The following is a 57,671-nucleotide window of genomic DNA, read 5'->3' as shown; positions in this document are numbered from 1 at the left end:
TCTCCGTATCCGGAGATGTGATAAACAGCGTCCAGGGAGCCAAAATATGGACGGATTTTCTGATACCCGGGGAGATAGAAGGAGTTCTTCTGATCCCAGGAGGCAAAGGGGCACGGCGTCTGCTCTGGCAGGATGAGCGGACCCTGAATCTGGTAAAAAGGGCGGCAGAGAACGCGGATACCTGTCTGATGGTAGGCAGCGGCTCGGCGGTCCTGGCACAGACAGGACTTCTGTACAGGAGGAAGCTGGCCGACTGTCCTCTTGACAAAAATTGGAACAGGATGTTTACAGCGGGCATCGAGAGGATTGAGGGAGCCAGGGTCGTTGCGGATGGAAAGTATTATTCCTGCAGCAGCACGGCATCAGGCCTGGATATGACTTTGTGGATGGTGGCCGACCAGATCGATATTGATGTGGCCCAAGAAGCAGCCCGGCAGACAGGATATCCCTGGGACTCATGTGGCGGTGAGGAGATCTATTGCTGATCAAGGGCAGCAGGAGTGAGAAAGGAACTGTGCGATGAGAGAAGAAGAAAAATATACAGAGGCAAAGTATGATAAAAGCATGGTCAACCGTCTTGCCAGGGCCACCGGACATCTGAGGTCCATACGTGGTATGGTGGAGGAAGGGCGCGACTGCAGTGAAGTCCTGATCCAGCTTGCCGCTGTGTGGTCCGCCGTCAATGGTGCGGGGAAGGAAGTGCTGAAGCAGTATGTAGATGAGTGCATTGAGGAGGCATTGGAAAAGGGAGATACAGAGAGCCTGAAACGCCTGAACAAGGCACTGGATTCTTTCCTGAAATAAAGAACCCCGGGATGGGGTCAGCCATGCAAGGAAAAGGCCATCTTTGGCAGGTTAAAAAAGGAAAAAACTTTTTTTGATTTTTATCCCTGGGGGCGGCTTGCGGGATGGAGGCCGGTGTTATATGATTATATCACGGTTGATCTTCCTCCAAAAGTTGACCGGAAAAATTACAGTATTAGCTTTCGCGCTGTTCCCTCCGCTTATAAACAGCACGTGAAGCCTGATTTGAATTCACAGACACTCCAAGTTCAAAAAGCCGTATCCTACGCCGGGATGCGGCTTTTTGTGTGTATCGCAAAGAAGATTACTGCACAAGGAGCTATACATTATACAACTGTGAACAGCGGTGGGGAAATACCATATGAACCATTTGAAGGACTGTTAAATTCTGAAAATGAGACGAAAATGAAAATATCCTTTTTTATAGAATGCAATGAACTATTGCCTGCATACCTGACGGAGACATTTTTAAACACCCTCTTGTATTATACATGGAGAAATGTTAATATTTTAGTAAGATAAAATGCTGAACAGAGTTCTTGAATACGGAACAATAAGACCTGCATGAATGATTAGGAGGGAAAACCACTATGAGTGAAGAGAAAGAGATCAAGGTAAAAAGTCTGCAGAAGGCCCTGGAGATTCTGGGATGTTTCGTGGAAAAACAACCTCTGGGTGTGACAGAGATCAGTGAGAAGATGGGATTATACAAAAGTAACGTGCATAATATTTTAATGACCTTCAAAGCCATGGACTATCTGGAGCAGGACCCGGAGACGGGTAAGTTTTCTCTGGGGACCGCTGTTTTCACCTTAAGCCGTGCATTGAAGGAAAGTCTTACCATTACCAAGGTGGTGCTACCTTACATGCATCAGATCGCAAAGGAAGCGGGAGAACTGATCTATCTGGCCATTCCCCACGAGGATGAGGTGGTCTATCTGGAAGCCGTATATCCGGAAGGCCAGATGCTTCCAGGAAGGTCTGTAACGGGAGAGCGTTCCAAAATGTATTGTACAAGTGTAGGCAAAGTGATCCTCTCCCAGATGCCGGATGAGGAAGTGGAAGAGATATTGAGCCGTGAGAAGATACCATACACGGATTATACCATAACAGACAAGGAAAAGCTGTGGGAAGAAGTGAAAAATGCCCGCAGAGACGGCTACGCTGTTGACAATATGGAAAATACGTTCGGAGTCAAATGTGTGGGAGTCCCCCTCATGAATCACATGGGTAAAGTGGAGGGCGCCATCAGTATCAGCACCCCGTCTCTGCGCATGGATGACGAGAAGCGGGACATATTTGTACAGATCTTAAAAAGGTATGCAAATGAGATTCAAAAACGCCTATAGAAAATAAGAGGTCAAAATTGGATAGTTTGCACAAAAAGGAAAAAGATCCAAGGAAGATATTGAAAAAACAAACAAGGTGTGATATGCTCATATCATAAAATGAAGAACGAAGTTCTTACATACAGAACAAAAATTTAAGACTATAGGATTATTTACTCGGCGAAATGCCGAGTAAAAAAATAAAACTATTAAAGAACAAAGTTCTGTAATAGAGAACAGCATAAAATGGGAGGATTTTTAAAATGGCAAACAAACCGTATTTAGTAGTGGAATGGAACGACACAGAGACAGACGCAAAAGGTTGGATGTGCGCATACAACTTTGTGAATCATTACTGCGGAGGCGGAACAAGAATGCACCCCACAGTGACAAAGGAAGAGGTTATCCGTCTTGCCACAACAATGGGATACAAATACAAGGCATGTGAGTCCCTCACCACAGGCGGATGTAAGGCCGGTATTGCATATGATTATAAAGCACCGGACGCACTGGACGTTTTAAGACGTTTCCTGACAGCCACCGCACCGGTCATCAATGCAGGCGTTTCCATCGGCGGAGATTTGGGTGTTGACTACTCCGATGTGTTAAGGATCTTAGATGACCTGGGAATCGGCATTCCCCAGACAAAGGCCATGAAAGAAGATCCGGATATCCATCAGGGTATTGTGAACCATGACAGAGCAGAAAAAGAACTTACATATGACGGCTTTAAAATGTATGACATGATCACAGGCTACGGCGTTGCGGCAGCAGCCGACGAAGCATGGAAAATGAAAGGCGGCAAAGAAGGCGCATCTGTTATCATCCAGGGATTTGGCTGTGTGGGCGCAAGCTGCGTGAACTCCCTGAACAACATGGGCTATAAGGTGATCGGTATCGCTGATGTGAACGGGCTTGTTTACTGTAAGGACGGACTGGATATTCCCAAACTGGTAGCTACCAGACTTCCGAAAGGTGAGCTGAATAAAGAATCCTTTGAAGACAATTATGAGATCTATCCAAACAGCCAGTGGCTGGAAAAAGAATGCGATATCCTGATTCCCGCAGCGCTGGAAGATGTTATCAATAAAGACAATGCTGACAAGATCAAAGCATCCCTGTTAGTGGAAGCTGCCAATATCCCCACTACTTCGGAAGCAGATGAGATCCTCCGCAAAAACGGCGTTGACGTTGCCGTTGACTTTATCTCTAACCTGGGCGGTATCCGTATCTACGAAGCGGTCATCTTCCGTCTTGTAAAGATTGAGAACATGAGCGATGAGGATGCGGCAGCAGCCATTGTAAATGACACGACAGACTTGATCCGCAAACAGACACGCCGGGTATTTGAAGAGTCTAAAAAGACAGGTGAATTCACCCGTGATGTAGCCAGAAGGCTGTTCACACCGGACAAATCCGACACTCCGGATATGTAGTCCGTTATTCTGCTAGATAGGGTGGGGATGCGAAAAAAGCATCCCCATTCTATGCATATGGAGGTTTTTATGAATTCTAAAGTGAGAAAATACCTTACGGTCATAACACTTGGCCTGGCAGGAGGTTCCATCTATTTTCTGCCCTACGTGAAATACATTTTTTATGACGCACAGCTTGCAGCCATGCATATGAGCAACACCCAGTCCGGCCTGCTGCTCACCATGTACACGGTGGGAAATATGATCCTCTACATACCGGGCGGTATCATTGCAGACAAAGTATCACCGAAAAAAGCATTGATCATCTCCCTTCTGAGTACATCGGCCCTGGCATTTTTGTACGCGTTTACCATGGACTTTAAGATCGCCATGTTTATCTGGATGGGACTTTCCTTCAGTACGGCATTTGTATTTTGGTCCGCACTCATGAAGGCAGTCCGCATTATCGGCACAGAGGAAGAGCAGGGATTCATGTATGGCCTTTACTATGCCTGCAACGGGATCACGGCAGCCCTGACCAATACACTGGCACTGAATATTTACAAGACAGCCGGCGGCGATATGGAACTGGGATTTTTCCGGGCAGTCCTGGCAGGCGGTTCTGTGGCTATCGCTGCAGCCATTTTGTTGTTCTTCCTTATGCAGGGCAGCGATAAGGAGAAAACCGTTGATGACGGAGAACCCAAATTCCGTATGGGGGATGTGGGAAAACTGCTGAAAAATCCGGTTGTCTGGATCGTATCCTTCACAATCTTCTGCGGCTATGGATTTTATACCAGTATCTCTTATTTCAATCCTTATCTGACGGAAGTAAGAGGTATTTCCCCGGAAAGCTCAGGATTTATCTCCATTGTCCGTAACTATCTGCTTCTGCTTCTGGCTCCTGTGGGCGGCATCATTGCAGATAAAGTATTTAAATCCACCTGTAAATGGCTTTCCACTGCATTTATCATACTGGCAGCACTTTTCGGGGCAGTTCTCATTCTGCCGTCCGGTATCAGCCCAATGGCAGCCAGCCTGTACACGCTGATCCCGGGAGCATTTGCCATGATGATGTACGGCGTTGTGTTCTCCACAGTCAGTGAGGCCGGAATACCAAGGGTAATGACAGGGACCGTGATCGGCATTGCGTCCATCATCGGATATCTGCCGGATTCCATATACTCCGTGCTCTTTGGAAAGTGGCTGGATTCCTTCGGCGGTTCCGGTTACAATTTTATCTTTGGCTTCCTGGCAGTTTCAGGCCTGGTAGGCTCCGCGCTTGCCATGTTGATCCACAGACTCGGTAAAAAAGCAAAACTGGGAGAGGTCTCCTGATATTTGACATAGAAAGGAAAATGAAATTATGGGAAAAGAAAAAGTTTACACCAATCCCGTCCGCTGTAAAGGCTGCGGTTATTGTATCAATGCATGTCCCCAGGATGCCATCAGGGAATCCGGCCATGTAAACGCCAAGGGATACAATACGGTGGAAGTGGATGCAGAAAAATGTGTGGTATGCGGCATGTGTTACCGCGTATGCCCGGACTATGTATTTGAAATACGATGAGGGAGGTTTGTTATGGGAAAAGTATTATTTAAAGGAAATGAGGCTCTGGCGGAGGCCGCACTGGCAGCCGGATGCCGCTTCTACAGCGGATATCCCATCACTCCGCAGACAGAGATCCTGGAATATCTCTCCTGGAGAATGGAAGATGTGGGCGGTGTGTTCATCCAGGCAGAATCAGAACTGGCAGGCATAAATATGGTATTGGGAGCATCCGCGGCAGGTGCCAGAGCACTGACCACATCTGCAGGCCCCGGATTTTCACTGAAACAGGAGGGAATCTCCTATCTGGTGGCAGCGGACCTTCCGGCTGTTATTGTGGATGTCATGCGTATCGGAACCGGCCTTGGAGACATTGCCCAGGGGCAGGGCGACTACTGGCAGCTCACAAGAGGCGGCGGACACGGTGATTACCATACTCTGGTACTGGCACCTGCTTCTGTGCAGGAGAATGCAGACCTGATGGTGGATGCTTTTGATCTGGCGGAAAAATACCGTCATCCGGTGCTCATCGCTTCCGACGCGGCGATCGGACAGATGATCGAAGCAGTGGAAATCCCGGAATTTAAGGATCATGATATCGACAAATTTGACTGGAGCATCAAGGGATGTAAAAAAGGCTGTGAGCAGCGCAAGATCCAGAACGTGTATTATACACATCCGGATTATGAGAATTATCTGAGAGAAAAATATGAGGATATGGAGCGCGAAGAACAGCGCTATGAAAATATCCGGGTGGAGGATGCGGATCTGGTGCTTGTGGCTTATGGGATCAGCTCAAGAGTCTGCCGCGAGACTGTAGAGCTGGCAAGAGAAGAGGGGCTGAAGCTGGGACTGATCCGTCCGATCACCCTGTGGCCTTTCCCGGTCAAGGCTTTTGAGGAGGCAAAGTGCGCGAAAGCATTCCTCACAGTGGAGATGAATATCTTAGGACAGATGACAGACGATGTGCGCCTGGCTGCCGGCGGCAAATATCCGGTTGACCACTTTGGTTCTATATTCGAGATTCCTGAATCTGATGGAATCATTGCAAAAGCAAAAGAAATGCTTGAAAAGGAGGGCGTATGATATGAGACTGGTAGCTCCTGAAACCGTAACATTTACGACTAGCGGCTTCTGTCCCGGATGCGGACACGGCCTGGCAGTCCGTCTGATTGCCGAAGTAATGGAAGAGATGGGTCTGAGTGAAAAACTTCTGGCTGTGGTTGACGTGGCCTGCGGTTCTTTGAATATTGACTCCTGGAGATTTGATACTGTCATGGCAGCACACGGACGTCCCATAGCCACTGCAGTGGGCATCAAAAAGGTGCGCCCGGAAAATCCGGTGCTGGCTTACATAGGGGACGGCGCTGCTTACTCCATCGGTATGGCAGAGACTATGCACACGGCACTTCGTAATGATAATGTAGTGACTGTAGTCATTAACAACAGCTTATACGGCATGACCGGAGGACAGTGCGCGCCCACATCCCTTCCTGGACAGGTCACGACCTCCACACCGAGAGGTAAAGACCCGGAGAAGATGGGGATGCCGTTTCGGGTAGAGCAGGCCTTCAGCGGATTTGACATTGCATACCTGGCAAGAGGTACCATGGCTGATGCCAAGGGAATGATCCGGTGTAAAAAATATGTGAAAAAAGCTTTTGAAAAGCATATGAAGGGCGAGGGATTCTGCCTGGTCGAACTGCTCTCCCCATGTCCCACAAACTTAAACATGACTCCCGTAAAGAGCATGGAACACCTGAAAAACGAGATGGAGAAATACTTCCCTCTGGGTGAATTTAAAGACAAAAAGGAGGAGGAATAGACATGGCAAAAGAGATTATTTGTGCCGGATTCGGCGGACAGGGAGTGCTGACAGCCGGAATGCTCCTCATCAATGCCGGCATGGAACAGGACAAAAATGTTTTATTCTACCCCTCCTATGGTTCAGAGATGCGGGGCGGAACCGCCAACTGTACGGTGAAGATCAGCGATAAGCTTATCGCCAGCCCGGTTTCCAAACAGCCGGATATTCTGTTCACCATGAACACACCGGCTGTTGACAAATTTGAGGACCGTTTAAAACCCGGCGGACTTCTGCTGGTAAACTCCTCCATCGTGCCGGAGGACAGAACCTACCGGGAGGACATCAAGGTAGTGAAAATTCCTGCAACAGATATTGCCGCTGAGGTGAAAAATCCTAAGGGTGCCAACCTGGTAATGCTGGGTGCACTGGCTGCCCACAGCGATTTATTTACTGTTGAATATATGGAAAACGCCATTGTATCCTTTTTTGAGAAAAAGGGAAAAGACAGGTTCAACGAGAAGAATGTGGCCTGCTACCGCAGGGGAGTGGAAGGTAAATAAAAATGGGGAATGAGTAACAGGGCGGAAGGGACGCTGCTGGTCTGATGAGACAGCAGCGGAGGAACGCCCTGTCACAGGAGGTAGAAAACGATGGATTTGACAAAACTGCTGAAGCCGAAGTCTGTAGCAGTCATCGGTGCCAGTGAGAAGGAAGGATTCGGCGGGGATGTGTGCCGCAACATCCTTTCCTATATGGAAGACAGAAGCCATGTATACTTTATACATCCAAAGCGCGACCAGGTATTTGGGGTTCCCTGCTACAAGAGTGTGACAGATGTGCCGGAATCTGTGGATCTGATGGTGATCTGTACCTCACAGAAAACGGTTATCCCGCTTCTGCGGGAAGGGGCGGCAAAGGGATGCGGCGGTGCCGTGGTATTTGCCAGCGGTTACGGTGAAGTGGGAACCGACCAGGGCAGAGCCAACGAAAAAGAACTGATGGAGACAGCCAAAGAGCTTGGGATCGCGGTCATGGGCCCAAACTGTGCGGGCTTTGTCAATTATGTGGACAATGTGCAGGCCTTTGCCTTTATCTCTGACAAGAGAGACAGAAAAGGCAGCGTGGGTGTGGTTTCCCAGAGCGGTCAGCTCTGCCTGTCCCTGATGGACTGTCCGGGCATGCGCTTTTCTTACAGTATATCCGCCGGAAACGGCAAGATCGTACAGATGGAAGACTACATGGATTTCCTGGTTGAGGATGAAAATACCAAGGTAGTCAGTATTTATATCGAGGGCGTCAAAAATGCGGACAAATTCGCGGCAGTCCTTAAAAAAGCCGCGGATAGGAGAAAACCGGTGGTGATTTTAAAAGCGGGAAGGAGCGCCAAAGGCGGAGCCATTGCGGCTTCCCACACAGGAAGTCTTTCCGGCTCGGACGCCTCCTTTGACGCGGTCCTGAAAAAATTCGGGGCCATCCGTGTGGATGACCTGGAAGAGCTGATGGCTATGTCCCTTATGCTCTCCACCTTAAAACAGATGCCCAAACAGGCCACATTTGCATCCATGAACCTCTCCGGCGGGGAGACAGGGATCTGCGCGGATGTGGGCAGCTTAAACGGCATTGAATATCCGGATTTTACAGAGGAGACCCTGGCTTCCCTGAAAGCGCAGCTCCCCTCTTATGCATCACCCAACAATCCGTTGGATATGACGGCAAGCCTCTCCTATGATGCGGATCTGTACGCGGGCGCCCTGCGGACTGTGATGGATGACCCCAATATCGGTATGGTGCTCATTGGCTACACACTGCTTCTGGAGATCGCAGACCCGGCCATCCACTATATGTATGAAGGGATCGAGAAAGTGGTGAAAGAAAAAGGGGAAAACTGCAAGCCCATCGCCATGATACCTTTTGCTGAAAATACCAGGAATGCAGAGTACCAGGAAAAGCTGTTCAATATGGGGGTGCCGGTGCTTCCGCCTACGGTCTATGCATTCAAGATCCTGCGCCGCCTGGCTGACTTTATTTCCTATACACCGGAAAATAAGAGCCTGAGCCTGGCAGTGGGACAGAAGAAGAGCGGTGAGACCTATGCGCTGTCCGAGCATGACAGTAAGAAAGAACTGGGTGCCTACGGGGTTCCGGTTCCGAAGGAAGTTATTGTTACATCCGCGGAGGAAGCAGCAGAGTTTGCGAAGGATACAGAGGAAGCTCTGGTCATGAAAGTGGAATCCGCTGATATTCTGCATAAAAGCGATGTGGGGGGCGTGAAGCTGAACATTCATGGTTCTTGTGAGGCGGTCCGGGCATACAATGATATTATGGAAAGTGTTACATCCAAACGTCCTGATGCAAAGATCAATGGAATATTAACGGTTCCTATGCTAAAATCAGGAGTAGAGATGATCATCGGTGTAAACAATGACCCCCAGTTCGGTCCCATGGTCATGGTGGGCATGGGCGGTGTGTTTGTTGAGCTGTTCAAGGATGTAGCATTGTACCCGGCCCCCATCAGCAAGGCGGAAGCATTAGATATGCTTAGATCACTGAAATCATTTAAACTGTTGAACGGTTATCGCGGCGGGAAAAAATGTGATATAGATGCCCTGTGTGATACCATTGTAAGTATTGCTGATTTCGCCAGTGCAAACAGGGATACCTTGAAAGAATTGGATATCAATCCTCTGTTTGTATACCCGGAAGGGGAGGGAGTAGGTGTCGCTGACGCTCTTGTTGTCAAATACGGCAGCAGAGAAGAAAGCAGGTTATAAGAACGCAGCCAGTGCACCCCGCTTTGGAGGGCGTTTGAGAATTGCTTTTGGCAGGTCTCAAACACTCTTTGACCGGCAGGGGTGCATTTTGGCAGCCGGGCACTATGCCTGACGCAATAATTGGCATCCATGAAGGAGGGACACGATGTGAAACTGTTTGAGAAGATTGAGAAGAAAGTTTTTTTTCCGGCTGTGATAATCCTGGCAGTCATAATTATTCCATTGTATCTGGCACCGGAGGTTTCCAACGAGATCATTTCCAGTGTATTTGAATTTTGTACAGGAAGACTGGGATTTCTGTACCTGTTGGCCTGTCTTGTGTCTTTTGGTTTTCTTATCTGGCTGACAGTGAGTAAGCACGGAAATGTGAAGCTGGGTACTGCCGAGGATAAACCGCAGTATTCTAATCTCTCCTGGATCGCCATGCTTTTTACTGCCGGTGTGGGAACCAGCATTGTGATCCTGGGTTTCCTGGAGCCGATCTATTATGTGAGCGGCCCTCCTTTTGATCTGGAGCCATTCAGCAAACCAGCGTATGAATATGCGCATATGTACGGGCAGTTCCATTGGGGCCTGAGCGCCTGGGCATTCTATAATCCGGCCATCATTGCCACAGCTTATATGATGTTCGTCCGCAAAATGCCGGGAATGCGCCTGAGTATTGCCTGTGAGCCGGTGCTTAAGAAGCGTTCCAGGGGATTTCTCGGAAATGTGATCGACATGCTTGTTATTTTCGGCATTGTAGGCTCCATTTCCACATCCCTGGGAATCGGGGCACCTGTACTTTCTGTTATTATCCGGGAAGTATTCGGGATTCCCCAGAGTTATGATTTTGTTGTGCGGATTGTAGTATTGATCATTTGGGTCTGTATTTTCGGAACCTCTGTGTACCTGGGGCTGGACAAGGGAATCCAAAAACTCAGCAACATAAATGTGGTGCTGGCCTTTGTCTTTATGGCAATTGTGCTTTTTGTAGGGCCGACAACAGATATCTTTAAAATGGAAATAAATTCCCTGGGTCTCTATGCTTCCGATTTTGTGAAGATGAGTACATACACGGACCCATTCGGGAGTGGAAAGTTTACGCAGGAATGGACAGTTTTCTACTGGGGCTGGTGGCTGGCCTTTATGCCTATGATGGGAATGTTTGTGGGAAGGATTTCCAGAGGGCGGACCATACGGAATGTGGTGTGGGGACAACTGATATGGGGAAGCCTGGGCTGCTGTGTAAGCTTTATGATATTCGGCGGATACTCTTTGTTTTTGCAGGAGACAGGCAGGGTGGATCTTGCATCCATTCTGCAGAGTGAGGGGCAGAGCGCTGCCATAGTGGCGATTCTTCAGACTCTGCCTATGCCGAAGCTTATGATGATATTCCTGTGCATTGTCTGTTTTGTATATCTTGCGACAACCATTGATTCCTGCGCTTATGTTCTGGCAGGGACTACAATGAAAAGATTGAAAGGAGATGAGGAGCCAGCCAGGTGGAACCGGATATTCTGGGCGATCCTGTTCTGTCTTCTGTCAATCGGCCTTATGCTGATCGGCGGACTGGAGGCAGTCAAGACCATTTCCGTACTCACAGGACTGCCGTTGATCGCGGTATTGATTTTGTTGATCATTTCAGTAAAGAAAATGCTTACCGGGGATGGTAAAAGAAAAAAGAGCGGGGCGGCTTTGGAACATAAGCCGGAAAACGCCCAGGCATGTGAGCCTTTGGAGACAGCAGCTTCTTCTGAAACAAAAGGAACAGAAACATAGGGGAAAGAAAAAATATCCCCTGGGGTGGCTTGTAAAGCGGTACCGGATTGGCTATGCTATAAGTATAGCCGCTTCCTCCGCAAACTGCGGCTCCAAATGAATTTAAATTCACGCATGACAGCCCAAGGGAGGCTGTATCCGCTTTGACCGGATGCAGCCTCTCTTGGCTGTTTTTATCGGCGGAGGGATATGCTGTCATTCTGCCAGCCAAGGACCATGATATAGACGATATTGTAGTGGAATAAATATGATTTCATACGGAGATGCTGCGGCAATCAGGATAAACTACAGATATTTCAGGGAGATTGATGATCTTTGCTCCTGCACTACGGGTACAGCGGCATATGGCAAAACAGGAATTGCAGGGTATGAAGAGGTGTACTGTGTGGAAAAAAACGGGGACCGTAATGAAAGGGGCTGGTATAAAGAAACAACCCTGTGTCTGCAGTTACAAACGCTTTACAAATGAAATAGTTAATGTTAATATCAAAAAACGAAGAGGGAGGTGAGTATGGTGATACTCTGCATTTTAAAAGCTCCATGCAAAGTCTGAGACACGGACGGACTTGTATGGAGACGAATTTATCGGCGTAATGCCTTTTCGTCCGTCAGACTTTGCGTTCTTTGAATAAACCAAGTTTATAAAAGAAAGGGCAAAGTCAAAATGAAAAAATTGAATAACGTAAAATCACTATTTGAAGGACTGCATACTTTTATCCTTCTGTGGGCAACACAGGCATTTTCCACACTGGGCAGTTCCATGACCAGCTATGCATTAGTCATCTGGTCGTATCAGCAGACAGGTTCGGCGCTGTCCACTTCACTTCTGTCGATTTGTTCCTATGCGCCTTATGTGCTTCTGAGTATTTTCGCGGGGGCTTTGAGCGACCGTTGGAATAAAAAGCACACCATGCTTGTGTGTGACACTATTGCGGCAGTCAGCACGGCTGCGGTATTTTGTCTGCTGTCAGCAGGCCGCCTGGAAATCTGGCATCTGTATTTTATCAATGGGTTGAACGGCCTGATGAATACCATTCAGCAGCCTGCCTCCGATGTGGCGGTCAGCCTGCTCACGCCTGAAAAACAATACCAGAGAGTGAGTGGTATGCGTTCGTTCTCAAACTCACTTGTGACTGTGTTGAATCCCATTGCGGCTATGACAGTCATGTCTTTTTGGGGGATTGGGGCAGTAATAGCCATTGATCTGGCAACCTTCGCCGTGGCGTTTCTCACCCTTGCCTTCTTTATCCGGATTCCGGAGGAAAAGCTGGCATCCGGGGAGCAGACGGGTTCCCTCCTAAAAGCAGCTGGGGAAGGCCTTGGCTATATGAGGAAAAACAGGGGAATCCTGGATCTGATCCTTTTTCTGGCAGCAATCAATCTGGTGGCATCCATGTACAACGCGGCACTGCCGGCCATGCTTCTGTCCAGAAACGGGGGCAGTAAGATGGCACTTGGATGGGTGAATGCCTGCGGAGGGCTTGCAAATGTGGCAGGCAGTATTTGGGTCTCCATGTCCGCGCCTCCAAAGAGCAGAATGGGGGTGATCTGCAATTCCCTTCTGTTTTCCATGAGTACGGAGAATTTTTTCCTGGCCTTCGGAAGAAGTGCGCCGGTATGGTGTTTTGGGGCCGTGCTGGGATGGCTGTTTATTCCCTTTATGTCTGCCAATATGGATGTACTGATCCGTTTCCATACTCCCCTGGAAATACAGGGGCGTGTGTATTCTGTGCGCAATACCCTGCAGTTTTTTACAATTCCGGTGGGATATCTTTTAGGCGGGCTGTTTGTGGATAAGATTTTTGAACCGATCATGGACAGACAGGCAGCGGGAAGTTATCTGGTGGGTGCTTTTGGAAGCGGAAAAGGTTCCGGGGCGGCCATGCTGTTTTTCTTTCTGGGAGTAACAGGCGTTCTTATCTGCCTATTTTTTAGAAAAGACAGGCATCTGTGGGATTTGGAAGAGAGAATGTGAGGTGTAGAAGGAAATGAAGATGCAGATATTTCAAATAGATAACATACCGTCTGTTCTCTATGGAGCGCAGGCGGACAAAGTAATATTGGCAGTACACGGAAACCAGTCCAGTAAGACCGATGTACCCATACGGATTTTGGCAGAAACTGCGCAGGCCAAAGGATATCAGGTTCTGAGCTTTGATCTGCCGGAGCACGGGGAACGTAAAGGCAGGCAGATTCCTTGTAAGGTGCAGAATTGTGTGGAAGAACTGAAAACCGTTATGGAATATGTAAAAGGAAAATGGAAATCAGCAGGATTGTTTGCCTGTAGTATGGGTGCATATTTCAGTCTTCTTGCCTACAGAGATGAGAAGATTGAAAAATGCTTGTTTCTGTCGCCTGTGGTGGATATGGGGAGGCTGATAGAAAATATGATGACCTGGTTTCACGTTACGCCTGAGCAGTTAGAAGCCAGCGGCGAACTGGATACTCCTATAGGACAGAAGCTTTACTGGGATTATTACTGCTATACCAGGGAACATCCCATTGAGAAATGGAATGTCCCCACCTATATTTTATATGGTAATGAAGATGATCTGTGTGAATATGACAGAATAAAAAGATTCACAGAGCAGTTCGCGTGCAGTCTGGAAGTGGTGGAACGGGGCGAGCACTATTTTCATACGAAAAAGCAGCTTGAAAGGTACAGGAATTGGCTGCAGAAAGAATTATAAACAGAGGGCGCTTTCTCTAGCTTTGTGTTCTCTGCACAATAAAGACAGCCGGGCAGCGGTAATAAAAAATGCTGCCCGGGCTGTCTTTATTTGATGTGTGGTCCTGTCAGCAAATCTATTGTTCAGACTGAAAAGTTTACAGACGCCACCATACGGAGGCATTCCGTATGTATTCTGTAAAACCGCATTTCTGCAATAGCTACATGGCGAAGCGTGTTGCTGGGCACGGAGTGAACAGTAACTTTTCATGTGCCGGATATGAGGGGAATTTATAGGTTTGTTGTAAACGGATATAGAATATTGTATAATCAGAACATGCGGCAGCATATGCAGAAAGATGGAAAAGGGGAAGAATTGTATAGAAGAAAAACTTATGATAGACCGGCAGGGGACGCCGGATGGAATGGATAAAAGAGAGAAAATAAAAAATGATAAACAGTTGGCTGGGGAGGAATAAGGAATATGAAAGAGGAACATAAAGAGACAAAATCCAATTTGCCAGAAGAGGCCATAGGACAGGAAAGTGCCGAGGAACAGACCGGTGAAACCGAAGAGAAAATGAAAGATTCTGCGGAAGAAATATCGGAGGAAAAGAGTGAAAGAGGAAACAGGCTGTCTTTATGTATTTGCTTAGGCCTGGCTTTGGGAGTGGCTTTGGGTAAAACCGTATTTGGAAATCTGGGTACAGGTATTGCCGTGGGGATTGCGCTGGGAGCAGCAATTGGAAGTATAAAGTAGAGTGAAATATTTGCAAACCAAATGCTACATTATAGAGTTGCAATATTATATAAATTTATTAAAAATAGCAATTGTAACTTTGCATAATATAGGTTATAATAAACGCACAGACAGAGTTTCCGTGTCATATTTTCCAGGAGGAAACCATATGGCAAGGAAAAAATTTGAACAGCTGAATCTAAAGGATGCTTTTCTCTTTTCTGCTGCACTTGAAGATCCGGAGACGTGCCGGCTGATACTGGAGTTGTTTCTAGGGTATCCCATAGCAAAGATCACCGTACACGCGGAACACAGTATTTTGCTCAGTTCTGATTTCAAAAGCGTCCGGCTGGATATCTATGCCAGTGACGAGTTAGCCGTTGGCTATAACATGGAAATGCAAAACGAGAAGGAAAACAATCTGCCCATGCGGTCGCGGTATTACCAGAGCGAACTGGACATAGCCGCCTTAAAACCTGGAGAAGATTACAATGATATGAAACCGGGCTATATTATTTTCATTTGTACGTTTGACCCATTTGGCAAAGGTCTGTACAAGTATACTTTTGAAAACCGCTGCCTGGAAACAGACATGCCTCTTGGAGATAAGACGATGAAAATCTTCTTTAATACAAAGGGCATCAATCCAGATGAGGTTTCAGAAGAACTGCTTGCATTTCTTGCATATGTCGAGGACAGTACGGACTCTTGTGCAGAGAAAACCCAAAGTGAAACTGTTCATAAAATCCACAATAGGATCAAAGAATTGAAAAGGAATAGGGAAATGGGGGCGAAGTTTATGCTGCTGGAAGAACTGATCAAGAATGCCGAAAAAAAGGCCGAGAAAAAGGCCGGTGCTGAAGGCATCTCTAAGGGAAGGCGCGAAGAGCAGAATCGCTACAGCGGTCTGATTCTTCAATTGGCGAAAGACGGACGAAGTGACCTGATTGTGAAAGCTGCTTCTGACACACATCTGCTGAATGCTTTATATGAGGAATATAAATTATGATCCTGTACTCACTGCCTATCAATACAGTTCTCAGCCAACTCGGGCTTAAATCATTTATTATTACATATTGTAACGTTACTACAAATCTACAATAGAAAGCACATTCCGTGAACTTTCTATTCTCATGAATTTTGGCGGATGAAAATTATCCGCCTGTCTGAATATTTCTATTTACATTCCACAAAATAAATCAAATATGATGCGGAATACTGTCTCTTTCTTTTGGAGCCGGTCTGTTCGTTTTCTCCGGAAATCTGAGCATAGGACCGTGTATTTTGCCTGCTTTTCGTGAGTATTACTGTACAAAGAACTGTACTTTTAGTATACTGTGAATAGTATTTCTCCTCCCGTTTCTGTTATAATAAGGAGAAGCTATGGGGATCATACAGGAATCGGAAATAGATGTGAGAATTACGAAAGGAGCAGCAGGCCGGCAACAAGCCGAAGCATTCCTGCCGGAGAAGGTAAGGCGGGATACCTGTTAAAATTCAAATGAAGAATGAAAGTAAGAAATGGCTGGACTGGGCAGTGGAGCTTCAGAGTCTTGCGCAGAGCGCGCTGTATTACTGCAAAGACAAATATGATATAGAACGTTTTGAGCGTATCCGGGAAATTTCCGCGGAGATCATCAGTGAACAGGCGGAGATGCCTTTTGAAAAAGTCAAAGATCTGTTTTGCTGTGAGGTGGGATACCAGACACCGAAGATGGACTGCAGGGCAGCCATAATAGAAGGAGATAAGATCCTTCTTGTAAAAGAAAATGACGGCAGATGGTCTATGCCGGGCGGATGGGTGGACGTGGATCTGTCGGTAAAGGAGAACACCATCAAAGAGGTGAAAGAGGAGGCAGGCCTTAATGTGACAGCCGATATGGTCATTGCAGTCCAGGACAGGGAAAAGCATAATAAACCATTATATGCATATAAAATATGCAAAGTCTTTCTTCTGTGCACAGCGATCAGCGGTCATTTTGAAAAGAATCTGGAAACTATGGACAGCGGCTATTTTTCCATGGATGAGCTTCCGCCGCTTGCGGAGGATAAAAATACAAAAGAGCAGATTGTCATGTGTTTTGAGGCGTCAAAAGCGGAGCACTGGAAAACACAGTTTGATTAAAATAGAAATGTGCTGAGACAAACTTTTGGATTCTGTTATTTTCATAGAGGAGGTTTCATAAATGCTTACATATAAAGAAATTGAGAGAGAGGATCTGCCGCTTCTTGCAGCCATGTATGTGGAGACCTTTAATGCTCCGCCGTGGAACGATGCCTGGACAGAGGAGACTGCGGGAAAGAGACTGAGGCAGATGGCGGAGTCTGAAACTTTCTACGGGATTTGTGCTTTTGAGGAGAATGTTCTCTGCGGCATGGTCTTAGGATTTTCCGAACAGTTTTATGATGGCGTTTTGTTTGAGATAAAAGAGTTTTGTGTAAGAAATGCCAGCCGTGGAAACGGACTTGGTTCTGCCATTTACCATGAATTTGAGGGAAGACTGCAGGAAAAAGGCATTAACAAGATTCAGCTTATGACTCTTAGGGGAAATGCCACGGAACATTTTTATGAAAAGAATGGATTTGAGACAGATAAAGATTTGATCTTTATGAAAAAATGCGCTAAATAGGATCAGAATGAGGGTGGGAATGGAAAGAAAAATTCCTGAAAGTATAAAAAAACAGATAGAAAACAAGGACTACAGCAGGGATACCATCGGCAGGTCCGGTTCCCAGATACTTTGTTTTTCAGACATGGTTCTGAAAGCGGATAGGGATAGGGAAGAATCCAGAAATGAACATGAAATCCTAAGCTGGCTGCAGGGCAGACTTCCGGTACCAAAGATCATCTGTGCAGAGAAAATGGGGGGTACAAGATTTTTGCTGATGACAAAGGTAAAGGGTGCCATGCTTTGTGATGCACAGTATTTGGAAAATCCGGGGCTTCTGGTCCATCTCCTTGCGGAGGGGTTAAAAATGCTGCGGAAGGTGGATATCAGCGGGTGTCCGGCAAAACGGAACCTGGATTTTAAATTGCAGCAGGCGTCTGTCAATGTGGCAGATGGGCTGGAATTGGAAACAGGTACAGAGCCGGATCTATACGGAACAGAAGAGTTTCACAGCCCGGAAGGACTTCTTTTATGGCTGAGAGAACATAAGCCCAGGGAGGAGATGGTTTTTTCCCATGGAGACTACTGTCTGCCAAATATTTTTGCTGAAAATGAGGATATCAGTGGATTTATAGATCTGGGAAGAGCCGGTATTGCGGATTTTTGGCAGGATATTGCACTGTGTGTCAGAAGCCTGCAGTATAATATAGGAAAAAATGAAGGCTGCGTAAAGCAGTTGTTTGAGGAACTGGAAATCGCTCCGGACTGGGAGAAGATCAGATATTATATCTTGTTGGATGAACTGTTTTAGGCTTATAAAATTAGAAGAGGAGGCGGAATCCATGAAGCACAAAGGAACGGAAGTGCTGGAGACGGACAGATTACTTCTGCGCCGTTTTACCATTCATGATGCAGCGGCAATGTTTCACAACTGGGCAAAGGATGAGCAGGTGACAAAGTACCTTATGTGGCCTGCCCACAAGAGCCCGGAAGTTTCCAGGGAGGTTTTGGAAGACTGGATCTTCCATTATGGAGAGAAAGACTTTTATCAGTGGGCCATCACAGTGAAGGAAAATGGAGAGGAGCCGGTGGGCAGCATTTCCGTTGTATTAAAAGATGATTCTATAAAAATGGTCCACATTGGCTACTGTATCGGAAAGAATTGGTGGCACAAAGGCGTTACCTCTGAGGCACTGAAAGAGGTGATCCGCTATTTTATGGAGGAAGTACAGGTGAATCGTGTGGAATCCCGCCATGATCCCCGTAATGTCAATTCGGGAAAAGTGATGCAGAAGTGCGGAATGAAGTACGAAGGCACCAGGAGGCAGGCGGACTTAAATAACCAGGGAATCTGCGACGCATCAGGTTATGCCATACTGGCAGAAGATTACTTTTCATGACTGCTGTCCGCATCTGTAAAGCGGAATGCCTGCGGCGTTTTTTTGTAATGGCTGCGGAAGGCCTTGATAAAACTTGCACAGCTTGCATAGCCCACAGCCTGCCCAATTTCCCTGACACTTAAGTTGGTGGCTGTGAGCAGGGCGGCAGCTTTGGCCATACGGCATTCTTTCAGATAACAGCCGATCGTCATGTGAAAACACATGGAAAAACCGGCTTTCAATTTCTGCTCATTAAGAAAAACCTGTTTGCCAAGCTGCGCGATCGTGGGGGCATTGGCCAGGTTTTCCGTGAGTATCTGTTTTGCCTGCTGGATTGCCAGCAGGTCAAATTCATCAAAGGTTATCTTTTTCTTTCCCAAATACACAGCGGGCATCGCTTCCGGGATACGGAGCGCACCCTGTTCCATGGATTCTGTTATCATTCCCATGCACTGAAAAAGACTGCCTTCCAGCATGAGAGGCGTGAGGCTGTCCTTCTGTATCATGCGAAACAACTGGTGCAGCGTTGTGACAACTGCAGGAGGTAATGAATGGTATGTGCGGTTTTTGGAGAGACTGTCCAGTACAGAAGTAAGAGGGTCAATGGTGTTCAATTGTTTCAGGAAGGCAGGATGTAAAGCAAATTCAATTCCCCCGCATTTCTGTCCTGCATTCCAAAACTGCCGGCCTTTCATTTTCTCCTCGCGTACCAGAAAAGACGCGGGGGAGGAAGTATGTGCAGTGATCCCTTCGATATCAAAACTGGTTTTTCCATAATAGAAACTGCCGAAGCGAAGCAGGGTTTCCCGGCATTCAAATTTAAGAGAGAAAGGGGCTGCAGCCGTATAGTCTGCGGCTGCCAGCGAATACAGACCGGGCCGTTCGTATAAAACAAAAGTGCCGTCCTCAGGGCGGTTATTGTTGGTAAACCGGGTGCAGTGCTTTCCTTTGATGGGGTGAAAACCCAGGTTCTGCAGAATCACGTTTTGAAACTCACGATGGCTGTGTATACTCATTTCGGTCCTCCTTTTTCTTATTATGTCTCAATTTTACAGGTTTACCACAGAAATGTCTGTTTGCTTATGCGGTGACAGATATATTCCCATCAGGTACAATTAAGAAAAAATGTTGCCTTAAATAGTATAGTATGCTAGAATGACTGCTGTCAATTAGGTATAACTAACTAAAGAATAAAACGCAATAGAGAAAGGGTAGACATTATGATGAATTTGACAAGAAAACTGGTGCCGGCTTTTGCGGTGCTGGCTGCTGTGAGCCTGTTAGCAGGCTGCTCTGCACAGGGAACAGGAAAAAATAACGTGGATACAGAAAATGAAAGTACCTCCCAGAATGCGGAAAGTCCCAAGAAGCAGTCATCCACATCGGCTGCCAAAGAGGGAATTCGCATTGTGGAGACGGATAAAGGAGAGGTTGAAATTCCGGAAGATCCCCGGACCATAGTTTCTGATTATTATCTGGGTGAATTTTTGGCTGTGGATGTGAAACCTGTCATAGCGTCTCCTTACTCCCTATCCAATCCGTTTTTGTCTGATAAATTGGATGGGATCAAGGAGATGGACATTACCAGTGCGGAGACTTCCCTGGAAATGATAGCAGCCCAGGAACCGGATCTGATCGTGACGATCACGGAGGCAGATTATGAGAAATATTCACAGATCGCTCCCACGGTATATATTCAGGACGGAAAGCGCAGTGATGAGGATGTATTCCGCTATATTGCAGACCTGGTAGGGAAAAGGGAGGAGGCGGAGGCTTACATTGCCGATTTCAACCAGCGTGTCATGAGCGTCAAAGATGAGATCCGGGGTATTGTGGGGGACAGGACAGTTTCTATCGTGGAAGTCTGGCCCCAGCAGATTTACACCATGGGCAGTCATTTTGCAAGGGGCGGTTCCATTCTCTATGATATGTGGGAGCTGAAAGCACCGGAGGCAGTGCAGACCCATATGGTGGATGGTGACACCCAGTATCAGGTGGTTTCCCTGGAAGCACTGCCCGAATATACCGGTGATTTTATTTTCTATGGCGTGCTGGCAGATACAGACAGCTCTTTTGTGGAAGAGTCGCAGCTTTGGAACAGCCTGGATGCTGTAAAAGAAGGAAGGGTGCTTCCCTATGAGCAGGTTTCTTTCATGCACAGGGACCCCATCACCTACAGCGCACAGCTTGATATCTTTATTGATTTCTTCAGAGGATTTGAGGGGAAATAATGGGCACAGATGCAAAAAAGAAGACAGCATGGTTTTTGACAGCAGGAGCTGCGGCAGTTTTACTGGCCGCAGTCCTTTCCGTATTGTACGGAAGTACCGGTATACCTTTTGGACAGGTGGTGCGGGCTGTGATAAAACCGGATTTTACGGACCAGCAGCATCTGGTCATACGAGAATTGAGAATACCCAGGACAGTGGGCTGCATTTTGGTGGGAGCAGCATTTTCCGCTGCGGGAGCCATGATGCAGGGGGTGACTGGAAATCCTCTGGCTGATTCCGGACTGCTGGGTATCAACGCGGGGGCCTCATTTGCTCTGGCACTCTGCCTTGCTTTTCTTCCGGGGCTGAATTTTTCCGGGGTTGTGTTTTTCTCATTTTTGGGAGCGGCAGCAGCTATGCTGTTTGTATATGGACTCATGAGCCTGAAACGGCGCAGACTGGATCCGGTGAGACTTGTACTTGCGGGAAGTGCTGTGAGTATTTTCCTATCCTCTCTGAGTCAGGCAGTGGCGATCCTGTGCAAAATTGGATATGATCTTACTTTCTGGACCGCAGGCGGCGTGGCGGGAATACGCGCAAAACAGCTGGTTTTTGCAGGGCCGGTGATCCTTTTCGGACTTGCCGCCGCGGCATTTCTTTCCGGGCGGGTTTCCCTGCTGAGTCTGGGGGAGGAGGCTGCAAGAGGGCTTGGTCTTGCCGTGGAGCGCTCACGTACAGCCAGCCTTTTGGTAGTGCTCCTGCTTGCGGGAGGCGCTGTGGCCCTTGCCGGACCGGTGGCTTTTGTGGGGCTGATGGTACCTCACGTTGTACGGTATTTTACAGGCGCTGATTACAGATCGGTTATCCCCTGTTCCATGGTGGCGGGGGCTTTCTTCATGCTGGCAGCAGATATTATTTCCAGGATCATCAATGCACCGGGGGAGGTGCCTATCGGATTGGTTTTTGCTGTGATCGGCGTGCCGTTCTTTATCTTTACAGCCCGGAAGGAGGAGAGGACTTTTGAGTGAGAGAAGACGCAAGATCCGTACGGGTACGGTATTTACCTTGTTGATCTTACTGCTGCTTACCGGTATCTGGCTGGAGATAAATGCAGGATACCGGAAAATAAGCCTGGAAGAAATGTGGGAGATTTTTCGGGGCGGCGGCGGAAAAAGTGTCCGCTATACACTTCTTAACTTACGGCTTCCGAGGGTCTTCACCAGCTTGTTGGTGGGCGTAGGTCTGGCTGTTTCCGGCTGTGTGATCCAGGGAGTATCCAAAAATGAAATGGCGGAACCTGGGATTCTGGGGATCAATGCAGGCGCCGGGCTTTTTGTGGCAGCGTTTTTTGTGTTCGTTCCCAAAGGCTCCGTCAGCCTGACGATCCTGCTTCCCATACTGGCCTTCACGGGTTCCATGGCAGCAGCCGCAGTGGATTACAGGCTTGCCCTTACAAAACAGGGCATTTCCCCGCGCAGACTGCTGCTGATGGGCGTGGCAGTCTCCACGGCTGTGTCCAGCGTGACCACCATATTGATGCTCCGGCTGCCGGACAGTGATTATGCATTTGTACAGAACTGGCTGTCAGGCAGTATCTGGGGAGCTGACTGGAAAAATGTACGGCTGCTTTCTTTCTGCTTTCTGATTCTGGGAGCCTTTATTTTTTACAAAACCCGTACCCTGAATGTGCTGTCTCTGGGGTATCAGACGGCCACAGGCCTGGGGGCGGAAGTGTCCGGTCAGTCGGTACTCCTTCTCGGTGCCGCCATTGCCATGTCCAGCCTTTGCTGTGCAGTAGGCGGAGGCCTGAGTTTTGTAGGACTTGTCTGCCCTCATCTGGCCCGCCGCCTGGTGGGGCCAAATTACAGGATCCTGGTTCCGGCCACCGTACTGACAGGTGCCGTGCTGATGACATACGCAGATATGATATCCCGGACGCTGCTGTCCCCCAATGAGATTCCGGTGGGGATCGTGGCAGCGGTGATCGGAGCGCCGTATTTTCTATATTTGTTGATCAAAACGTAAAGGAGATTTTAATATGGATGCTGTACTTACAGGAAAAAGCATTTCCGTTGCATACCATCAAAACACGGTCATCCCGGCAATGGATGTGCAGATTCCCAGGGGCCGCATTACCTCTGTTATCGGTCCGAACGGCTGTGGAAAATCCACTCTTTTAAAAGCCCTCTCCCGTATGACGCCCATTCGGGAAGGCCATGTGCTTCTGGACGGCAGGGAGCTTACCCATATGTCCACAGTGGAGGTGGCACGGAATATGGCTATTCTGCCTCAGGCGCCCCAGGCGCCCGGGGGACTTACGGTAAAAGAACTGGTGTCCTACGGCAGATATCCCCATCAAAAGGGATTCGGGCGTCTGAAAAATGAGGACCATGAGGCAGTCAAATGGGCGCTGTCCATTACCAACACGGATGAACTGGCTGACCGGGACATGGACGCACTGTCCGGAGGGCAGCGGCAGAGGGTGTGGATCGCCATGGCTCTGGCTCAGGACACCCCTCTGATCCTTCTGGATGAGCCTACCACATATCTGGATATGGCACATCAGCTTGAAATACTGGAATTGTTGGAGGACTTGAATAAAAGGCAGGGGAAGACCATTGCCATGGTCATCCATGACCTGAACCTGGCCGCCAGGTTTTCAGACTGGATGATCGCCATGCGCTCCGGCAAAATACTGTATGAAGGGACGCCAAAAGAGATCATGACAAATAAAACCCTGGCAGACGTATTTTCCCTGGATGCCTGCATCAGCCAGGACCCGTGGACAGGGAAGCCTGTCTGTGTGACTTACAAGATGAAGAAAAAAGAATAACCGAATTAAGTCATTGTTGTGTATGAAATAAAAAACTTGCAATTCTCCTGATATTCCATAGAATAAAATATGTATGAAACTATAGATTCTAACCATTTTATGTGCGGATAGATGGGATAGCAGCAGCGTGTGTCTGAATTATTTTCGGACACGCAGCAACGCATTGAGAACAGGAGATTTTAAAATGAGAAGTGTAGAAACCCCGGTAAAGAAAATCAGGCGTGAAGTATTTACAGAAATCTGCAAGGTTGCTTTTGAATCCACAAAGGACAATTTTAATGGTGAAATAGAAGCCATACCGTACCATATTGTAAAGGAGCGGGCTTCATACAGGGAGAGTATTTACAGAGAAAGAGCAGTTGCCAGTGAGCGGGTACGTCTTGCTATGGGTATGTCTCTGCGACCTGAAAACGAAGCCGTTCATATCACCGCAGGAATGGAAAATAGTAATATTGATGAGAAATATTATGAGCCGCCCCTTATGCAGGTCATCCCGTCTGCCTGCGATGCCTGTGAACCGAATAAGTACCAGGTCAGCAATATGTGCAGAGGCTGTGTGGCTCATCCCTGTAAGCAGGTATGTCCAAAGAATGCCATATCAATAGTCAGAGGCAAATCTGTGATCGACCAGGAAAAATGTATCAAATGCGGAAAATGTAAAGCCATCTGTCCCTATGATGCCATTTCAAAAATGGAACGCCCCTGTGCCAGGGCCTGCGGTGTAAAAGCTATCGGCAGTGACAATCTGGGGAGAGCTGCCATTGACCCGGAAAAATGTGTGTCCTGCGGGATGTGTATGGTGAGCTGTCCGTTTGGGGCTATTTCAGACAAATCCCAGATATTCCAGCTTTCCAGGGCACTGCGGGAAGGGAAAGAGATCATTGCTGAGGTGGCGCCTGCATTTGTAGGACAGTTTGGAAAGGATGTAACCGCGGCAAAATTTAAGGCTGCACTGATAAAGCTTGGGTTTAAGGAAGTATACGAGGTAGCGCTGGGTGCCGATATAGGGGCAATTGCGGAGGCCCATCACTATGCGGAAAAAGTGAGCACCGGGGAACTGCCGTTTCTGCTCACGTCCTGTTGTCCTTCATGGTCAATGCTGGCTAAGAAACAGTTTCCGGATTTGATTGACAGTGTGTCCCAGGAGCTGACACCCATGGTCGCATCAGCCAGAAGTATTAAGCAGAAATACCCGGACTGCGGTGTGGTTTTCATAGGTCCCTGTGCGGCGAAAAAACTGGAGGCATCCAGAACGGATGTCCGCAGTGATGTGGATTTTGTTATTACTTTTGAGGAACTGCAGGGGATGTTTGATGCCAAGGGGATAGTGCCATCCCAAATGGAGGAGAAGGGAAGCCTTCATAATGCCACTGCGGCAGGGAGAGGGTATGCAGTTGCCGGCGGTGTGGCGCAGGCCATTGAGGAATGTCTGCAGGAATATCATCCGGAAATTCCGGTACATATTGAACATGCGGAAGGGCTGGCAGAGTGTAAAAAGGTGCTTACCCTTGCAAAGGCCGGGAAGATGAACGGGTGCCTGATAGAAGGTATGGGCTGTCCGGGCGGATGTATGGCTGGGGCAGGGACGAATGTGCCGCTGAAAGAGGCTGCGGTGGAATTGAAGAAATATAAGGCGGGGTCTAGTAAAAAGCTTCCGGCGGCGGAACTTTTAGAGATTGAATTGGTTTAAAGGTGTAAAAGGCGTGTATCTTGTAGGGGTATGCGTCTTTTTGGCTTTTTGGGGGCTTGACTTGGGGGATTGGCTGCTGAATGTTGATGTGGGCGGGGGATTTCGTTGTAATCAGGAATGGAATCCTGTATAATCTAGTTTAACTCAAAGTAAATAACTGTACGGTCATTTACTGGGAATTAAACTAGGTAATGAGATGATTTATTTGAAGGTTTGGCAGGCAGGGAAGAGAGGAGAATGAGGAATGGATATTCGGAAACCGCAGCAGTCTAATTATGATAAGCTCAGTGAAACCTGGAGGGGGAAATTTTTGGAGATGGACCAGGAGGCATTGAGGAAGAAACTGCCGGAGATCAAAGTGGAGGGAGAATATCTGACGGTTTTACATTTTGGGAGAAAGTATGGGATCCATAGAGAAGAGGGATTTATAAAGGCTATGGAGGATAGCCGCCCTATCAGAAATGGGACAAGGATGAATATTTATAACCTGTTTTGGTATTCTAAGGAGAATGCGGGGGTTGCGGGGCGGTGGGTGCCTTTCAGGGATGTGAGGAATGCCGGGCCTTTTGCACCGGCTTTTGAAAGGAATATTTTGAGGCCTTTTGCTTTGACTTTTGCTGGGAAAACGAAAGAGCTTAGGTCAGCAGCGGAAAAAATGGGGGGAAAGCCGGTGCGGCAGGGGGATGCGGGATATATTTTAAATGCGTTTTCTTGTATCCCTATGCAGTATTTGTTCTGGGATGGCGATGAGGAGTTTCCGGCACAGGGAAATATTCTTTTTGATCATAGTGTGACGGATTTTATCCACGTGGAGTCTACCGTAACGCTGGCTGAGGAGGGGATCATAAGGCTGGCGGAGCTGGCCGGTGTGGAGCTAAAGGGAAATATGTTTGGCATGTAGGAATGCTGCAGGAAATAGGAGTGGTGGTAGGAAAGAAAATGATTAACATGACACACTGCTGTCATGTTTTGATTGGTATATTATTGATCTGTAATTGTAAGGGTACTGAACAGTTACGACTGGACGAGAATGTAAGTTGAAGGAGGACGGGAAATGAAATTAAAAAATCCCATGCTGATAGTTCAGGATATGGATAAGTCAAAAACGTTTTACAGAGAGGTACTGGGACTGCGTACGGTCACTGATCTGGGCGCAAATGCCGTACTGACCGGGGGACTGTCCCTGCAGACAGAGGAGAGCTGGCTGGAATTCATTGGTTGTGAGAAGGGGGATATCACTTACGGCGGGAAGAACAGTGAGGTCTATTTTGAGGAGGATGATTTCGACCGTTTTGTCTCCAAACTGGAGAAAAGGGCAGATGTAAAGCTTGTGCACCCGGTGTATGAGCATAGCTGGGGACAGAGGGTGGTACGGTTTTATGATCCGGATGGTCATGTGCTTGAAGTGGGAGAGAGTCTGAAACTTGTGTGCAGACGTTTTCTGGACAGCGGCATGAGTGTGGGGGAAACGGCTGAGAGAATGGGCGTGCCGGAACGGCTTGTAAGGAACTGTATGAGATAAGCCCCTTGCAGGCAGCTTATGATAGGAGGAAAGATGGAACTTAAAATTATTGACCAGGATTTTTCCGTATGTAAGATAAAGGAATTTTCACCGGAGCTTTTGAAAGAAGGCTTCTGTTTTGTAGGGCAAACGGATGAGGAACTATCGCTTGTATGTGCAGCCAAACAGGTACCGGAAGATGCACTGGAGCGTGATGACGGCTGGAGAGCGTTCAGGATCCAGGGTGTTCTGGATTTTTCTTTGATAGGAATCTTGTCTGCGATCTCTGCTGTATTAGCGGAGAACAAGATCGGGATTTTCGCTGTGTCCACTTATAATACGGATTACATTCTTACAAAAGAAGAGAATTTCCCAAAGGCTGTAGAATGCCTGAAAAAGGCCGGCTACCGGTTCGCCGCATCATAGGAGGCAGAGCAAAATATGCACGAGGTAAATGCAAAATCCATCTTGTCCGCCCAAAACGGCATGAATCTGTACCGGGGCTGCAGCCACGGCTGTATTTACTGTGATTCCAGGAGTACCTGTTATGGGATGAAACATGATTTTGAAGATATAGAAGTTAAGATAAATGCCCCCCAGTTACTGGAAACCGCGCTGAGAAGCAAGCGGAAGAAATGTATGATAGGCACAGGTGCTATGAGCGATCCTTATCTGCCTTTGGAGAACAAGCTTGGCCTTACCAGAAAATGCCTGGAACTTATAGAATATTACGGGTTTGGAGCAGCGCTGCAGACAAAATCTGATTTGGTTCTGCGGGATTTGGATTTGCTGAAAAAAATCAATGAAAGGACAAAGTGCGTCGTGCAGATGACCCTGACAACCGCGGATGAGGAACTGTGTCGTATTCTGGAACCTCATGTGTGTACTACAAAAAAGAGGGCAGAGGTGCTTAATATTCTTCGGGAAGAAGGGATTCCCACAGTTGTGTGGTTCTGCCCTGTTCTGCCGTTTATCAACGATACGGAAGAAAATGTGAGAGGGATCATGGACTATGCAGTCAGAGCGAAAGCATATGGTGTACTGCATTTTGGTATGGGGGTCACGCTGCGGGACGGTGACAGGCAGTATTTCTATGAAAAACTGGAACAGCATTTTCCGGGACTTCGCAGAAAGTATATTGAGAATTACGGAAATGCTTATGAGGTTGGCAGCCCCAATGAGAAAAAACTCATGTCCGTTTTTTATGAGATCTGCAGAAAGAATGGTCTGGAGAGCAGTATGGACAGGATTTTTTCTTATCTGCACAAGTTTGAGGAGAAACTTAGTGCCAGCCAGATGAACCTTTTTGATTTTATGCCCATGTAAGTCAACACCTCCCCAGGCAACAGGGTGTTGACCCTGGCGGCAGTCCCCAAATGTTCATACAAGTATGCCCGCTTGGCTCGTTGCCCGCGGGAATAAAATACCAGGGAAAGTTAAAAACTGCCCTGGTATTTTAACATTTGCAATCCCGGGGCAGGTAGGGTATACTGTATTGAAAGAATTCGGCACTGCCTTTTAAAGGACAGAAAGTGGATTCGGACAATAACATAACAGAGGTGATACCACAAATGGACAAGTTTCAGACGAGCAGCCTTGTATTATTGCTTGTATTTTATGGCATCTATTTCGGCAAAATGCTGGGTCAGAAAAAGAAAGGGATCAGGACGAACCAGATTGCAAAGGGGGAAAAGGCGGAGGAACTCATGTACATAGAGTTCATCATGAAAATAGCCACGATCGGCGTACCTGTTTATGAGTTGGTATCTATCTTATGGGGAATCAATCAGGCATCTGAGAACATGCGGATCGCAGGACTGATCATCGCCACAGTTGGGGTGATGGTATTCGGACTTTCTGTTTATACCATGCGTGACAGCTGGCGTGCCGGCATTCCGGAGCGGGACAGGACGAAAATGGTATCTGACGGAATCTATTCCATCAGCCGAAATCCGGCGTTTTGCGGATTTGACCTGACTTATATCGGAATTTTACTTATGTTTTTTAATATTCCGCTTCTTGTATTTACCGGTTTTGCAATTCTTATGCTGCATCTGCAGATCCTGCAGGAGGAAAAATATCTGGAGCATGCGTTTGGCATAGAATACAAGGAGTACAGAAGACGAGTTTTCCGCTATCTGGGCAGAAACTGCCGGGCGGGACGGTAAGCAGGGAAAATGTGTTGGGGGTTTCCTGATAAGGAAAAAGGGCTGGGTAACCATATGAAATATGAAATCAGAGAATTTACTTCCGGTGATATAGAGGATGTAATGGAAATCTGGCTGGAAGCCAACTGTCAGGCACACAGTTTTATTCCCTCTTCTTATTGGGAGGGCAATTATGAATATGTCAGGCAGGAACTTCCGGGGGCAGAGATCCTTGTCTATATGACGGAGCATAAGACAGAAGGTTTTATAGGGATACAGGATCATTATATTGCCGGACTTTTTGTGCGGACAGAAAATCAGGGACGGGGCATCGGTACAGCACTTCTGAAACAGGCCTGCAGTCGTTACCGTGATCTGTCCCTCAGAGTATATGCAAAAAATGTAAATGCCGTCCGCTTTTATAAAAAATCCGGTTTTGCCATACAAAGTTCAGAGACAGATTCGGAAACCGGAGAAATAGAATACATTATGAGATACACAGAACACAGGAAACTGGAATTTGAGCAGATATCCGGGCAGGATGGAAGACGGCTGGGAGAATTGTCATATTTGGCGTCCTCCATTGTAAAGGAAGTCTTCGACCCCATTATCGGAGCCGCACAAAATGACTATATGATACAGTTATTTCAGACCGTTCCTGCTATAAAAGAGCAGCTGGATAACGGATATACCTATTATATAGTAAAAGATGCGTCAGGGGATGTGGGGTTTTTGGCCTTTTATCCCAGGGAAGGAATGCTGTATCTGAGTAAATTTTATCTGACAAGCAGCACAAGAGGCAGAGGGTATGCAAGTCTTATGTTTGATTTTGTGAGAGAAAAGGCATTGGAGATGGATGTGAAATCTATTTTCTTGAATGTAAATAAGAATAACCTTGCAGTTGAGATTTACAGGCATATGGGATTTCAGCTGCTGAGGGAGGAAAAAAATGATATAGGCCATGGATTTTATATGGATGATCATGTATTATGGTATAAGATCTGAGGACAAAAGGAAACCGGCTGCCGGAGGCTTTGACTTATCCGGAGATACAGCCAAAACTGGTGGATAGGGTAATGAAAGAAAAGGAGGCGCATGTATTATGAGATACAAACTGGAAGGCACTGTTATGCCGGCAGTGGAAATGCTGCTGAACAGAGGGGAAAGTATCTATACCCAGACCGGGGGAATGTGCTGGATGAGTGACGGCATCAGCATGAGCACCAATGCAAGAGGCGGCCTTATGCGGGGCTTAGGCCGAATGTTTTCCGGGGAATCTTTTTTTATGACAAGCTATCAGGCTGAAATGGATGGGGCTATGATCGCGTTTTCCTCCACGGTTCCCGGGGAGATTGTTCCGGTTGACCTCAGGGCGTACAGAGGCTTTTACTGCCAGAAGGGGTCTTTTCTCTGTGCGGAAAGTGCAGTGGAGACGAAAGTGGCATTTACAAAAAAAGTGTCTTCTGGTTTCTTCGGGGGTGAGGGGTTCATCCTTCAGGAAATGCAGGGCAATGGTATGGTCTTTCTGGAAGTGGACGGCAATAAAGTGGAGAAAGAACTTCTGCCGGGAGAAGTGATCAAAGTAGATACCGGAAATGTGGTGGCCTTTGAGGGCAGCGTGCAGTATGAAATTGAGATGGTAAAAGGCGGTATGAATATGTTTTTGGGCGGTGAGGGCCTGTTTCTCACAAAACTTACCGGACCGGGAAAGGTGATCCTGCAGACCCAGAACTTCGGGGAATTCTGCGGCAGGATCCGCCAGTACATCCCATCCCATGACTGATTTCCTGTAAGTGAGATGCGGCTGCGGGTCTGACCGGGAAGACAGCCAAAAGGTTAAGAGGAGGATTGTGTATGAGAGAAGAGGCATCGTCTAAACAGTGGGAGAAATTATATGAAGTCACCTGTAATCTGAAGGCCCTGGAGCCATGGAAATATTTTTGGGATACCCAGCTCATAGCTATCTTTTTAAAAGACAGCGAGGAACCTGTTTTCTCCAGCATTATGGGATGCGGCGGAAACTGTTATGGGATCAGTGTCTATGAAGGGCTGGAAGGTCTGAGGGACTTTGATATGATTGCCTCCACCGAGGAAACGGGGATTCCTCCTGATTATGCAATGCTGGAGCAAAGTTCTCTTGCCTGCTATTTTGGAGACCGGGAAGAGGTACCGCCGGACCAGAAAAAAATCATAAAGGAATTGGGATATAAGTTCAGAGGCCGGGGGGAATGGCCTTTTTACCAGTCCTGTATGCCCAGATTCGTACCCTGTACACCGGATGCGCGGGAGGTGGAAGTGCTCACAGAGACGTTCCAGAACCTGTTCATGGCAGTCAGGGCTGTGATAGAGGAGCGGATTTTTGTGGACTGGGATAAGGGTGAGATACTCTGGAGAGCTTATAATGAAAAAACAGGGCTGTGGAATATGTTTGCAGAGTCTATTCCCATGGTGGAACGGGAATATCCGCTTATTGTGCTGCAGGACGAGGTGCTGAGAAGACGTCTGAAAAAAAGGCCGAAAGTGGGAACAGAGATATCTGTGGATTTTGCCTATGTCCATGCCAGCATCGAGCTGGAAGAATATGAACGTCCCATCAGCCCCCTTCTGTTTGTGACCCTGGACCACGCGTCAGGTATGGTCCTGGATATGAAGATGGTGAATCCGGAGGATTCGGAAATTGATGTAGTGCTGGATTTTTTTGTGGATTACCTGCAGAAAAACGGAAGAATGCTGCGCCTCAAGGCCAGAAATCCGTGGGTATTTGCAGCCCTTCAGGACATCTGCGGGGAGTGCGGCATCCAGCTTGAAAAAGATGAATTGGAAGAGATGGATCAGATCATCTCTGAAATCAGAGAGCACATGTTTGAAAATTTCTAAAAGATGAGGCAGAGTCCGGTTAAGCCGGGCTCTTTTCGATTGCCAATTTACAGCAGACCGGGCAATAGAACTCTTTATTCGGAAACAACTTGTGAAGAGAACCATACAAGTTGTAAAATAAGAACCATAAGGAGGGGCATATGACAAACGAAAACGGAAAGACAAAATATTATGCGCTCATGGAGGAACTGAAGCAGTCAATCCTGAGCGGTGAAATCAAGCCGGGAGAAAAGCTGCCCTCGGAAAACGAACTGTCTGCCCGCTATCAGATCAGCCGCCATACGGTGCGCAAAGCCCTGTCGATTCTCATTAATGAAGGGTATATTGAAGCGGAACACGGCCGCGGAACCTTTTGTTCCCAGCGCATGGGGCACATGAAAAATTCAAGGAATATCGCAGTTGTGACAACCTACATATCCGACTATATTTTTCCCCGCCTGATACAGGGCATGGATAAGGTGATGACGGCCAATGGATACAGCATCATCCTGAAAAATACAGCCAACAGCCGGACAAAAGAGGAGCGGGTCCTGGAGGATATCCTGACTAAGGACATAGAGGGGCTGATCATCGAACCCAGCAAAAGCCAGATTTTCTGCAGGCATACAAACTTGTATGCAATGCTGGACCAGTATGAGATCCCCTATGTATTTATCCAGGGAGTATATCCTCAGATGATGGAGAAGCCCCATATTCTTATGGATGACTGCAAAGGCGGTTACCTGGTCACAAAACATCTGCTGGACAGCGGGCACAGCAAAATACTGGGTATTTTCAAGGCGGATGATTTTCAGGGAAGGGAACGGCACAAGGGATATGTGAAAGCACTCCAGGAGGCCGGATTTTCCTATGATCCGGATATGGTGGTTTGGTTTCACACAGAGGACCGTAAGATGAAACCGGCGCAGATGATAGATCTTCTGCTGCAGCAGCAGTTGGAGATGGATGCAGTTGTATGCTACAACGACCAGATCGCACTGGAGGTCATCCGTTCTCTGCAGAAAAACGGAAAGAGAGTGCCGGAGGATATTTCTGTGACAGGGTATGACAACTCTGTCATCGCGGAGGGGACCGTGGGGCTGACAACTATTGCCCATCCCCAGGAAAAACTGGGAGAGATGGCCGCCGAACTGCTTTTGGAAAAAATCCGTAAAGTACCGGAGGAGAAGAGCCGGATCTCGCGCCTGATCCAGCCGGAGCTGGTGGTGCGGGGATCCACCAAAAACAGAAATACGGAGAACGGATAGGAGATTTAAGGCAGATGAAGAAAAAATATGCTATCGGTGTGGATTACGGCACTCAGTCCGGACGGGCAGTCCTGGTAGATGTGTCCCACGGAACTGTAGCTGCCCAGAGCACCAAATCCTACACCCACGGAGTGATGGAGGAATACCTGCCGGACGGAACCAGACTGCCCCCGGATTGGGCTCTGGAACACCCATTGGATTATCTGGAGGTGCTGGATATTACCATACCTGCTGTTCTGAGGGACAGCGGTGTGGATCCTGAGGACATCATAGGCCTGTCCATTGATTTTACGGCATGTACGGTAATGCCTGTGGACAGGGAAGGTACGCCTCTCTGTCTGCGTGAGGAGTGGGAACACGTTCCCCATGCATGGCTGAAACTGTGGAAACACCATGCAGCCCAGGAAGAGGCCAATATCTGTACCAGGGCTGCAGGGGAGCGGGGGGAGACATTCCTTTCAAGATACGGGGGGAGAGTTTCTTCCGAATGGATGATTCCAAAACTGATGGAGATCCTGAAAGAGGCTCCTGAAGTCTATGAACAGGCAGACCGGTTTGTGGAGGCTGCGGACTGGGTGATTTTTAAGCTGACGGGTCAGGAGAAGCGCAGCGGATGTGCGGCCGGATACAAGGCTTTTTGGAATAAGAGGGAAGGTTACCCATCCTCTGATTTTTTCAAAGCTCTTGATACACGTCTGGAACATGTGGCAGAGGAAAAACTTGGCGGAGAAGTCTGTCCCCAGGGAGCAAAAGCCGGGGAACTGACTAATGAGGCAGCAGACCGCCTGGGGCTGCGTGCGGGCATGGCAGTTGGAGTGGCCAATGTGGATGCCCACGTATCCCTTCCCGCGGTGGGGATCACAGAGCCAAACAAGCTCTTGATGATCATGGGAACCTCCACCTGCGGCATTATGTGCAGCAGGGAGGAGAAGATGGTTCCCGGCATCTGCGGCGTGGTGGAGGATGGGGTTCTTCCCGGCCTCTATGGATATGAAGCGGGACAGCCCTGTGTGGGCGACCACTTTGAATGGTTTGTAAAAAACTGTGTGCCCGCATCCTATTATCAGGAGGCAGACAGTCAGAACATATCCATCCATGAGCTTCTCACCGGGAAGGCGTCCCGCCTGAAAATAGGGGAGAGCGGACTCCTTGCTCTGGACTGGTGGAACGGCAACCGTTCTGTGCTGGTGGATGCGGATTTGACAGGGATGGTACTGGGCCTGACACTGACCACCAAACCGGAGGAGATCTACAGGGCTTTGATCGAGGCCACAGCCTACGGAATGCGTACCATTATTGACAATTTTGAGCAGGCAGGAGTGCCGGTGGAAGAACTCTACGCCTGCGGAGGCATCTCCAAGAAAAATGCCATGATGATGCAGATTTATGCAGATGTGACAAACCGTGAGATTTTCATCGGTGCCTCGGACCAGTCCCCTGCACTTGGCTCCGCCATGTTCGGCGCTGTGGCAGCAGGGAAGGAAATGGGCGGTTACGACACCATTTTTGAGGCGGCAAAAGCCATGGGACGGGTGGAGGAGAGGACCTACAGACCAAACCCCGGGCATACAGCGGTATATGACAGGCTTTACCGGGAATTTAAAACCCTGCACGACTACTTCGGGCGGGGCGGCAATGATGTTATGAAGAGACTGAAAAAAATAAAAGCAGAAGCGAGGAGATAAATCATGTTGGAAGAACTGAAAAAAGCGGTATACGAAGCAAATATGCTGCTGCCAAAGTACGGACTGGTAACTTTCACCTGGGGAAATGTAAGCCAGATTGACCGGGAAACAGGTTATTTTGCCATCAAACCCAGCGGTGTTGACTACGACAAGCTGACCCCGGAAGATATGGTCCTCATGGACCTGGACGGAAATAAGATCGAAGGGAAATACAATCCATCCTCCGATACGCCCACACACCTTGAGCTTTACAAGGCATTTCCAAACATCGGCGGGATCGTCCATACACATTCCCCGTGGGCCACAAGCTGGGCACAGGCAGGAAGAGGCATTCCCTGCTACGGCACCACCCACGCAGATTATATGTACGGGGAGATCCCCTGTGTCAGATGTCTGACAAAAGAGGAGATTGACGGTGCGTATGAGAAGAATACAGGCCTTCTTATTGCGGAATATTTTAAGGAGAATGACTATGAAGCAGTCCCGGCAGTTCTCTGCAAGAACCACGGACCATTTACCTGGGGCAGAGATGGCCATGAAGCAGTTCACAATGCGGTAGTTCTGGAGGAGGTTGCCAAAATGGCGGCGCGCTGTGAGACCATCAACCCGCAGGTAAAACCGGCTCCCCAGGAACTGCAGGACAAACATTATTACAGAAAACACGGGGCAGATGCCTACTACGGACAGAAATAAAAAATCACGGAGGTAAGATTTCATGGGTTTAGATTTGGAAAAGGCAAAAAATGTGATTGAAAGCGGAAAGGCAGTGCTGGGTATCGAATTCGGCTCCACCCGTATCAAAGCAGTGCTCATTGGGGAAGATAACGCGCCCATCGCGTCCGGCAGCCACGACTGGGAAAACCGTCTGGAACATAATATCTGGACATACTCCCTGGAGGATATCTGGACGGGACTGCAGGACAGCTATGCGAAGATGGCAGAGGATGTAAAAGAAAAATATGGTGCTGTCATCACAAAACTGGGGGCCGTGGGATTCAGTGCCATGATGCACGGCTACATGGTATTCGATGAAAAGGATGAACTGCTGGTACCCTTCCGCACTTGGAGAAATACCATGACAGAGGAGGCTTCTGACAAACTGACAGAAGTGTTCCGCTTTAATATCCCTCAGAGATGGAGCATTGCCCACCTGTATCAGGCTGTCCTGAATCATGAGGAGCATGTTTCAAAAATCAAATTCCAGACAACACTGGCCGGATATATCCACTGGAAACTGACCGGACAGAAGGTTCTGGGCGTGGGCGAAGCATCCGGTATGTTCCCTATTGATATGAACACAGGAGACTACAATGCCCGCATGATGGAGCAGTTTGATGAACTTGTAGCCGGCAAAAAGTATCCCTGGAAACTGGGAGAGATCCTGCCAAAAGTCCTGGGTGCCGGTGAGGATGCAGGTGTCTTGACAGAGGAAGGCGTAAAACTTCTGGATGTAAGCGGAAACCTGCAGGCAGGCATTCCCGTATGCCCGCCGGAGGGGGATGCAGGTACAGGCATGACTGCAACAAACAGCATTGCAAGACGTACAGGCAATGTCTCTGCCGGAACTTCCGTATTTGCCATGGTAGTTTTGGAGAAAGAGCTTTCCAGAGTATATAAAGAGATTGATATGGTCACAACACCCACCGGAAACCTGGTGGCAATGGTGCACTGCAACAACTGTACATCTGATCTGAACGCATGGGTATTTCTGTTCAAAGAATTCGCAGAGGCATTCGGTGTGGAAGTGGATATGAATAAACTGTTCGGAACTCTGTACAACAAAGCGCTGGAGGGAGATGACGACTGCGGGGGCCTGCTGGCGTACAACTATTTCTCAGGAGAGCATATCACCGGGTTTGAGGAGGGACGTCCTCTGTTTGCACGTATGCCGGAGAGCAGATTTAATCTGGCGAATTTCATGCGGGTACACCTGTTCACAGCACTGGGGGCCTTGAAGACTGGCCTTGATATTCTTTTAAAGGATGAGGGTGTGAAGCTGGATAAGATTCTGGGCCACGGCGGCCTCTTTAAGACAAAAGGTGTGGGACAGAAAATCATGGCAGGTGCCATTGACGTGCCGGTGTCTGTTATGGAGACGGCAGGAGAAGGCGGAGCCTGGGGAATTGCACTGCTGGCATCCTACATGGTAAACAAAGATGAGAAGGAAACGCTGGATGATTATCTGACAAATAAAGTATTTGCAGGCGAAACCGGCAGTGAGATGGCTCCCGATCCGGCAGATGTGGCAGGATATGACAAATTTATCAGGAGATACAAAGAAGGGCTGGCGATTGAACGGGCAGCCGTTGATAATATGAAATAATAGAAACTGCGCATGGCGGGTTTTCTATTATCATGAATTATAAAAGAGACACACGTGGCTGCGTGTCTCTTTTTTCTTATTTATTAAAATGCACAGCTCTCCAGATAAAGAAGACCATAGGTCCTGCGGTGAGGAGAAGAAAGACAGGTGTGAACCATGCCCCCAGATCCCGGCAGAATACGGAACAGTAGTTTATATAAAAGAATATAAAGGTGACGGCAAAACGCAGGGTGACAAGCATACTTTTCGTATTTCCATAGATCCAGCCTATGTTCCGGGGTGTTACATGGCCGGGTACATTCCAGAGTTCAGGAAATTTTTCTACAAATATCATCAGCAGATAGATAAGAATGGTGATAACCGGCAGTATGACCAGTGATCCTTTGGGGCCGTAGGCGTCCGCCTGTCCATTCAGCCCGAAGTGGGTGGGGATTTTATCGGGCAGAGAGTTCCAGCGCAAAATAAGACACAGCAGCTGCCCGATCAGCAGCAGAAAAGACAGGATACTAAGAATGCGCTGGTAAAGTGTAACAGGTAATTTGATCTTCATAAGGCCTCCTCCTTCTTACAGGCAGCCAGGTAAGTGCGCAGACCTGCGGCATGGCTGCCGGAAATCCTTCATTACAGCCAATATAGCCAATAGAGAACCAAAAGTCAAGAAAGGCGGCATAAAAGACAGAAAATAAAGATCAGAAGAAAAAAACAAAGAAAGAAATTGATTTTCAGTACAAAACTGTCTATGATACTTTATGGAACAATTCAAAAGGTTTGTGTATTTATTATGCCGGCTGAAAGAGAATATTGGGCAGAAAGTCATCTGCTGAAGGAGGATATCTATGAAACTTACGATACTTGGCACCGGTAACGCTGCGGTGACAAAATGTTACAATACCTGTTTTGCCTTGACAGAGGGAAACCAGCATTTTCTGGTAGATGCGGGAGGCGGAAACGGAATCCTGGGAAGGCTCAATGAGACGGAGATCCCCATACAGGATATCCATGATATATTTGTGACCCATGAACATGTGGACCATCTCCTGGGGGTTGTCTGGATGATCCGCATGATCGGTACTGCAATAGAACAGGAAAAGTACCGGGGTGAGCTGCGGATCTACTGCCATGAAGAACTGAAAAATATATTAACTACGATCACTACACTGACCATACAGAAGAAGGTGACAAAACACCTGGGGGAACGCATCCGTTTTATCACAGTGGAACACGGAAGCCGGGCAGAGATTCTGGGCTGTGAGACAATATTTTTTGATATATTTTCCACAAAAGCGAAGCAGTTTGGCTTCACTTTGAAAACAAAAGAGGGGGTCAGACTGACCTGTGCGGGAGATGAACCGTATAATGCAAAAGATGAAGGGTTTATAAAGGGCAGTGACTGGCTGATGCATGAAGCTTTTTGCCTCTATTCCCAGAGAGAGACATTTAAACCATATGAAAAGCATCACAGTACCGTAAAGGATGCCTGTATGATGGCGGAAGAACTGGGTGTATCAAATCTTATCCTGTATCATACAGAGGACAAAAACCTGGAAGAGAGAAAACGCCTTTATACAGAGGAAGGCAAAGGATACTACAGAGGAAATCTTTTTGTACCGGAAGATTTGGAATGCTTTGAGCTGTAAGGAGCGGAAGAGCGGATTGTTACAGTCCGACATAAAAGAGCAGTCAAAGTCGGGAACGGAGATACGCGTAACGGTACAATATGATCACAGCGAAACAAGGAAGGAGGGTGTCTTATGAAAGGATGGAATGAAGGCATTACCAATGCGATCGCATATATTGAAGAAAATTTGACGGGAGATATTGATATAAATAAAATAGCTGAAAAAGCGTATGTGTCGAGCTTTTACTTTCAAAAAATATTTCATGTGTTATGCGGGTTTACGGTTGGTGAGTATATAAGAAACCGCCGTTTGTCACTTGCGGCACAGGAGCTTTGCTCTACACCTATAAAAGTGATTGATGCTGCGCTGAAATACGGTTACGATTCACCGGATAGTTTTGCAAGGGCATTCACTAAATTTCATGGGATAAGCCCCTCAGCAGCGAGGAAACAGGGGAGTAAACTGAATTCTTTTGCACCGCTGAAAATTAAACTTATATTGGAGGGCAGTACAATGTTAGAGTATAAGATTGTTGAAAAGTCACAGTTTACCGTTATGGGAAAGTCCCGCAAGATCAAAACAGAAACTGCTTACAGTGAAATCCCCATGTTTTGGCAGGAGCATATGAAAAGTGGGGGAAGCAGAGTTGTGTGTGGTATGTATGGAATATGTATGGACAATGATGGTAAAAACCTGGATTACCTCATTGCCGATAATTATATTCCATGGAATGAGGTTCCGGAAGGCTATGAAACCAAAGTGATCCCGGCAGGTACCTGGGCTATATTTCCTTGTCATGGTGCATTGCCGAAAGCTTTGCAGGATGTGAACACAAAGATATGGAGCGAGTGGATGCCGTCCTGCAGAGCATACAAGCTTGCAGGGAACTACAATATTGAGATGTATACACCGCCGTGTGAGTCCACCGAGGATGATTATAACGAAATTTGGATACCTGTAGAGAAGGTTTGATCACACTCGATTACGTTCCTTGCCTCTGTACTATGCGGCGAGGGCAGATTATTCTGCTGTTTTTTAAGAAACATCTTGACACATGCCATAAAAGTGTGTATAGTATACGACATAAGTTAGTTAAAGCTAACTGAGATACCACTCCATATAAATATACACAACCCAATCAGCGGATGTATTTCCTTACATCCGCTCTAATAAAAAATATGAGTTAGCTAAGGCTAACTTTTATAAAGGAGAATTTGCCCATGAGTATTGTCATTGTAGGCGGAAATGAGAGAATGGTCTGTCAGTATCAGAATATCTGTAAATGCCATGGCTGTAAGGCAAAGGTTTTTGCAAAGGAGAAAGGCGCCATGAAGAAAAAACTGGGCTGCCCGGATTTAATGATCCTATTCACCAACACGGTTTCTCATAAGATGGTGGTAAGTGCCCTCCAGGAGGCAAAGAAGAATCAGATTCCGGTAGCCAGGGTGCACACAAGCAGTGCCGCGGCCCTGCACAGTGTTTTAGAAGAATATGCAGGAAAGGAATGAGTGACTATGCTGGAACGCTATCTGGTAGAACATTGTTCTCCGGCACTGGCATCCATTAAGACGGCGAACTTGTTTAATATGCCCTATGATTCCTGGGAGGGGCTGGCAAGCCAGCTTGAAAGCCTGACACAGCAGTTTACAGAAAAAGGAATTTCTCTTTCGGTTGTGAGGAAACGGGAAGGCACGGGTTCTTATGGCTGGGGAGACGGTGAATGGATGCGTTCTTGGGAGGAAACTTGCAGGAAGGACAAAGCGGAGCTTGTCTGCGACAGTGTCATCTGCAACGAAGAACCCGGAGATGAGGAGAAAGAGGCCTGCAGAAAACTGGGAAAAGCGCTGGCTCAGTAATTAAGTTGATACATATTCGGACCCTGTAAAAGAAGCGGTTTTGCGGCTGTTTCTTTTACAGGGCTTTTTTGTCCGTGACACGGAGATTGATAACGGTTCACTCTGTGCCCGGCAACACACTCCGCATTGTGGGGTAACGGAAATTGATTCCAGCCAACAGAAAACTTAACAAAAATAGTGCAAATTGCCCGGCATTATGCTACAATAATTTTAGCTCCATCAAGCAGGCAGTGAAGCGGGATGCAGAGCGGATGTCCGGGCTTCTTTTGCTGCCGGGCAAAGATGCGGTAAACTTATAAAATGAAAAGCAGGTGAACAATTATGAATATATTTTTGGGAATTTTAATTCCCTTTGCGGGAACGACACTGGGGGCAGCCTGTGTGTTTTTCCTGAAAAACGAGATTAAACCACTGGTGCAGAAAATGCTTTTGGGATTTGCATCAGGGGTTATGATAGCAGCCTCTGTGTGGTCGCTCCTCATTCCATCCATGGATATGTCGGAGCATATGGGAAAATTGGCCTTCATCCCGGCAGCGGTGGGGTTTGGACTGGGAATCTTGTTTTTACTTTCAATGGACCGGTTGATTCCCCATCTGCATCTGGGGGGCAGTGAACCGGAGGGAAAAAAATGCAGCCTGAAAAAGAATACCATGCTGGTGCTGGCTGTCACCCTTCATAATATACCGGAAGGTATGGCAGTCGGTGTGGTGTTTGCAGGAATGCTGGCGAAAAATTCGGATATCAGCATGATGGGTGCATTTGCCCTTTCCATTGGCATTGCCATCCAGAACTTCCCGGAGGGAGCCATTATTTCCCTTCCCCTGAAAAGCGAGGGGAATTCAAGGCTTCGCGCTTTTGGTATGGGAACGATGTCCGGGGTCGTGGAGCCTATAGGAGCGATGGTTACCATCCTTCTGGCATCTTATATCACCCCCGTTCTTCCGTATCTGCTGTCTTTTGCAGCGGGTGCTATGGTGTATGTGGTGGTGGAAGAACTGATACCGGAAGCCAGTGAGGGAGATCACTCAAATATGGCCACCATCGGCTTTGCCGTTGGGTTTGTGATAATGATGATATTAGATGTGGCACTTGGATAAATCATGTGCGGCGGCGGCTGTCCGGTTCACACCGGGAAGCAAAACGGCAGCATGCAGGCGTCTGTGTGAAAGGGGGATTTACATGCAGAAAAAACTGGAACCTGGGGAACTGCTGGATGAACAGGGCAATCTGGCCCAGGCCGGATATGCCATGTCACTGGTGAAAAAATATGACAGGGAAAAGATCCAGGCCAACCCTCTCAGAATTAAGGAATGGGATTATTATTTGATTTATGATCCGCATTTCGGGGTGGCGCTGACCGTGGATGACAACAGCTATATGGGGCTTATGAGCATCTCCTTTCTGGATTTTGACAACAGGACAGAGCGGACAGTGAGTCCAATGACGGTTTTTCCCATGGGAAAGACAGATCTGCCGCCGGATTCCGGGTATGGAGAGACAAGATACCGGGATAGGAAATGCTATTTTTCATTCCGGGTGGAAGAGGGCAGACGGGTACTCAGAGCATGGATGAGAGACTTTGATGATCATAAGCCCATACGGATGAAGATCATACTGGATGAGGAGCCAAAGGACAGTATGGTGATCGCCACACCTTTTGAAAAGGAAAAGGCATTTTACTATAATCAGAAAATCATCGGTATGCGGGCAAAAGGTGTGGTGGAGTACAAGGGCCGGCGCCATTACTTCCGCCGCGAAGACAGCTTCGGGCTGCTGGACTGGGGGCGGGGCGTGTGGACGTACAGCAACACCTGGTACTGGAGCGCCATGCAGGGGCAGATAGACGGAAAAGTTTTCGGATTTAATCTTGGCTACGGGTTTGGGGATACCTGTGCGGCCTCTGAAAATATGCTGTTCTATGACGGCCATGCCCATAAGCTGAACCAGGTGAGATTTCATATTCCTGGTGAGAAGGAGCATAAGGAACAATATCTGAAACCCTGGTATTTTACATCGTCGGACGACCGGCTGGATTTGACCTTTACCCCAGTGCTGGACCGCAAAGCGTATACTTCTGCAGGAATCATTTTGAGCGACCAGCATCAGGTGTTCGGACATTTTGACGGCACCGCGGTGTTAGATGACGGGAAAAAACTGGAGATTCGCCACATGCTGGGATTTGCGGAAAAAGTAAGAAATAAATGGTGAGAAAGAAAATGGAGTAAAAGTGTTGACTTTTGCTCCATTTTTTGTTATTGTTGTTTTGTAAGAAATGATACCCCCCAGGGGTGTAGTGATAGACAGTGAGATGCGTACAGGAAAGGAGCTGTGTACATGCAGGCAGATAAAGCAAAAATCAGCCGTCTTCTGAAAACAGCCCGCGGGCAGATAGACGGTATTCTGAAGATGGTGGAGGAAGACAGGTATTGTATTGACGTTTCCCAGCAGCTTATGGCAACAGAAGCCATTTTGAACAAGGCAAACAAGGAGATTCTCACAGCCCATCTGAAAAACTGCATCAAAAATGCGGATACAGATGAAGAAAGAGAAGAAAAGGTGGATGAACTTGTGACTATGCTGGGTAAAATATTAAAATAATCACGAGCACGCTGAAGGGAGCGAAATATTATGAAGCAGAAATTTGATGTGACAGGCATGACCTGTTCCGCCTGCTCTTCCCGGGTGGAAAAATGTGTCAGAAAGCTGCCTGGCACCAAGGATGTCAGCGTAAACCTGCTGACGAACAGCATGCAGGTGGATTTTGATGAGTCCGCCCTGTCTGTGCAGGATATAGAAAATGCAGTGGAACACGCCGGCTACGGTGCCGCGGCTGCAGGTGAACACGAGAATGCGGAAACCGCCGGGAAGACTTCCGGGGCCGGGAAAGCCTCGCAGGCAGCAGCAAAGCCCGGAGGATCTCCTGTGGAAAAACATATGCATGAGATGAGGAACCGGATGATCCTTTCTTTCCTGTTTCTGATCCCCCTCATGTATGTCTCCATGGGGCATATGGCAGGGCTGCCTCTTCCGGGATTTTTAAGCGGCCCGGAGAACGCAGTGGGTTTTGCCATGACCCAGTTTTTGCTCTGCCTTCCGGTGGTGATTGTAAACCGTTCCTATTATTCCAAAGGATTTTCCACCTTAATGCACGGGGCACCTAATATGGATACCCTGATCGCCATTGGTTCCGCGGCATCCCTTGTCTATGGTGTATTTGCTGTTTACCGGATAGGTTACGGGCTGGGTGTGCAGGATATTGCTCTTGTGGACCAGTACAGGCATGATTTGTATTTTGAGTCTGCTGTGATGATACTGGCATTCATTAATGTAGGAAAATATCTGGAAGCACGTTCCAAAGGCAAGACCAGTGAGGCCATCCGGAAACTGATGGATATGGCACCAAAAACGGCTGTTGTGGAGCGGAATGGACGCCAGATGGAGATCCCCGCGGAGGAAGCCATGGTGGGAGATATCTTTCTTGTGAAGCCCGGCAGCAGCATTCCCGCAGACGGTATTATCATCGAGGGAAGCACCAGTGTGGATGAGGCTGCCATTACCGGGGAGAGCATACCTGTGGAGAAGCGTGTGGGAGATACGGTAATTGCGGCTACCATGAACAAGGCAGGATTCATCCGTTTCCGGGGAACAAAGGTGGGAAATGACACCACATTTTCCCAGATCATACGCCTGGTGGAGGAAGCCAGTTCCAGCAAAGCGCCCATTGCCAAGATCGCGGATAAGATCGCAGGTATTTTTGTACCCATTGTCATGGGGATCGCATTGATCACGGCAGCGGCCTGGCTCATTGCGGGAGCCACCTTTGAATTTGCGCTCTCCTGTGCCATTGCGGTGCTGGTTATCTCATGCCCCTGCGCACTGGGGCTTGCCACACCGGTGGCCATTATGGTGGGAACAGGAAAGGGCGCGGAAAACGGTATTCTCATCAAATCCGGTGAGGCACTGGAGATCACCCACAACATAAAAAGTGTTGTATTGGACAAAACAGGTACCATCACCCAGGGCAAACCCCAGGTAACGGATATCCTTGCGTTTAAACGTTCGGAAAAAGAGCTGCTCACAGTGGCTGCCGCCCTGGAGGAAAAAAGTGAACATCCCCTGGCGGAAGCCATTCTGGAGAAAGCAGGAGCGGAGGGCATAAAACCTGCCAAAGCGGAGAATTTCCTTGCTGTGTCCGGACGGGGTGTGCAGGCGGAGATAAACGGTAAACGGTTCTTTGCAGGCAATCAGAAGTTTGCCAAGGAGAAGGGGCTTGCTGCAGAAAGCCGGGATCAGGACATGATACGTCTGGCGAAGGAGGGTAAGACACCCCTTCTGTTCTTTGACGAGAATGAGATCCTCGGGATCATTGCCGCAGCGGATGTGGTGAAGGAAACAAGTGCCCAGGCGATCCGGGAGATGAAGAAACTGGGTATTGAGGTCATCATGCTCACAGGAGACAACCGAAGAACTGCCGAGGCGATCAAACGGCAGCTTGCTATAGACACTGTCATTGCCGAGGTGCTACCTCAGGACAAAGAGCGGGAAGTGGCAAGGCTTCAGGAGGGCGGAAGAACCGTAGCCATGGTTGGCGACGGCATCAATGACGCCCCCGCACTTGCCAGAGCTGATGTGGGGATCGCCATCGGCGCAGGTACAGATGTTGCCATTGAGAGCGCGGATATTGTGCTCATGAAGAGTGATCTTCTGGATGTGGTGACAGCAGTGGGCCTGAGCAAAGCGGTTATCCGCAATATTAAACAGAATCTGTTCTGGGCATTTTTCTATAACGCCTGCGGAATCCCGCTGGCGGCAGGGCTTCTTTATCCCATGTTCGGCTTAAAGTTAAGCCCCATGTTCGGCGCGGCAGCCATGAGTCTCAGCAGCTTTTTTGTTGTGACCAATGCCCTGCGGCTTCGCTTCTTCCATGTACTGAAGAAACCTGCCAAAAAGGAGCAGACAGAAACCGTTGACAATGGAAAGCAAGGCAGAACACTGCCGGAAAATAAGGAGGAAACAAATATGATCACTATGAAGATCGAAGGAATGATGTGCGCGCACTGCCAGGCAGCAGTGACAAAAGCCCTGAACGCAGTGGAGGGTGTGACAAAGACAGACGTAAGCCTGGAGGATAAGGCCGCCTATGTGGAAGCCGGCGGGGACGTATCCGGGGACGCGCTGAAAAAAGCGGTTGTGGATGCGGGATATGAAGTGACGGAAATAACTGTTTAGCAGGTCTTTGCATTTGCTGCGCTGACCGTAAGAAAGCGTTCAGCAGCCAGGCAAAAAACCCATGGCTCAAAGGGGCCTTGCATGGATTTTTGCCCGCGGCTGTGAAGGAACGGAATAGCCGGCGCATTACCTGTAAAAAGAAAAGGTTTAAAAGAGGCAGAACGTCCATTAAAAAGGGGTGTTCTGCCTTTTGCTGCCGATAGCGCACAGGACGGCCTTGTCACGCAGACGGATTATCTGTTATACTTTGCGTATGGCCGAAAAAATGAAACATGAAGAAAGTGGGAAACCCCGGAAAAATCCCGGCGGCAGACCCGCGTAATAGATAAAAGAACGGCGGGAAAGGAGAGATATTATGATACGTGTAGGTATGGGGTATGATGTACACAAACTGACAGAGGGAAGGGATCTGATACTGGGAGGCGTGAATATCCCCTGGGAGAAAGGCCTTCTGGGACATTCTGATGCGGATGTGCTTCTGCATGCCATTATGGACGCACTTTTAGGCGCTGCGGCGCTTCATGATATCGGCAGGCATTTTCCGGACACAGACCCAAAATACAAGGGCATATCCAGTATGAAGCTGCTTGCCCATGTGGGAACCCTTCTGGAAAAAAATATGTATGTGGTCAATAATATAGACGCGACCATTATTGCCCAGAAACCAAAGATGCTGCCACACATTGATACTATGAGGAAAAATATAGCAGAGGTCCTGCATCTGGAGGAAAACCAGGTCAATATAAAGGCCACCACAGAGGAAGGCCTTGGCTTTACAGGGGCAGGGGAGGGGATTTCCGCCCAGGCCATCTGCGCGCTCACAGACGCCAGGGATCTGATGATGGATGACCGCATGCAAAGCGGCTGCGGCGGCTGCTGCCAGAAAAAGTAACGTGACGTTTCGGCAGCCCCCAAAGAAAAAAGCGGTTGTGAAGGAAAGCAGCCGTTACAAAGTAAGAACAACAGGAGAGGAACAGGAAACATGAGTATATTAAACGTAGAACATTTGTCCCACGGCTTCGGTGACAGGGCTATTTTTCAGGATGTATCTTTCCGCCTTTTAAAAGGCGAGCATATCGGCCTTGTGGGGGCCAACGGTGAGGGAAAATCCACCTTCATGAATATTATCACCAACAAGCTGATGCCGGATGAGGGGAAGATCGAGTGGGCCAAAAATGTCCGTGTGGGATACCTGGACCAGCATACCGCCCTGGAAAAGGGAATGACCATCCGGGACGTGATGAAATCTGCATTTGCCTGGCTTTTTGAGATGGAGGAGAACATGAATACCATCTGCGACCGCATGGGGGAGGCTTCCGAGGAGGAGCTGAACCGGATGATGGAGGAACTGGGCACCATTCAGGATCTGCTCACCATGCACGATTTCTACATTATAGACTCCAAGGTGGAGGAGGTGGGAAGGGCACTGGGCCTTACGGATATCGGCCTTGACAAGGACGTGACGGATCTGAGCGGGGGGCAGAGAACCAAGGTCTTACTGGGAAAACTGCTTCTGGAGAAACCGGATATCCTGCTTTTGGATGAGCCTACCAACTATCTGGACGAGGTGCACATTGAATGGCTGAAACGGTATCTGCAGGAATATGAAAATGCTTTTATACTGATTTCCCATGACATCCCCTTCCTGAACCAGGTAGTAAATCTGATCTACCACATGGACAGCCAGCAGTTGAACCGGTATGTGGGGGACTATGACCATTTCCAGGAGGTCTACGCAGTGAAGAAAGCACAGCTTGAGGCTGCGTACCAGAGGCAGCAGCAGGAGATCAGCGAGCTGAAGGACTTTGTTGCCCGCAATAAAGCCCGGGTGGCTACCAGGAATATGGCAATGTCCAGACAGAAGAAGCTGGACAAGATGGATATGATCGAGCTGGCGAAGGAAAAACCAAAGCCGGAATTCCATTTCCTCACAGCCAGAACCCCCAGCCGTTTTGTGGTGGAGACAAAAGAACTGGTGATAGGCTATGAGGAGCCGTTATCAAAACCCCTGACCCTGACCGTGGAGCGGGGGGAGAAGATCGCGCTTGTGGGTGCTAACGGCATCGGCAAGACGACTCTTTTGAAAAGTATCCTGGGACTGATCCCTGCCTTGTCCGGTACGGTCCGTCTGGGGGATTACCTGGAGATCGGCTACTTTGAACAAGAAATGCCCCAGGGCAACAAGCGGTCATGTATTGAAGAAATATGGGAAGAGTTTCCCGCTTACACCCAGTATGAGGTGAGGGCTGCCCTGGCAAAATGCGGCCTGACCACCAAGCATATTGAGAGCCTGGTGCGCGTATTGAGCGGGGGGGAGCAGGCAAAAGTCAGACTCTGCAAGATCCTGAACCGGGAGAGCAACCTGCTTTTACTGGATGAGCCAACCAACCATCTGGACGCGGATGCCAAGGCGGAGTTAAAGCGTGCCCTGCAGGAATATAAAGGGACCATCCTGATGGTCTGCCATGAACCGGAGTTCTACAACGGCCTGGTATCCAAGGTGTGGGACTGTTCGGAGTGGACAACAAGGATCTGACGGGAAAACGCTATTGTCAATACGCTACAAATAAAGCACTTTAAACGGGAGAAGTATATGAAACTTTCACAAAAGAAAGATTCACTTTTCTTTAAAAAAGTCTGGAAAAAGTAAATTTTATAAAAAATTATGCAGGAACAAAAAATAAAACTTGCAAAATCTGGCATCAGGTTTTATAATAACCTACATAAGTTTGTAACTGTTCCGTTGAATCGTTACATTAGTTTACACATATCACTATAGGAGGATCGTCATGTCATATGTAGATGAGGTAATTGAATCAGTAGTTAAGAAAAATCCAGGTGAACCGGAATTTCATCAGGCTGTCAGAGAGGTCCTGGAGTCTTTGAAACCGGTGGTTGATGCAAACGAAGAAAAATACCGCAAAGAAGCACTGCTGGAGCGTCTGGTAGAGCCGGAACGCGTTATTATGTTCCGCGTACCGTGGGTGGATGACAATGGCAATGTGCAGGTGAATAAAGGCTACCGTGTACAGTTCAACAGTGCGATCGGACCGTACAAAGGAGGACTCCGCTTCCATCCCTCCGTATATCTGGGGATCATCAAGTTCCTGGGATTTGAGCAGATCTTCAAAAACTCTCTCACCGGGCTTCCCATCGGCGGCGGCAAAGGCGGCTCTGACTTTGACCCGAAAGGAAAATCCGACAGAGAGGTTATGGCATTCTGCCAGAGCTTTATGACAGAACTGTACAGACATATCGGTGCGGACACAGATGTACCTGCCGGTGATATCGGTGTTGGCGCAAGAGAGATCGGCTTTATGTTCGGACAGTATAAGAGGATCCGCGACGCTTACGAAGGCGTTCTCACAGGCAAGGGCCTCACATACGGCGGTTCTCTGGTGAGAACACAGGCTACAGGATACGGTCTGTTATACCTGACAGAGGAGCTGCTGAAATTAAACGGCAAAGAACTTGCCGGCAAGACAGTGGCAGTATCCGGCGCAGGTAATGTTGCTATCTATGCCATTGAGAAAGCTTACCAGTTAGGTGCCAAACCGGTGACCTGCTCCGACTCCGCAGGCTGGATCTATGATCCGGAAGGCATTGACCTGGCAGCTTTAAAAGAGATCAAAGAAGTAAAACGTGCCCGTCTGACAGAGTACAAAAATTACAGACCAAACGCAGAATATCATGAGGGCAAAGGGGTATGGAGCGTGAAAGCGGACGTTGCCCTTCCATGTGCGACACAGAATGAGCTGCAGTTAGAAGATGCAAAACAGTTAGTCGCCAACGGATGCTTTGCAGTATGCGAAGGCGCCAACATGCCTACCACACTGGAGGCCACCGAATATCTGCAGGAGAACGGGGTTATCTTTGCGCCGGGCAAAGCTGCCAATGCAGGCGGTGTTGCCACATCCGCACTGGAAATGTCACAGAACAGTGAGCGACTGAGCTGGAGCTTTGAAGAAGTAGACGCAAAATTACAGGGTATTATGGTCAACATCTGCCACAATATGGCGGATGCAGCGAAAAAATACGGCAATGAGGGCAACTATGTAGTGGGCGCCAATGTGGCCGGATTTGAAAAAGTTGCAGAAGCAATGCTTGCACAGGGCATCTGCTAAGTTTTTGTGATTTGAGCAGCCTTCCTTGAAAATAGAAATAAAATAGATAGAAATCAGCCTCTTGTAAGAAACGGATGCAGAATCACAGGATTTTGCATCCGTTTTTGTCTGGAAAATTCTTGTTTGAAGGCGTACAGTGAGCTATAATAAAAAATGTGAAGATTGCAGGATATGACGGAAGATTCTGCGGGATGCCGGATGCTTCCGGGAAGAGACAGGAGAAAAACGAGGAAGGGTTGTAAATAGATGCAGAGAGAAAAAACCATGCTGATTGCAGATGACGTAGAATTGAACAGGGCGCTCCTGGAGAATATATTTGATGATGAATACAGTATTCTTCAGGCTGCAGACGGAGCGGAAGCCATGGAGATCCTGCGCAGCCGGCCGGTTGATGTTGTCCTATTGGATATTGTCATGCCGCGTATGGACGGGTTTGAGGTTCTGAGAACCATGAAAGAGGATGAGGCCCTTTCCGGTATTCCGGTCATCATGGCAACCTCAGAGAAGGAGAAATCAGAGGAACACGCGCTGATACTGGGAGCGGACGATTTTATCAATAAGCCGTACCGGGCCATGGTGGTGAAAAAACGTGTGGAAAATATTGTGGTTAAGCATATCCTGGAGCGGAAAAGACTTGAGAATGCCCTTTTTGAGACCAGAAATGAGCTGAATTCCCTGATTGATTCTGTTCCCGGCGGTATTGGTGTCTGGAAGGTGACAGATAAAGTACAGGTAGAGTATTTTAATGATGGATTCTGCCGTCAGTTCGGCTATGACAGGGAGGAATTTCAGGAAAGCTTCAGCAGAGATCTGACCACTTTGTGGGTTGGCGGGGATACGGAATATATCCTTGGGCGGCTCAGGGAAAATAAGGACAGTAATGAAAGGATCTCCGTGGTCCATCAGGTGAGAAGAAAGGACAAAAGCCTCAGATGGCTCAGTCTGAATGCACTGAAATACAAGGAGGAGGACGGAGTACCTATTTACCGTATTGTAAATATTGACGTGACGGAGAGCCGGGAGAACGAACTCCTCATAGAGCAGAAAAATGAGGAGCTGCGATACCTGCTGGAGCATGATGCCCTCACCGGACTTTATAACCGTTCCACTTTCTGCAGGAAGACAGCCGATTTCCTGAAACAGAATCCGGAAGGCACCTACAATATGGTACAGTTTGATATTGAACGTTTTAAAGTGATCAATGAACTGTACGGCAATTTTATGGGAGACAGGATATTACTCCTCATAGCCGAGGGGCTTCAGAAATGCCTGAAGAGAAAAGGCACCTACGGCAGGCTGGAGGCGGACCATTTTGCCGTGTGTCTGCCTGCGGGGACGGAGGAACTGCTGTATGTACGGGAGCAGATGGATAAAAGTCTGTCCTCTGTAAAGATAGAACAGAAGATCAATCTCTATTATGGTGTCTATACCATAGAGGACAGAGGTATGTCCGTGGATCTGATGTGTGACAGGGCAAACCTGGCGCTGCGCACAGTCAAGGGAAATTCAAACCGTTCCTACGCGGTATATAATGACGAACTCCACCAGGTGGTCCTCAGCGAACAGCAGCTTACCAATTCCATGGAGGACGCGCTTCTCCAGCGGCAGTTTGAGGTGTATTACCAGCCTGTTGTGGATTTGAAGACAGGGGAAGTGGTGAGCGCGGAGGCGCTGGTGCGGTGGAACCATCCGGAAAAGGGGATGGTATCGCCCGGATTTTTCATTCCGTTTTTTGAACACAATGGTTTTATCATCAAACTGGATGCCTATATAAGGGAGGAAGTCTGCAGAAATATGCTGGAACTGAGGCGCAGAGGCTTAAGCAGTATTCCTGTCTCCGTCAATGTCTCCAGACTGGAATTTTATGACCCCAATCTCTGCAGAAGCATCATTGACCTGACGGAACGCTACAGGCTGAAGCCGGGCATGATGCGCCTGGAGATCACAGAGAGTGCCTACACGGACAATCCCCAGCAGCTTCTGGCAGCCATGAAAGAGCTTCAGAGCTATGGATTCCAGGTATTGATGGATGATTTCGGAAGCGGATACTCCTCCCTGAATATGCTGAAGGACGTGCCGGTGGACATCCTGAAATTAGATATGAAGTTTTTAGAGAATCAGGGTATTTCCGGCAGGGGGCCTGAGATTTTGGCTTCCCTGGTGCGGATGGCGAAAAAACTCGGTATGCGCACCATTGCGGAGGGGATCGAGACAAAAGAACAGGGAGAGTTTCTGCGCTCCATTGGATGTGAATACGGGCAGGGTTACTACTATGCAAGACCCATGCCGGCAGACGCGTTTACCGGTCTGCTGATGGCAAGAGAAAATGTAAAGGGCTGATGGCTATGAAGGAACATCCGGAAAGAACAGGGAAGCTGCTGGGCGTGCTGGGGACCTGCTGTCTCATATTTATTATTCTGGTCTCCGCCATTTTTGCAGTGCAGCAGAACAAACTCAATGAAGAGTATGACACTCTGATCGGGAATAACCTCTCTGCCTACACAAAAAACCAGAAGAGGCAGCTCAATGGAAAAATATCAGACATTCTGAGTACCATGGGCGCCGTGGCGGCTGTGATGGATACCAACGGGCTGTCGGCCAAGGAAGACTGGTTTGGGCCGTTTCTCAACCGTATTGGGGATAAGAATAAAGGGTATCATCCTTCTTCAAAACGGTTCCACCGTCTCAGACCATTTTCGTGTGGACGAGGAGGGAAATTATTATTTTGCGGTGGGTATTCCCGTATCCAAGGGGGGAAGAGTTACCGGGATCCTGCAGACGGAAATTCCGGCTACGATCCTCACATCTGTGACACAGGAAAGCAGGATGTATAAAGAGGTCAGCACCTTTATAACGGCCAGGGACGGGGAGATCGTCTACTCAAAAGTTCCTGATTTTGCCACGGACAGCAGTCTGTTCGGGATCCTGAAGGAGAGAGGGATATCAAAGGAAGATGAGAACAAAGTCAGGGATATGCTGGAAAAGAGCAGAAATACGGAAATTACGGATAAGATCTCCCTGGACCAAATAGGCTATTATGTATCTGTGGAAAAAATGGATTATAATGGCTGGTATATTGCCAACTTCGTCAGTGAGGACAATGTGCTGGTCAGTTCCCATACAGTTTACCGGAATGTGCTTCTCACGGGAATGCTCCTCATTTTTCTCACAATAGCTGTTGTCAGTGTAGTCTTTGTGGTTTTGAGAAAGCAGCAGAGAGCGCGGGTGATGGAACAGAAACGCTTCGCAGCGCTTTCCCAGTTTTCCGATACGGTACTGTTTGAGTATTTCTGCGGGCAGGATGTACTGGAATTTACCAACAACGCAAGGGACATGCTGGGCCTTGATAGCCTGCGCTTTGAAAAGTTTTCCCATAAGCTTGACAATGGAAGGGTACACCCTGATGACAGGGAAATCGTGTACAGAATGTTAAAGGAAATGCCCCATTCTCTGGATACCCGCAGCATACAGCTCAGGGTAAAGGGAAAGGAGGGCCGGTATAACTGGTATTCCTGTCACTTGAAGGCCATATTTGACAAAAAAGCAAGCGCCAGCGTGGTGGTTGGCAAACTGCAGGATATTACAGAGGTCAAACACAGGGAGCAGAGATTGATGGAGATCAGTGAAAGAGACGTGCTCACCAACACCTACAACAAATCCGCAGTGGGGAAAATATCACAGAGATTAAAAGAGAATACCGCAGGCGTCCTTTTTATGATAGATCTGGATGATTTTAAAAGCATCAACGACAAATGGGGGCACGAGGTGGGGGACATTGTCCTGAAAAAAGTCGGTGAGGTTTTAAACAAAACCTTTCGTTCGGACGATCTGGTGGTGCGTATGGGCGGGGATGAATTCGCAGTGTTCCTGCAGGGAAATGTGGATTTTGAAATGGCAGAAAAGAAAGCGGCCCTGGTCCTGGAGGCCATAAGGGATATTCAGATCCAAGGCGCCGGGAGTCTGGTATCTGCCAGTATCGGCATTGCCATAAGCCCCAGGGACGGCCGCACCTTCTCCCAGCTTTACCGGGCCGCGGACACGGCCATGTACCGGGTAAAAAAGTCGGATAAAGACGGTTTTTGCATCAGCAGGTGAAAAATCCATTGACAAACAGTGCATTTATGCATAAACTATAAAAAGATATGGAAAAAGCTGTGAACGGAAAGAGTAACTCCGGGAATTTTTACAGAGAAGGACAGTCACCGGCTGAGAGCTGTCCAAAAAGGAAAGGGTGAAAGTGCGTCCGGGAGCTGACCAGCCTTTTGCAGGAAGGTCCGTAAGCCCGCGTTAAGGGTGTGAGCGGGGGACAATTGTCCTCAAATAGAGTGGAACCGCGGAGTGATATCTTCGTCTCTATATGGCTTTAACAGCCATATAGAGACGTTTTTTGTTATAATATTGAAAGGAAATAAACCATGGGATTTGTCAAGCATATAAAAGAAGAATTTCAGGTTATCCAGGAAAGGGACCCGGCGATCAAAACGCCGCTGGAAGTCCTTCTGTATCCCAGTTTTCGAGTCATGATCCAGTATCGAAAGGCTCATAAGCTCTATGAAAAAGGCCATTATTTCCTTGCCAGATGGATTTCCCAGAGGGCAGCCAGAAAAACAGGTATTGAAATCCATCCCGGGGCAAAAATAGGAAAGGGACTGTTTATTGACCACGGAACCGGTGTTATCATCGGTGAGACCACAGTCATTGGGAATAATGTCACCCTCTATCAGGGTGTGACACTGGGCGGTACGGGCAAAGAGACCGGCAAGCGCCATCCCACCCTGAAGGACAATGTGATGGTAAGTGCCGGAGCGAAAATACTCGGCTCCTTTACCATAGGGGAAAATTCCAAGATCGGTGCCGGAAGCGTGGTGCTGGAGGAAATACCGCCAAACTGTACCGTAGTGGGCGTGCCGGGCCGTATTGTGAAGCGGGAAAACCAGAAGGTACCCAGAAGTGATATGGACCAGGTGCATCTGCCTGACCCGGTACTGGAGGACATCAGAAAACTGCAGAGTGAGAATGAACACCTGAAGTCCAAGCTGCAAAAGCTGGAATACGCGCTTCAGGAAGTAATAGAAGAAAAGGAGTAAAGACATGAAGATTTATAATACCCTGACAAAGAGAAAAGAAGATTTCGTTCCCCTGGAGGAAGGAAAAGTGAAAATGTACGTGTGCGGCCCCACCGTGTACAATTTTATCCACATTGGAAACGCAAGGCCCATGATCGTATTTGATACCGTGAGAAGATATATGGAGTACAAAGGATATGATGTAAATTATGTGTCCAATTTCACGGATGTGGATGACAAGATCATTGCAAAAGCCATTGAGGAGGGCGTTCCCGCGGAAGAGATTTCCCAGCGCTATATCAAAGAATGTAAAAAGGATATGGCGGACATGAATGTAAAGCCTGCCACCACCCATCCCCTGGCAACCCAGGAGATCGACGGTATGATAGATATGATCCAGACCCTTATTGACAAAGGGTTTGCCTATGCGGTAAACGGTACGGTATACTTCCGAGTGAAGAATTTCAGTGAGTACGGAAAGCTGTCGCACAAGAATCTGGATGATCTGCAGTCAGGATTCCGCTCCATCCAGGTGTCAGGGGAAGATCAGAAGGAAGACCCCTTAGACTTTGTACTTTGGAAGCCGAAAAAAGAAGGGGAGCCTTACTGGGTATCCCCCTGGAGTGAGGGAAGGCCGGGCTGGCATATTGAGTGCTCTGTCATGTCAAAAAAATATCTGGGTGAGGAGATTGATATCCATGCAGGCGGTGAGGACTTGGTATTCCCTCACCACGAGAATGAGATCGCCCAGTCTGAGTGCTGCAATGGCAGGATTTTTGCAAAATACTGGATGCACAATGCATTTCTGAATATTGACAACAGAAAGATGTCAAAATCTCTGGGCAATTTCTTTACAGTACGTGAGATTGGCGGGAAATACCACCTGCAGGTGCTCCGCTTCTTTATGCTGAACGCCCATTACAGAAGCCCTCTCAATTTCAGTGCGGAGCTGATGGAGGCTTCCAAGAACGCACTGGACCGTATTGTGACATGTGTGGACCAGTTAAAACATCTGCTTGAAAATGCCCAAGATGGGGAGGTTTCAGAGGCAGAGAGGGCACTGCTTCCGGAAATCGAAGGTTTTGTGAAAAAATACGAGGAGTCCATGGAGGATGATTTCAACACAGCGGATGCCATTGCAGCTGTTTTTGAGCTTGTGAAATTCACCAACACCCAGGCGGGAAGCGGCAGCACAAAGGCATTTGTAAAACTGCTCTTTGATAAGATCACAGGTTTGTGTGATGTACTGGGACTGCTCGTAAATAAAAAAGAAGAAGTTCTGGACTCTGATGTGGAGCGCCTCATCGAAGAACGCCAGGCAGCCAGAAAGGCAAAGGATTTTGCACGTGCGGATGAGATCCGTGACCAGCTTGCCTCCATGGGCATCATTCTGAAAGATACAAGAGAAGGTGTACAATGGAAGAGAGCTTAAAAATGCTGAAAGACATGTTTGGCCTGGAGGATACGGATATCAGAACGTATTCTCCTCTGACCCTGGCTTATATCGGGGATGCCATCTATGAGCTGGTCATCCGCACCATTTTGGTGGAAAAGGGTAACACGCAGGTAAATAAGCTGCATAACCGGGCAAGCAGGCTTGTGAAGGCGTCTGCACAGTCCGCCATGATAGAGAAGCTGAAACCTCATCTCACAGAGGAGGAGACAGCGGTATTCAAGCGGGGCAGAAACGCAAAATCTTATACCATGGCCAAGAATGCCAGCATGTCAGATTACAGAAGGGCAACCGGTTTTGAGGCGCTGATGGGATATCTGTATCTTACGGAGCAGTGGGAACGGATGCTGGGGCTGATAAAAACAGGTATGGAAGAAGGAGAAACAGATGGAAGAGAAATTCCAGGAGAGTAAAGTGGAAGGCCGCAACGCGGTGCTGGAGGCATTTCGTTCCGGCCGGGTAGTGGACAAGCTGTTCGTGCTGGAGCGATGCGAGGACGGCCCTGTCCGCACCATTCTGAGAGAGGCGAAAAAACATGATACCATGGTACGGTTCGTGAAAAAGGAGCGCCTGGACCAGATGTCAGAGACAGGAAAACATCAGGGAGTCATTGCCATGACGGCAGCCTATGATTACGCTGAGGTGGAAGATATTCTGAATAAGGCAAGAGAGAAAGGGGAACCGCCTTTTGTGGTGATCCTCGACAACATTGAAGACCCTCACAACCTGGGGGCCATCATCCGTACTGCCAACCTGGCAGGTGCCCACGGGGTTGTCATACCAAAAAACAGGGCGGTAGGGCTTACGGCCACTGTGGCCCGTACCTCGGCAGGCGCCCTGAATTACACGCCGGTGGCAAGAGTGACCAATATTGCCAGGACCATTGAGGAGCTGAAGAAGGAAGGCCTGTGGTTCGTCTGTGCGGATATGGGCGGCACCGGCATGTACCAGCTTGATCTAAAAGGCCCTATTGGTCTTGT

Annotated in this window: 58 protein-coding genes and 1 other annotated feature (2 of these 59 cut by a window edge); of the genes, 56 read left to right on the top strand and 2 right to left on the bottom strand. The window is 48.2% G+C overall.

Features of this window, described 5'->3' with window-relative positions:
• The 21 genes from A4V09_RS13040 to A4V09_RS12940 form a co-directional block, all read left to right on the top strand.
• A protein-coding gene (locus tag A4V09_RS13040) for a DJ-1/PfpI family protein (RefSeq protein WP_065542744.1) crosses the window boundary here: on the top strand, positions 1-485 show its 3' portion. Its footprint begins 103 nt before the window's first position; the window shows 485 of its 588 coding nt (coding positions 104-588); its start codon lies off the left edge, out of view; the stop codon is at positions 483-485.
• A 34-nt stretch (positions 486-519) separates the two neighbouring features.
• A complete protein-coding gene (locus A4V09_RS13035) occupies positions 520-804 on the top strand; it encodes a metal-sensing transcriptional repressor (RefSeq protein ID WP_065542743.1) in 285 nt (94 codons plus the stop codon).
• A gap of 114 nt (positions 805-918) precedes the next feature.
• Entirely contained in the window at positions 919-1,326 is a 408-nt protein-coding gene (locus tag A4V09_RS13030) for a hypothetical protein (protein ID WP_065542742.1), read from the top strand.
• A gap of 68 nt (positions 1,327-1,394) precedes the next feature.
• On the top strand, positions 1,395-2,153 hold the full coding sequence (locus A4V09_RS13025; protein WP_065542741.1) for an IclR family transcriptional regulator: 759 nt from the start codon (positions 1,395-1,397) through the stop codon (positions 2,151-2,153).
• Between the two features lie 242 nt (positions 2,154-2,395).
• Entirely contained in the window at positions 2,396-3,568 is a 1,173-nt protein-coding gene (locus tag A4V09_RS13020; RefSeq protein WP_065542740.1) for a Glu/Leu/Phe/Val family dehydrogenase, read from the top strand.
• A 69-nt stretch (positions 3,569-3,637) separates the two neighbouring features.
• A complete protein-coding gene (locus A4V09_RS13015) occupies positions 3,638-4,885 on the top strand; it encodes an MFS transporter (protein ID WP_065542739.1) in 1,248 nt (415 codons plus the stop codon).
• Between the two features lie 28 nt (positions 4,886-4,913).
• Positions 4,914-5,117, top strand: coding sequence for a 4Fe-4S binding protein (locus tag A4V09_RS13010; protein ID WP_065542738.1), 204 nt, complete (start codon positions 4,914-4,916; stop codon positions 5,115-5,117).
• A 12-nt stretch (positions 5,118-5,129) separates the two neighbouring features.
• A complete protein-coding gene (gene vorB / locus A4V09_RS13005) occupies positions 5,130-6,182 on the top strand; it encodes a 3-methyl-2-oxobutanoate dehydrogenase subunit VorB (RefSeq protein ID WP_065542737.1) in 1,053 nt (350 codons plus the stop codon).
• Position 6,183: 1 nt separating this feature from the next.
• Positions 6,184-6,921, top strand: a complete 738-nt coding sequence (locus A4V09_RS13000) for a thiamine pyrophosphate-dependent enzyme (RefSeq protein WP_065542736.1) — start codon at positions 6,184-6,186, stop codon at positions 6,919-6,921.
• Between the two features lie 2 nt (positions 6,922-6,923).
• Entirely contained in the window at positions 6,924-7,463 is a 540-nt protein-coding gene (locus tag A4V09_RS12995) for a 2-oxoacid:ferredoxin oxidoreductase subunit gamma family protein (RefSeq protein WP_065542735.1), read from the top strand.
• A gap of 90 nt (positions 7,464-7,553) precedes the next feature.
• Positions 7,554-9,674 (top strand): acetate--CoA ligase family protein, encoded by a 2,121-nt coding sequence (locus A4V09_RS12990; protein WP_065542734.1) that lies wholly within the window; start codon positions 7,554-7,556, stop codon positions 9,672-9,674.
• Positions 9,675-9,821: 147 nt separating this feature from the next.
• Positions 9,822-11,435 carry a BCCT family transporter gene (locus tag A4V09_RS12985; RefSeq protein WP_084043585.1) on the top strand — a complete coding sequence of 538 codons (1,614 nt, stop codon included), beginning with the start codon at positions 9,822-9,824 and terminating at the stop codon, positions 11,433-11,435.
• Between the two features lie 247 nt (positions 11,436-11,682).
• Positions 11,683-11,904, top strand: coding sequence for a hypothetical protein (locus tag A4V09_RS12980; RefSeq protein WP_065542732.1), 222 nt, complete (start codon positions 11,683-11,685; stop codon positions 11,902-11,904).
• Between the two features lie 195 nt (positions 11,905-12,099).
• The gene (locus A4V09_RS12975; RefSeq protein WP_065542731.1) at positions 12,100-13,410 is read left to right on the top strand and encodes an MFS transporter; all 1,311 of its coding nucleotides are present in this window, start codon (positions 12,100-12,102) and stop codon (positions 13,408-13,410) included.
• A 19-nt stretch (positions 13,411-13,429) separates the two neighbouring features.
• On the top strand, positions 13,430-14,125 hold the full coding sequence (locus A4V09_RS12970; RefSeq protein ID WP_330396419.1) for an alpha/beta hydrolase: 696 nt from the start codon (positions 13,430-13,432) through the stop codon (positions 14,123-14,125).
• Positions 14,126-14,587: 462 nt separating this feature from the next.
• Positions 14,588-14,863: a hypothetical protein gene (locus A4V09_RS12965; protein ID WP_084043584.1), complete on the top strand. Its 276-nt coding sequence runs from the start codon at positions 14,588-14,590 to the stop codon at positions 14,861-14,863.
• 148 nt (positions 14,864-15,011) lie between these two features.
• Entirely contained in the window at positions 15,012-15,851 is an 840-nt protein-coding gene (locus tag A4V09_RS12960; RefSeq protein ID WP_065542729.1) for an Rpn family recombination-promoting nuclease/putative transposase, read from the top strand.
• Between the two features lie 492 nt (positions 15,852-16,343).
• A complete protein-coding gene (locus A4V09_RS12955; protein ID WP_065542728.1) occupies positions 16,344-16,967 on the top strand; it encodes an NUDIX hydrolase N-terminal domain-containing protein in 624 nt (207 codons plus the stop codon).
• Between the two features lie 61 nt (positions 16,968-17,028).
• A complete protein-coding gene (locus tag A4V09_RS12950; protein ID WP_065542727.1) occupies positions 17,029-17,472 on the top strand; it encodes a GNAT family N-acetyltransferase in 444 nt (147 codons plus the stop codon).
• Positions 17,473-17,491: 19 nt separating this feature from the next.
• Positions 17,492-18,262, top strand: a complete 771-nt coding sequence (locus A4V09_RS12945; RefSeq protein ID WP_065542726.1) for an APH(3') family aminoglycoside O-phosphotransferase — start codon at positions 17,492-17,494, stop codon at positions 18,260-18,262.
• Between the two features lie 31 nt (positions 18,263-18,293).
• Positions 18,294-18,851: a GNAT family N-acetyltransferase gene (locus tag A4V09_RS12940; protein ID WP_065542725.1), complete on the top strand. Its 558-nt coding sequence runs from the start codon at positions 18,294-18,296 to the stop codon at positions 18,849-18,851.
• Here A4V09_RS12940 and A4V09_RS12935 read toward each other — a convergent pair.
• The gene (locus tag A4V09_RS12935; protein ID WP_065542724.1) at positions 18,839-19,846 is read right to left on the bottom strand and encodes a helix-turn-helix domain-containing protein; all 1,008 of its coding nucleotides are present in this window, start codon (positions 19,844-19,846) and stop codon (positions 18,839-18,841) included. The genes A4V09_RS12940 and A4V09_RS12935 overlap by 13 nt on opposite strands.
• Positions 19,847-20,050: 204 nt before the next feature.
• Between A4V09_RS12935 and A4V09_RS12930 the strand changes: the two genes are divergently transcribed.
• The 17 genes from A4V09_RS12930 to A4V09_RS12850 all read left to right on the top strand — a co-directional run bounded on the left by A4V09_RS12930 (position 20,051) and on the right by A4V09_RS12850 (position 37,343).
• On the top strand, positions 20,051-21,061 hold the full coding sequence (locus A4V09_RS12930; protein ID WP_065542723.1) for an ABC transporter substrate-binding protein: 1,011 nt from the start codon (positions 20,051-20,053) through the stop codon (positions 21,059-21,061).
• Complete coding sequence (locus A4V09_RS12925; protein WP_065542722.1) at positions 21,061-22,068, top strand: FecCD family ABC transporter permease; 1,008 nt, start codon at positions 21,061-21,063, stop codon at positions 22,066-22,068. Before A4V09_RS12930 ends, A4V09_RS12925 begins: the two co-directional genes overlap by 1 nt.
• Positions 22,061-23,065: a FecCD family ABC transporter permease gene (locus A4V09_RS12920; protein WP_065542721.1), complete on the top strand. Its 1,005-nt coding sequence runs from the start codon at positions 22,061-22,063 to the stop codon at positions 23,063-23,065. Before A4V09_RS12925 ends, A4V09_RS12920 begins: the two co-directional genes overlap by 8 nt.
• A gap of 13 nt (positions 23,066-23,078) precedes the next feature.
• On the top strand, positions 23,079-23,873 hold the full coding sequence (locus A4V09_RS12915; RefSeq protein ID WP_065542720.1) for an ABC transporter ATP-binding protein: 795 nt from the start codon (positions 23,079-23,081) through the stop codon (positions 23,871-23,873).
• A gap of 184 nt (positions 23,874-24,057) precedes the next feature.
• A complete protein-coding gene (locus tag A4V09_RS12910) occupies positions 24,058-25,563 on the top strand; it encodes a 4Fe-4S dicluster domain-containing protein (protein WP_065542719.1) in 1,506 nt (501 codons plus the stop codon).
• Between the two features lie 244 nt (positions 25,564-25,807).
• Positions 25,808-26,464: a DUF3786 domain-containing protein gene (locus tag A4V09_RS12905; protein ID WP_242963828.1), complete on the top strand. Its 657-nt coding sequence runs from the start codon at positions 25,808-25,810 to the stop codon at positions 26,462-26,464.
• Positions 26,465-26,617: 153 nt separating this feature from the next.
• Positions 26,618-27,085 (top strand): VOC family protein, encoded by a 468-nt coding sequence (locus tag A4V09_RS12900; RefSeq protein WP_065542718.1) that lies wholly within the window; start codon positions 26,618-26,620, stop codon positions 27,083-27,085.
• A gap of 33 nt (positions 27,086-27,118) precedes the next feature.
• Entirely contained in the window at positions 27,119-27,490 is a 372-nt protein-coding gene (locus A4V09_RS12895) for an ACT domain-containing protein (protein WP_065542717.1), read from the top strand.
• 15 nt (positions 27,491-27,505) lie between these two features.
• The gene (locus A4V09_RS12890; protein ID WP_065542716.1) at positions 27,506-28,390 is read left to right on the top strand and encodes an SPL family radical SAM protein; all 885 of its coding nucleotides are present in this window, start codon (positions 27,506-27,508) and stop codon (positions 28,388-28,390) included.
• A gap of 245 nt (positions 28,391-28,635) precedes the next feature.
• Complete coding sequence (locus A4V09_RS12885) at positions 28,636-29,232, top strand: methyltransferase family protein (protein WP_065542715.1); 597 nt, start codon at positions 28,636-28,638, stop codon at positions 29,230-29,232.
• A gap of 54 nt (positions 29,233-29,286) precedes the next feature.
• Positions 29,287-30,216 carry a GNAT family N-acetyltransferase gene (locus tag A4V09_RS12880; RefSeq protein ID WP_084043790.1) on the top strand — a complete coding sequence of 310 codons (930 nt, stop codon included), beginning with the start codon at positions 29,287-29,289 and terminating at the stop codon, positions 30,214-30,216.
• A gap of 97 nt (positions 30,217-30,313) precedes the next feature.
• Entirely contained in the window at positions 30,314-30,994 is a 681-nt protein-coding gene (locus A4V09_RS12875) for a TIGR00266 family protein (protein WP_065542714.1), read from the top strand.
• Between the two features lie 71 nt (positions 30,995-31,065).
• On the top strand, positions 31,066-32,088 hold the full coding sequence (locus A4V09_RS12870) for a DUF7309 domain-containing protein (RefSeq protein WP_065542713.1): 1,023 nt from the start codon (positions 31,066-31,068) through the stop codon (positions 32,086-32,088).
• Between the two features lie 140 nt (positions 32,089-32,228).
• The gene (locus A4V09_RS12865) at positions 32,229-33,335 is read left to right on the top strand and encodes a GntR family transcriptional regulator (protein ID WP_065542712.1); all 1,107 of its coding nucleotides are present in this window, start codon (positions 32,229-32,231) and stop codon (positions 33,333-33,335) included.
• A gap of 14 nt (positions 33,336-33,349) precedes the next feature.
• Positions 33,350-35,020, top strand: a complete 1,671-nt coding sequence (locus A4V09_RS12860; protein ID WP_065542711.1) for a ribulokinase — start codon at positions 33,350-33,352, stop codon at positions 35,018-35,020.
• A 3-nt stretch (positions 35,021-35,023) separates the two neighbouring features.
• On the top strand, positions 35,024-35,713 hold the full coding sequence (locus A4V09_RS12855; protein ID WP_065542710.1) for an L-ribulose-5-phosphate 4-epimerase: 690 nt from the start codon (positions 35,024-35,026) through the stop codon (positions 35,711-35,713).
• 22 nt (positions 35,714-35,735) lie between these two features.
• Positions 35,736-37,343 carry a xylulokinase gene (locus tag A4V09_RS12850; protein ID WP_065542709.1) on the top strand — a complete coding sequence of 536 codons (1,608 nt, stop codon included), beginning with the start codon at positions 35,736-35,738 and terminating at the stop codon, positions 37,341-37,343.
• 76 nt (positions 37,344-37,419) lie between these two features.
• Here A4V09_RS12850 and A4V09_RS12845 read toward each other — a convergent pair whose 3' ends face one another.
• The gene (locus A4V09_RS12845) at positions 37,420-37,893 is read right to left on the bottom strand and encodes a DUF1648 domain-containing protein (RefSeq protein ID WP_065542708.1); all 474 of its coding nucleotides are present in this window, start codon (positions 37,891-37,893) and stop codon (positions 37,420-37,422) included.
• 286 nt (positions 37,894-38,179) lie between these two features.
• Between A4V09_RS12845 and A4V09_RS12840 the strand changes: the two genes are divergently transcribed.
• From A4V09_RS12840 to rlmB, 18 genes are all read left to right on the top strand, one after another.
• Entirely contained in the window at positions 38,180-38,980 is an 801-nt protein-coding gene (locus A4V09_RS12840) for an MBL fold metallo-hydrolase (protein WP_065542707.1), read from the top strand.
• Positions 38,981-39,094: 114 nt separating this feature from the next.
• Complete coding sequence (locus A4V09_RS12835) at positions 39,095-39,934, top strand: AraC family transcriptional regulator (protein WP_065542706.1); 840 nt, start codon at positions 39,095-39,097, stop codon at positions 39,932-39,934.
• Positions 39,935-40,182: 248 nt separating this feature from the next.
• Positions 40,183-40,470: a DUF2325 domain-containing protein gene (locus tag A4V09_RS12830; protein WP_065542705.1), complete on the top strand. Its 288-nt coding sequence runs from the start codon at positions 40,183-40,185 to the stop codon at positions 40,468-40,470.
• A gap of 6 nt (positions 40,471-40,476) precedes the next feature.
• Positions 40,477-40,818 (top strand): DUF3793 family protein, encoded by a 342-nt coding sequence (locus A4V09_RS25390; protein WP_084043582.1) that lies wholly within the window; start codon positions 40,477-40,479, stop codon positions 40,816-40,818.
• Between the two features lie 321 nt (positions 40,819-41,139).
• The gene (locus A4V09_RS12820) at positions 41,140-41,916 is read left to right on the top strand and encodes a ZIP family metal transporter (protein ID WP_065542704.1); all 777 of its coding nucleotides are present in this window, start codon (positions 41,140-41,142) and stop codon (positions 41,914-41,916) included.
• Between the two features lie 82 nt (positions 41,917-41,998).
• Complete coding sequence (locus A4V09_RS12815) at positions 41,999-43,027, top strand: DUF2804 domain-containing protein (RefSeq protein ID WP_065544766.1); 1,029 nt, start codon at positions 41,999-42,001, stop codon at positions 43,025-43,027.
• 126 nt (positions 43,028-43,153) lie between these two features.
• On the top strand, positions 43,154-43,417 hold the full coding sequence (locus tag A4V09_RS12810; protein ID WP_065542703.1) for a metal-sensing transcriptional repressor: 264 nt from the start codon (positions 43,154-43,156) through the stop codon (positions 43,415-43,417).
• A 30-nt stretch (positions 43,418-43,447) separates the two neighbouring features.
• A complete protein-coding gene (locus tag A4V09_RS12805; RefSeq protein WP_065542702.1) occupies positions 43,448-46,048 on the top strand; it encodes a heavy metal translocating P-type ATPase in 2,601 nt (866 codons plus the stop codon).
• Between the two features lie 358 nt (positions 46,049-46,406).
• Positions 46,407-46,940 carry a 2-C-methyl-D-erythritol 2,4-cyclodiphosphate synthase gene (ispF, locus tag A4V09_RS12800; protein ID WP_274537211.1) on the top strand — a complete coding sequence of 178 codons (534 nt, stop codon included), beginning with the start codon at positions 46,407-46,409 and terminating at the stop codon, positions 46,938-46,940.
• 90 nt (positions 46,941-47,030) lie between these two features.
• Complete coding sequence (locus A4V09_RS12795) at positions 47,031-48,584, top strand: ABC-F family ATP-binding cassette domain-containing protein (RefSeq protein WP_065542700.1); 1,554 nt, start codon at positions 47,031-47,033, stop codon at positions 48,582-48,584.
• Positions 48,585-48,837: 253 nt separating this feature from the next.
• Entirely contained in the window at positions 48,838-50,172 is a 1,335-nt protein-coding gene (gene gdhA, locus A4V09_RS12790) for an NADP-specific glutamate dehydrogenase (RefSeq protein ID WP_065542699.1), read from the top strand.
• Positions 50,173-50,418: 246 nt separating this feature from the next.
• Complete coding sequence (locus tag A4V09_RS12785) at positions 50,419-52,512, top strand: putative bifunctional diguanylate cyclase/phosphodiesterase (RefSeq protein ID WP_065542698.1); 2,094 nt, start codon at positions 50,419-50,421, stop codon at positions 52,510-52,512.
• Between the two features lie 5 nt (positions 52,513-52,517).
• Complete coding sequence (locus A4V09_RS12780; RefSeq protein ID WP_157123501.1) at positions 52,518-53,006, top strand: hypothetical protein; 489 nt, start codon at positions 52,518-52,520, stop codon at positions 53,004-53,006.
• Positions 52,999-54,267: a sensor domain-containing diguanylate cyclase gene (locus A4V09_RS12775; protein WP_065542696.1), complete on the top strand. Its 1,269-nt coding sequence runs from the start codon at positions 52,999-53,001 to the stop codon at positions 54,265-54,267. The genes A4V09_RS12780 and A4V09_RS12775 overlap by 8 nt, the downstream gene beginning before the upstream one ends.
• A 50-nt stretch (positions 54,268-54,317) precedes the next feature.
• Positions 54,318-54,530 (top strand) — a binding site (T-box leader).
• Between the two features lie 57 nt (positions 54,531-54,587).
• Positions 54,588-55,259, top strand: coding sequence for a serine O-acetyltransferase EpsC (gene epsC / locus A4V09_RS12770; protein WP_065542695.1), 672 nt, complete (start codon positions 54,588-54,590; stop codon positions 55,257-55,259).
• 4 nt (positions 55,260-55,263) lie between these two features.
• On the top strand, positions 55,264-56,670 hold the full coding sequence (cysS, locus tag A4V09_RS12765; protein WP_065542694.1) for a cysteine--tRNA ligase: 1,407 nt from the start codon (positions 55,264-55,266) through the stop codon (positions 56,668-56,670).
• Positions 56,655-57,104, top strand: coding sequence for a Mini-ribonuclease 3 (locus A4V09_RS12760; protein ID WP_065542693.1), 450 nt, complete (start codon positions 56,655-56,657; stop codon positions 57,102-57,104). Before cysS ends, A4V09_RS12760 begins: the two co-directional genes overlap by 16 nt.
• Positions 57,079-57,671: the 5' portion of a 23S rRNA (guanosine(2251)-2'-O)-methyltransferase RlmB gene (gene rlmB / locus A4V09_RS12755; RefSeq protein ID WP_065542692.1), read on the top strand. 157 nt of this gene lie beyond the right edge of the window; the window shows 593 of its 750 coding nt (coding positions 1-593); its start codon is at positions 57,079-57,081; its stop codon lies beyond the right edge, outside the window. The genes A4V09_RS12760 and rlmB overlap by 26 nt, the downstream gene beginning before the upstream one ends.

The organism is Blautia pseudococcoides (assembly GCF_001689125.2).
Lineage (GTDB): Bacteria > Bacillota > Clostridia > Lachnospirales > Lachnospiraceae > Blautia > Blautia pseudococcoides.
The sequence above is the reverse complement of the archived record's forward strand: the minus strand, read 5'-3'. Positions and strand labels throughout refer to the sequence as shown.

What these genes read in the sequence shown, in the direction of transcription:
- A4V09_RS13010 (WP_065542738.1), top strand. Translation starts at nt 4,914, where the DNA reads ATGGGAAAAGAAAAAGTTTACACCAATCCCGTCCGCTGTAAAGGCTGC.
- A4V09_RS12845 (WP_065542708.1), bottom strand. Translation starts at nt 37,893, where the DNA reads ATGAAGATCAAATTACCTGTTACACTTTACCAGCGCATTCTTAGTATC.
- A4V09_RS12975 (WP_065542731.1), top strand. Translation starts at nt 12,100, where the DNA reads ATGAAAAAATTGAATAACGTAAAATCACTATTTGAAGGACTGCATACT.
- A4V09_RS25390 (WP_084043582.1), top strand. Translation starts at nt 40,477, where the DNA reads ATGCTGGAACGCTATCTGGTAGAACATTGTTCTCCGGCACTGGCATCC.
- A4V09_RS12820 (WP_065542704.1), top strand. Translation starts at nt 41,140, where the DNA reads ATGAATATATTTTTGGGAATTTTAATTCCCTTTGCGGGAACGACACTG.
- A4V09_RS12970 (WP_330396419.1), top strand. Translation starts at nt 13,430, where the DNA reads ATGCAGATATTTCAAATAGATAACATACCGTCTGTTCTCTATGGAGCG.
- A4V09_RS12835 (WP_065542706.1), top strand. Translation starts at nt 39,095, where the DNA reads ATGAAAGGATGGAATGAAGGCATTACCAATGCGATCGCATATATTGAA.
- A4V09_RS12775 (WP_065542696.1), top strand. Translation starts at nt 52,999, where the DNA reads ATGTATAAAGAGGTCAGCACCTTTATAACGGCCAGGGACGGGGAGATC.
- A4V09_RS12850 (WP_065542709.1), top strand. Translation starts at nt 35,736, where the DNA reads ATGGGTTTAGATTTGGAAAAGGCAAAAAATGTGATTGAAAGCGGAAAG.
- A4V09_RS12905 (WP_242963828.1), top strand. Translation starts at nt 25,808, where the DNA reads ATGGATATTCGGAAACCGCAGCAGTCTAATTATGATAAGCTCAGTGAA.
- A4V09_RS12840 (WP_065542707.1), top strand. Translation starts at nt 38,180, where the DNA reads ATGAAACTTACGATACTTGGCACCGGTAACGCTGCGGTGACAAAATGT.
- A4V09_RS12795 (WP_065542700.1), top strand. Translation starts at nt 47,031, where the DNA reads ATGAGTATATTAAACGTAGAACATTTGTCCCACGGCTTCGGTGACAGG.
- vorB (WP_065542737.1), top strand. Translation starts at nt 5,130, where the DNA reads ATGGGAAAAGTATTATTTAAAGGAAATGAGGCTCTGGCGGAGGCCGCA.
- A4V09_RS12880 (WP_084043790.1), top strand. Translation starts at nt 29,287, where the DNA reads ATGAAATATGAAATCAGAGAATTTACTTCCGGTGATATAGAGGATGTA.
- A4V09_RS12915 (WP_065542720.1), top strand. Translation starts at nt 23,079, where the DNA reads ATGGATGCTGTACTTACAGGAAAAAGCATTTCCGTTGCATACCATCAA.
- A4V09_RS12830 (WP_065542705.1), top strand. Translation starts at nt 40,183, where the DNA reads ATGAGTATTGTCATTGTAGGCGGAAATGAGAGAATGGTCTGTCAGTAT.
- A4V09_RS12860 (WP_065542711.1), top strand. Translation starts at nt 33,350, where the DNA reads ATGAAGAAAAAATATGCTATCGGTGTGGATTACGGCACTCAGTCCGGA.
- A4V09_RS12760 (WP_065542693.1), top strand. Translation starts at nt 56,655, where the DNA reads ATGGAAGAGAGCTTAAAAATGCTGAAAGACATGTTTGGCCTGGAGGAT.
- A4V09_RS12865 (WP_065542712.1), top strand. Translation starts at nt 32,229, where the DNA reads ATGACAAACGAAAACGGAAAGACAAAATATTATGCGCTCATGGAGGAA.
- A4V09_RS12935 (WP_065542724.1), bottom strand. Translation starts at nt 19,846, where the DNA reads ATGAGTATACACAGCCATCGTGAGTTTCAAAACGTGATTCTGCAGAAC.
- A4V09_RS12885 (WP_065542715.1), top strand. Translation starts at nt 28,636, where the DNA reads ATGGACAAGTTTCAGACGAGCAGCCTTGTATTATTGCTTGTATTTTAT.
- A4V09_RS13035 (WP_065542743.1), top strand. Translation starts at nt 520, where the DNA reads ATGAGAGAAGAAGAAAAATATACAGAGGCAAAGTATGATAAAAGCATG.
- A4V09_RS13015 (WP_065542739.1), top strand. Translation starts at nt 3,638, where the DNA reads ATGAATTCTAAAGTGAGAAAATACCTTACGGTCATAACACTTGGCCTG.
- A4V09_RS12805 (WP_065542702.1), top strand. Translation starts at nt 43,448, where the DNA reads ATGAAGCAGAAATTTGATGTGACAGGCATGACCTGTTCCGCCTGCTCT.
- A4V09_RS12810 (WP_065542703.1), top strand. Translation starts at nt 43,154, where the DNA reads ATGCAGGCAGATAAAGCAAAAATCAGCCGTCTTCTGAAAACAGCCCGC.
- A4V09_RS12895 (WP_065542717.1), top strand. Translation starts at nt 27,119, where the DNA reads ATGGAACTTAAAATTATTGACCAGGATTTTTCCGTATGTAAGATAAAG.
- A4V09_RS12870 (WP_065542713.1), top strand. Translation starts at nt 31,066, where the DNA reads ATGAGAGAAGAGGCATCGTCTAAACAGTGGGAGAAATTATATGAAGTC.
- A4V09_RS12940 (WP_065542725.1), top strand. Translation starts at nt 18,294, where the DNA reads ATGAAGCACAAAGGAACGGAAGTGCTGGAGACGGACAGATTACTTCTG.
- A4V09_RS12965 (WP_084043584.1), top strand. Translation starts at nt 14,588, where the DNA reads ATGAAAGAGGAACATAAAGAGACAAAATCCAATTTGCCAGAAGAGGCC.
- A4V09_RS12945 (WP_065542726.1), top strand. Translation starts at nt 17,492, where the DNA reads ATGGAAAGAAAAATTCCTGAAAGTATAAAAAAACAGATAGAAAACAAG.
- A4V09_RS12900 (WP_065542718.1), top strand. Translation starts at nt 26,618, where the DNA reads ATGAAATTAAAAAATCCCATGCTGATAGTTCAGGATATGGATAAGTCA.
- A4V09_RS12855 (WP_065542710.1), top strand. Translation starts at nt 35,024, where the DNA reads ATGTTGGAAGAACTGAAAAAAGCGGTATACGAAGCAAATATGCTGCTG.
- A4V09_RS12960 (WP_065542729.1), top strand. Translation starts at nt 15,012, where the DNA reads ATGGCAAGGAAAAAATTTGAACAGCTGAATCTAAAGGATGCTTTTCTC.
- A4V09_RS12815 (WP_065544766.1), top strand. Translation starts at nt 41,999, where the DNA reads ATGCAGAAAAAACTGGAACCTGGGGAACTGCTGGATGAACAGGGCAAT.
- A4V09_RS12910 (WP_065542719.1), top strand. Translation starts at nt 24,058, where the DNA reads ATGAGAAGTGTAGAAACCCCGGTAAAGAAAATCAGGCGTGAAGTATTT.
- A4V09_RS12950 (WP_065542727.1), top strand. Translation starts at nt 17,029, where the DNA reads ATGCTTACATATAAAGAAATTGAGAGAGAGGATCTGCCGCTTCTTGCA.
- A4V09_RS13020 (WP_065542740.1), top strand. Translation starts at nt 2,396, where the DNA reads ATGGCAAACAAACCGTATTTAGTAGTGGAATGGAACGACACAGAGACA.
- A4V09_RS12925 (WP_065542722.1), top strand. Translation starts at nt 21,061, where the DNA reads ATGGGCACAGATGCAAAAAAGAAGACAGCATGGTTTTTGACAGCAGGA.
- A4V09_RS12995 (WP_065542735.1), top strand. Translation starts at nt 6,924, where the DNA reads ATGGCAAAAGAGATTATTTGTGCCGGATTCGGCGGACAGGGAGTGCTG.
- A4V09_RS12785 (WP_065542698.1), top strand. Translation starts at nt 50,419, where the DNA reads ATGCAGAGAGAAAAAACCATGCTGATTGCAGATGACGTAGAATTGAAC.
- A4V09_RS12890 (WP_065542716.1), top strand. Translation starts at nt 27,506, where the DNA reads ATGCACGAGGTAAATGCAAAATCCATCTTGTCCGCCCAAAACGGCATG.
- gdhA (WP_065542699.1), top strand. Translation starts at nt 48,838, where the DNA reads ATGTCATATGTAGATGAGGTAATTGAATCAGTAGTTAAGAAAAATCCA.
- A4V09_RS12955 (WP_065542728.1), top strand. Translation starts at nt 16,344, where the DNA reads ATGAAGAATGAAAGTAAGAAATGGCTGGACTGGGCAGTGGAGCTTCAG.
- A4V09_RS12980 (WP_065542732.1), top strand. Translation starts at nt 11,683, where the DNA reads ATGATTTCATACGGAGATGCTGCGGCAATCAGGATAAACTACAGATAT.
- A4V09_RS13025 (WP_065542741.1), top strand. Translation starts at nt 1,395, where the DNA reads ATGAGTGAAGAGAAAGAGATCAAGGTAAAAAGTCTGCAGAAGGCCCTG.
- cysS (WP_065542694.1), top strand. Translation starts at nt 55,264, where the DNA reads ATGAAGATTTATAATACCCTGACAAAGAGAAAAGAAGATTTCGTTCCC.
- A4V09_RS13000 (WP_065542736.1), top strand. Translation starts at nt 6,184, where the DNA reads ATGAGACTGGTAGCTCCTGAAACCGTAACATTTACGACTAGCGGCTTC.
- A4V09_RS12875 (WP_065542714.1), top strand. Translation starts at nt 30,314, where the DNA reads ATGAGATACAAACTGGAAGGCACTGTTATGCCGGCAGTGGAAATGCTG.
- A4V09_RS12990 (WP_065542734.1), top strand. Translation starts at nt 7,554, where the DNA reads ATGGATTTGACAAAACTGCTGAAGCCGAAGTCTGTAGCAGTCATCGGT.
- epsC (WP_065542695.1), top strand. Translation starts at nt 54,588, where the DNA reads ATGGGATTTGTCAAGCATATAAAAGAAGAATTTCAGGTTATCCAGGAA.
- A4V09_RS12780 (WP_157123501.1), top strand. Translation starts at nt 52,518, where the DNA reads ATGAAGGAACATCCGGAAAGAACAGGGAAGCTGCTGGGCGTGCTGGGG.
- A4V09_RS12930 (WP_065542723.1), top strand. Translation starts at nt 20,051, where the DNA reads ATGATGAATTTGACAAGAAAACTGGTGCCGGCTTTTGCGGTGCTGGCT.